67 protein-coding genes and 1 other annotated feature (1 of these 68 running past the window's edge) are annotated in these 56,438 nt (G+C 53.6%); of the genes, 63 read left to right on the top strand and 4 right to left on the bottom strand.

Going from position 1 to position 56,438, the window contains the following annotated elements; translation table 11 throughout:
- On the bottom strand, nt 1–1,208 hold the 5' portion of the coding sequence (gene serA, locus C173_RS18850) for a phosphoglycerate dehydrogenase (protein ID WP_036727344.1). 385 nt of this gene lie to the left of the window's left edge; 1,208 of the gene's 1,593 nt are visible here — the first part of the coding sequence; it begins with the start codon at nt 1,206–1,208; its stop codon lies off the left edge, out of view.
- 210 nt (nt 1,209–1,418) lie between these two features.
- Nucleotides 1,419–1,646: a binding site (T-box leader), on the bottom strand.
- Between the two features lie 113 nt (nt 1,647–1,759).
- Nucleotides 1,760–2,665, bottom strand: a complete 906-nt coding sequence (locus C173_RS18845; RefSeq protein WP_036727342.1) for a hypothetical protein — start codon at nt 2,663–2,665, stop codon at nt 1,760–1,762.
- A gap of 67 nt (nt 2,666–2,732) precedes the next feature.
- Here C173_RS18845 and C173_RS18840 point away from each other — a divergent pair, with 67 nt between their 5' ends.
- Genes C173_RS18840 through C173_RS18830 form a run of 3 tightly spaced genes read left to right on the top strand, consistent with a single transcriptional unit; the run spans nt 2,733 to nt 4,563 of the window.
- On the top strand, nt 2,733–3,326 hold the full coding sequence (locus C173_RS18840; RefSeq protein WP_036698166.1) for a CPBP family intramembrane glutamic endopeptidase: 594 nt from the start codon (nt 2,733–2,735) through the stop codon (nt 3,324–3,326).
- Complete coding sequence (locus tag C173_RS18835; protein ID WP_036727340.1) at nt 3,323–3,700, top strand: hypothetical protein; 378 nt, start codon at nt 3,323–3,325, stop codon at nt 3,698–3,700. The genes C173_RS18840 and C173_RS18835 overlap by 4 nt, the downstream gene beginning before the upstream one ends.
- Entirely contained in the window at nt 3,691–4,563 is an 873-nt protein-coding gene (locus C173_RS18830) for a metallophosphoesterase (RefSeq protein ID WP_063830931.1), read from the top strand. The genes C173_RS18835 and C173_RS18830 overlap by 10 nt, the downstream gene beginning before the upstream one ends.
- Before the next feature lie 62 nt (nt 4,564–4,625).
- On the opposite strand, the gene C173_RS18825 is transcribed toward C173_RS18830, so the two are convergent.
- Nucleotides 4,626–5,498: a polysaccharide deacetylase family protein gene (locus C173_RS18825; RefSeq protein WP_036727396.1), complete on the bottom strand. Its 873-nt coding sequence runs from the start codon at nt 5,496–5,498 to the stop codon at nt 4,626–4,628.
- 94 nt (nt 5,499–5,592) lie between these two features.
- Between C173_RS18825 and C173_RS18820 the strand changes: the two genes are divergently transcribed.
- From C173_RS18820 to C173_RS18570, 53 genes are all read left to right on the top strand, one after another.
- Nucleotides 5,593–5,979 carry a hypothetical protein gene (locus C173_RS18820; protein WP_036727338.1) on the top strand — a complete coding sequence of 129 codons (387 nt, stop codon included), beginning with the start codon at nt 5,593–5,595 and terminating at the stop codon, nt 5,977–5,979.
- A 231-nt stretch (nt 5,980–6,210) separates the two neighbouring features.
- Complete coding sequence (locus tag C173_RS18815) at nt 6,211–6,825, top strand: genetic competence negative regulator (RefSeq protein ID WP_036698160.1); 615 nt, start codon at nt 6,211–6,213, stop codon at nt 6,823–6,825.
- 76 nt (nt 6,826–6,901) lie between these two features.
- Nucleotides 6,902–7,597, top strand: a complete 696-nt coding sequence (prsW, locus tag C173_RS18810; protein WP_036727336.1) for a glutamic-type intramembrane protease PrsW — start codon at nt 6,902–6,904, stop codon at nt 7,595–7,597.
- A 78-nt stretch (nt 7,598–7,675) separates the two neighbouring features.
- On the top strand, nt 7,676–7,822 hold the full coding sequence (locus C173_RS34705) for a hypothetical protein (protein WP_200869569.1): 147 nt from the start codon (nt 7,676–7,678) through the stop codon (nt 7,820–7,822).
- An 87-nt stretch (nt 7,823–7,909) separates the two neighbouring features.
- Nucleotides 7,910–9,268 carry a germination protein YpeB gene (gene ypeB / locus C173_RS18805; protein WP_036727334.1) on the top strand — a complete coding sequence of 453 codons (1,359 nt, stop codon included), beginning with the start codon at nt 7,910–7,912 and terminating at the stop codon, nt 9,266–9,268.
- Between the two features lie 212 nt (nt 9,269–9,480).
- Nucleotides 9,481–10,134 (top strand): flagellar brake protein, encoded by a 654-nt coding sequence (locus tag C173_RS18800; protein WP_200869568.1) that lies wholly within the window; start codon nt 9,481–9,483, stop codon nt 10,132–10,134.
- 211 nt (nt 10,135–10,345) lie between these two features.
- The gene (cmk, locus tag C173_RS18795; RefSeq protein ID WP_036727330.1) at nt 10,346–11,056 is read left to right on the top strand and encodes a (d)CMP kinase; all 711 of its coding nucleotides are present in this window, start codon (nt 10,346–10,348) and stop codon (nt 11,054–11,056) included.
- Nucleotides 11,053–11,640, top strand: a complete 588-nt coding sequence (locus C173_RS18790) for a lysophospholipid acyltransferase family protein (protein WP_036727329.1) — start codon at nt 11,053–11,055, stop codon at nt 11,638–11,640. The genes cmk and C173_RS18790 overlap by 4 nt, the downstream gene beginning before the upstream one ends.
- Before the next feature lie 174 nt (nt 11,641–11,814).
- Nucleotides 11,815–13,143, top strand: coding sequence for a 30S ribosomal protein S1 (gene rpsA / locus C173_RS18785; protein ID WP_076079166.1), 1,329 nt, complete (start codon nt 11,815–11,817; stop codon nt 13,141–13,143).
- A 175-nt stretch (nt 13,144–13,318) separates the two neighbouring features.
- On the top strand, nt 13,319–14,644 hold the full coding sequence (gene der / locus C173_RS18780) for a ribosome biogenesis GTPase Der (protein WP_036727327.1): 1,326 nt from the start codon (nt 13,319–13,321) through the stop codon (nt 14,642–14,644).
- A 12-nt stretch (nt 14,645–14,656) separates the two neighbouring features.
- On the top strand, nt 14,657–15,274 hold the full coding sequence (plsY, locus tag C173_RS18775; protein ID WP_036727324.1) for a glycerol-3-phosphate 1-O-acyltransferase PlsY: 618 nt from the start codon (nt 14,657–14,659) through the stop codon (nt 15,272–15,274).
- A complete protein-coding gene (locus C173_RS18770; RefSeq protein WP_036727323.1) occupies nt 15,267–16,307 on the top strand; it encodes an NAD(P)H-dependent glycerol-3-phosphate dehydrogenase in 1,041 nt (346 codons plus the stop codon). The genes plsY and C173_RS18770 overlap by 8 nt, the downstream gene beginning before the upstream one ends.
- A 67-nt stretch (nt 16,308–16,374) precedes the next feature.
- Complete coding sequence (locus C173_RS18765) at nt 16,375–16,650, top strand: stage VI sporulation protein F (RefSeq protein WP_036698146.1); 276 nt, start codon at nt 16,375–16,377, stop codon at nt 16,648–16,650.
- 199 nt (nt 16,651–16,849) lie between these two features.
- Complete coding sequence (locus C173_RS18760) at nt 16,850–17,029, top strand: DUF2768 family protein (protein ID WP_036698144.1); 180 nt, start codon at nt 16,850–16,852, stop codon at nt 17,027–17,029.
- 80 nt (nt 17,030–17,109) lie between these two features.
- On the top strand, nt 17,110–17,730 hold the full coding sequence (locus tag C173_RS18755; protein WP_051478166.1) for a hypothetical protein: 621 nt from the start codon (nt 17,110–17,112) through the stop codon (nt 17,728–17,730).
- Nucleotides 17,731–17,757: 27 nt separating this feature from the next.
- On the top strand, nt 17,758–18,126 hold the full coding sequence (locus C173_RS18750) for a 2Fe-2S iron-sulfur cluster-binding protein (RefSeq protein WP_036727321.1): 369 nt from the start codon (nt 17,758–17,760) through the stop codon (nt 18,124–18,126).
- 62 nt (nt 18,127–18,188) lie between these two features.
- Nucleotides 18,189–18,941, top strand: coding sequence for a DUF3939 domain-containing protein (locus C173_RS18745; RefSeq protein WP_036727391.1), 753 nt, complete (start codon nt 18,189–18,191; stop codon nt 18,939–18,941).
- Nucleotides 18,942–19,373: 432 nt separating this feature from the next.
- A complete protein-coding gene (gene spoIVA / locus C173_RS18740) occupies nt 19,374–20,852 on the top strand; it encodes a stage IV sporulation protein A (RefSeq protein ID WP_036727319.1) in 1,479 nt (492 codons plus the stop codon).
- 354 nt (nt 20,853–21,206) lie between these two features.
- Nucleotides 21,207–21,479: an HU family DNA-binding protein gene (locus tag C173_RS18735; protein WP_019909963.1), complete on the top strand. Its 273-nt coding sequence runs from the start codon at nt 21,207–21,209 to the stop codon at nt 21,477–21,479.
- A 104-nt stretch (nt 21,480–21,583) separates the two neighbouring features.
- Nucleotides 21,584–21,832 (top strand): trp RNA-binding attenuation protein MtrB, encoded by a 249-nt coding sequence (mtrB, locus tag C173_RS18730; protein WP_051478165.1) that lies wholly within the window; start codon nt 21,584–21,586, stop codon nt 21,830–21,832.
- 107 nt (nt 21,833–21,939) lie between these two features.
- Entirely contained in the window at nt 21,940–22,479 is a 540-nt protein-coding gene (locus C173_RS18725) for a hypothetical protein (RefSeq protein ID WP_036727317.1), read from the top strand.
- Nucleotides 22,480–22,593: 114 nt separating this feature from the next.
- Entirely contained in the window at nt 22,594–23,463 is an 870-nt protein-coding gene (locus C173_RS18720; protein WP_036727315.1) for a heptaprenyl diphosphate synthase component 1, read from the top strand.
- Between the two features lie 3 nt (nt 23,464–23,466).
- Nucleotides 23,467–24,219, top strand: coding sequence for a demethylmenaquinone methyltransferase (locus tag C173_RS18715; protein WP_036727313.1), 753 nt, complete (start codon nt 23,467–23,469; stop codon nt 24,217–24,219).
- Nucleotides 24,212–25,087 carry a UbiA-like polyprenyltransferase gene (locus C173_RS18710; protein WP_036727311.1) on the top strand — a complete coding sequence of 292 codons (876 nt, stop codon included), beginning with the start codon at nt 24,212–24,214 and terminating at the stop codon, nt 25,085–25,087. The genes C173_RS18715 and C173_RS18710 overlap by 8 nt, the downstream gene beginning before the upstream one ends.
- Entirely contained in the window at nt 25,084–25,692 is a 609-nt protein-coding gene (locus C173_RS18705) for a UbiX family flavin prenyltransferase (protein WP_036727309.1), read from the top strand. Before C173_RS18710 ends, C173_RS18705 begins: the two co-directional genes overlap by 4 nt.
- A complete protein-coding gene (locus C173_RS18700) occupies nt 25,689–26,549 on the top strand; it encodes a menaquinone biosynthetic enzyme MqnA/MqnD family protein (RefSeq protein WP_036727307.1) in 861 nt (286 codons plus the stop codon). The genes C173_RS18705 and C173_RS18700 overlap by 4 nt, the downstream gene beginning before the upstream one ends.
- Nucleotides 26,546–27,514, top strand: coding sequence for a polyprenyl synthetase family protein (locus tag C173_RS18695; RefSeq protein WP_036727305.1), 969 nt, complete (start codon nt 26,546–26,548; stop codon nt 27,512–27,514). Before C173_RS18700 ends, C173_RS18695 begins: the two co-directional genes overlap by 4 nt.
- Before the next feature lie 111 nt (nt 27,515–27,625).
- A complete protein-coding gene (gene ndk / locus C173_RS18690; RefSeq protein ID WP_036727303.1) occupies nt 27,626–28,069 on the top strand; it encodes a nucleoside-diphosphate kinase in 444 nt (147 codons plus the stop codon).
- Between the two features lie 28 nt (nt 28,070–28,097).
- On the top strand, nt 28,098–28,901 hold the full coding sequence (locus C173_RS18685) for a CheR family methyltransferase (RefSeq protein WP_036727302.1): 804 nt from the start codon (nt 28,098–28,100) through the stop codon (nt 28,899–28,901).
- Between the two features lie 108 nt (nt 28,902–29,009).
- Nucleotides 29,010–29,186, top strand: coding sequence for a hypothetical protein (locus C173_RS34700; RefSeq protein WP_179090429.1), 177 nt, complete (start codon nt 29,010–29,012; stop codon nt 29,184–29,186).
- Between the two features lie 183 nt (nt 29,187–29,369).
- A complete protein-coding gene (gene aroC, locus C173_RS18680) occupies nt 29,370–30,539 on the top strand; it encodes a chorismate synthase (RefSeq protein ID WP_036727299.1) in 1,170 nt (389 codons plus the stop codon).
- A gap of 1 nt (nt 30,540) precedes the next feature.
- Nucleotides 30,541–31,644 (top strand): 3-dehydroquinate synthase, encoded by a 1,104-nt coding sequence (gene aroB / locus C173_RS18675; protein ID WP_036727297.1) that lies wholly within the window; start codon nt 30,541–30,543, stop codon nt 31,642–31,644.
- Nucleotides 31,638–32,009: a chorismate mutase gene (gene aroH, locus C173_RS18670; protein WP_036727295.1), complete on the top strand. Its 372-nt coding sequence runs from the start codon at nt 31,638–31,640 to the stop codon at nt 32,007–32,009. Before aroB ends, aroH begins: the two co-directional genes overlap by 7 nt.
- Before the next feature lie 354 nt (nt 32,010–32,363).
- Complete coding sequence (gene trpE / locus C173_RS18665) at nt 32,364–33,917, top strand: anthranilate synthase component I (RefSeq protein WP_036727293.1); 1,554 nt, start codon at nt 32,364–32,366, stop codon at nt 33,915–33,917.
- 78 nt (nt 33,918–33,995) lie between these two features.
- Complete coding sequence (gene trpD / locus C173_RS18660; RefSeq protein WP_036727291.1) at nt 33,996–35,036, top strand: anthranilate phosphoribosyltransferase; 1,041 nt, start codon at nt 33,996–33,998, stop codon at nt 35,034–35,036.
- Nucleotides 35,026–35,856 carry an indole-3-glycerol phosphate synthase TrpC gene (trpC, locus tag C173_RS18655; protein WP_036727289.1) on the top strand — a complete coding sequence of 277 codons (831 nt, stop codon included), beginning with the start codon at nt 35,026–35,028 and terminating at the stop codon, nt 35,854–35,856. Before trpD ends, trpC begins: the two co-directional genes overlap by 11 nt.
- On the top strand, nt 35,849–36,529 hold the full coding sequence (locus C173_RS18650) for a phosphoribosylanthranilate isomerase (RefSeq protein WP_036727287.1): 681 nt from the start codon (nt 35,849–35,851) through the stop codon (nt 36,527–36,529). The genes trpC and C173_RS18650 overlap by 8 nt, the downstream gene beginning before the upstream one ends.
- Nucleotides 36,526–37,725 (top strand): tryptophan synthase subunit beta, encoded by a 1,200-nt coding sequence (trpB, locus tag C173_RS18645; protein ID WP_036727285.1) that lies wholly within the window; start codon nt 36,526–36,528, stop codon nt 37,723–37,725. The genes C173_RS18650 and trpB overlap by 4 nt, the downstream gene beginning before the upstream one ends.
- Entirely contained in the window at nt 37,722–38,546 is an 825-nt protein-coding gene (gene trpA, locus C173_RS18640) for a tryptophan synthase subunit alpha (protein WP_036727283.1), read from the top strand. Before trpB ends, trpA begins: the two co-directional genes overlap by 4 nt.
- A 23-nt stretch (nt 38,547–38,569) precedes the next feature.
- Nucleotides 38,570–39,667 carry a histidinol-phosphate transaminase gene (hisC, locus tag C173_RS18635; protein WP_036727281.1) on the top strand — a complete coding sequence of 366 codons (1,098 nt, stop codon included), beginning with the start codon at nt 38,570–38,572 and terminating at the stop codon, nt 39,665–39,667.
- Between the two features lie 58 nt (nt 39,668–39,725).
- A complete protein-coding gene (locus tag C173_RS18630; protein WP_036727280.1) occupies nt 39,726–40,820 on the top strand; it encodes a prephenate dehydrogenase in 1,095 nt (364 codons plus the stop codon).
- Between the two features lie 851 nt (nt 40,821–41,671).
- A complete protein-coding gene (locus C173_RS18625; protein WP_036727278.1) occupies nt 41,672–42,259 on the top strand; it encodes an RNA polymerase sigma factor in 588 nt (195 codons plus the stop codon).
- A gap of 152 nt (nt 42,260–42,411) precedes the next feature.
- The gene (locus tag C173_RS18620) at nt 42,412–42,855 is read left to right on the top strand and encodes a hypothetical protein (RefSeq protein ID WP_051478164.1); all 444 of its coding nucleotides are present in this window, start codon (nt 42,412–42,414) and stop codon (nt 42,853–42,855) included.
- A gap of 150 nt (nt 42,856–43,005) precedes the next feature.
- The gene (locus tag C173_RS18615; RefSeq protein WP_036727275.1) at nt 43,006–43,593 is read left to right on the top strand and encodes a histidine phosphatase family protein; all 588 of its coding nucleotides are present in this window, start codon (nt 43,006–43,008) and stop codon (nt 43,591–43,593) included.
- 90 nt (nt 43,594–43,683) lie between these two features.
- Nucleotides 43,684–44,772 (top strand): hypothetical protein, encoded by a 1,089-nt coding sequence (locus tag C173_RS18610; RefSeq protein WP_036727274.1) that lies wholly within the window; start codon nt 43,684–43,686, stop codon nt 44,770–44,772.
- A gap of 11 nt (nt 44,773–44,783) precedes the next feature.
- On the top strand, nt 44,784–45,290 hold the full coding sequence (locus C173_RS18605) for a gamma carbonic anhydrase family protein (RefSeq protein WP_036727272.1): 507 nt from the start codon (nt 44,784–44,786) through the stop codon (nt 45,288–45,290).
- An 18-nt stretch (nt 45,291–45,308) separates the two neighbouring features.
- The gene (locus tag C173_RS18600) at nt 45,309–45,488 is read left to right on the top strand and encodes an IDEAL domain-containing protein (protein ID WP_036698090.1); all 180 of its coding nucleotides are present in this window, start codon (nt 45,309–45,311) and stop codon (nt 45,486–45,488) included.
- A gap of 124 nt (nt 45,489–45,612) precedes the next feature.
- Nucleotides 45,613–46,038: a DUF2487 family protein gene (locus C173_RS18595; RefSeq protein ID WP_036727270.1), complete on the top strand. Its 426-nt coding sequence runs from the start codon at nt 45,613–45,615 to the stop codon at nt 46,036–46,038.
- Between the two features lie 221 nt (nt 46,039–46,259).
- The gene (locus tag C173_RS18590) at nt 46,260–46,814 is read left to right on the top strand and encodes a ubiquinol-cytochrome c reductase iron-sulfur subunit (protein WP_036727269.1); all 555 of its coding nucleotides are present in this window, start codon (nt 46,260–46,262) and stop codon (nt 46,812–46,814) included.
- Nucleotides 46,815–46,819: 5 nt separating this feature from the next.
- Entirely contained in the window at nt 46,820–47,491 is a 672-nt protein-coding gene (qcrB, locus tag C173_RS18585; protein WP_036727267.1) for a menaquinol-cytochrome c reductase cytochrome b subunit, read from the top strand.
- 23 nt (nt 47,492–47,514) lie between these two features.
- Nucleotides 47,515–48,390: a menaquinol-cytochrome c reductase cytochrome b/c subunit gene (locus C173_RS18580; protein ID WP_036727265.1), complete on the top strand. Its 876-nt coding sequence runs from the start codon at nt 47,515–47,517 to the stop codon at nt 48,388–48,390.
- Nucleotides 48,391–48,477: 87 nt separating this feature from the next.
- Nucleotides 48,478–49,125 carry a DUF1405 domain-containing protein gene (locus tag C173_RS18575; RefSeq protein WP_036727263.1) on the top strand — a complete coding sequence of 216 codons (648 nt, stop codon included), beginning with the start codon at nt 48,478–48,480 and terminating at the stop codon, nt 49,123–49,125.
- Nucleotides 49,126–49,180: 55 nt separating this feature from the next.
- Nucleotides 49,181–50,080 carry a sporulation protein YpjB gene (locus tag C173_RS18570; protein ID WP_051478163.1) on the top strand — a complete coding sequence of 300 codons (900 nt, stop codon included), beginning with the start codon at nt 49,181–49,183 and terminating at the stop codon, nt 50,078–50,080.
- A gap of 91 nt (nt 50,081–50,171) precedes the next feature.
- Here the strand turns inward: C173_RS18570 and C173_RS18565 are convergent, their stop codons facing one another.
- Nucleotides 50,172–51,044, bottom strand: a complete 873-nt coding sequence (locus C173_RS18565) for a YitT family protein (RefSeq protein ID WP_200869567.1) — start codon at nt 51,042–51,044, stop codon at nt 50,172–50,174.
- Nucleotides 51,045–51,211: 167 nt separating this feature from the next.
- Between C173_RS18565 and C173_RS18560 the strand changes: the two genes are divergently transcribed.
- The 7 genes from C173_RS18560 to C173_RS18530 form a co-directional block, all read left to right on the top strand.
- On the top strand, nt 51,212–51,541 hold the full coding sequence (locus tag C173_RS18560; protein WP_036698080.1) for a nucleotide pyrophosphohydrolase: 330 nt from the start codon (nt 51,212–51,214) through the stop codon (nt 51,539–51,541).
- 59 nt (nt 51,542–51,600) lie between these two features.
- Nucleotides 51,601–52,122: a tetratricopeptide repeat protein gene (locus tag C173_RS18555; RefSeq protein WP_036727261.1), complete on the top strand. Its 522-nt coding sequence runs from the start codon at nt 51,601–51,603 to the stop codon at nt 52,120–52,122.
- Nucleotides 52,123–52,154: 32 nt separating this feature from the next.
- A complete protein-coding gene (dapB, locus tag C173_RS18550) occupies nt 52,155–52,958 on the top strand; it encodes a 4-hydroxy-tetrahydrodipicolinate reductase (protein WP_036727259.1) in 804 nt (267 codons plus the stop codon).
- Between the two features lie 17 nt (nt 52,959–52,975).
- Nucleotides 52,976–53,401: a methylglyoxal synthase gene (gene mgsA, locus C173_RS18545; protein ID WP_036727258.1), complete on the top strand. Its 426-nt coding sequence runs from the start codon at nt 52,976–52,978 to the stop codon at nt 53,399–53,401.
- Nucleotides 53,398–54,102, top strand: a complete 705-nt coding sequence (bshB1, locus tag C173_RS18540) for a bacillithiol biosynthesis deacetylase BshB1 (protein ID WP_036727256.1) — start codon at nt 53,398–53,400, stop codon at nt 54,100–54,102. The genes mgsA and bshB1 overlap by 4 nt, the downstream gene beginning before the upstream one ends.
- Nucleotides 54,103–54,197: 95 nt before the next feature.
- Nucleotides 54,198–55,355, top strand: coding sequence for an N-acetyl-alpha-D-glucosaminyl L-malate synthase BshA (bshA, locus tag C173_RS18535; RefSeq protein ID WP_036727254.1), 1,158 nt, complete (start codon nt 54,198–54,200; stop codon nt 55,353–55,355).
- A 10-nt stretch (nt 55,356–55,365) separates the two neighbouring features.
- Nucleotides 55,366–56,438: CCA tRNA nucleotidyltransferase (locus C173_RS18530; protein ID WP_036727252.1), on the top strand; the 1,073-nt coding region annotated here is incomplete at its 3' end.

Genomic DNA, 56,438 nt, shown 5'->3' with positions numbered 1-56,438 from the left:
GTCACCACTACATTCACATCACGGGTCTTCGCCAGATGCATCGAGTTGACGATGTTCACATCTCCGGCAAAGTGGCGGGTGAGCACACCTTTGACGACATAGCGGGTAAGCGGCTGGGTATCCACATCCGAGAGATCACCGGCATATTCCACATGGATCTCGCGGATCGCTCCGTCCGTAATCTGCGTAGCGAAGCTGCCCAGCTTCTCGCCGAGGGTGAAGTACGGCTGCAGCTTGTTCATCACGCTAGGTGCAACCGGCGGAATGTTCACCGCGTTGATGAACGGTTCGTTGCGCAGGATATGAAGGACCTGCTCGGATACATCGATGGCTACGTTCTCCTGGGCTTCAATCGTCGAAGCACCCAGATGCGGAGTCACGATAATCTTCGGATGTGTAAGGAACGGGTGGTCTGCTTCAGGCGGCTCCTTCTCGAAGACGTCGAACGCAGCACCGGCTACAATACCGCTGTCAATCGCTTCTACCAGCGCCATTTCATCGATGACACCGCCGCGGGCACAGTTGATGATGCGCATGCCTTTTTTCATCACTTCGAATTGCGGACGGGAGATCATGTGGCGGGTCTCCGGGGTGAGCGGTGTGTGAACGGTGATGAAGTCTGCACCGCGCACAATGTCGTCTACCGAAGCCAGCTTCACTTCCATTTTCTCTGCACGGTCAGCTGTCAGGAACGGGTCATAGGCCAGGATGCTCATGCCGAAGGCTTTGGCGCGCTTGGCCACCTCGCTGCCGATCCGGCCCATGCCGAGTACGCCCAGTGTCTTGCCGCGCAGCTCTACGCCGAGGAAGGTTTTTCTGTCCCATACGCCGGAAATCGTCTTCGCGTAGGCTTGAGGAATATGACGGGCCAAGGCCATCATCATGGCAAAAGCATGTTCACAGGTCGTAATGGTATTGCCGTCCGGAGCGTTGATAACGACTACACCGCGCTGCGTGGCTGACTCCAGCTTGATGTTGTCCACGCCGACTCCGGCCCGGCCGATAACCTTGAGATTAGTACCGGCGGCGATAATTTTGTCCGTCACGGTAGTCTGGCTGCGAACGAGTAAGCCGTCATATTCGCCAATGATTGCAACTAGCTCATCTTCACTTAGTCCTGTTTTCTTGTCTACAGTCACATCGCTTGCGTCCATCAATTGCTGAATGCCCAAATCGCTGATCGGGTCCGATACTAATACTTTAAACATGGTCTCTTGTCCTCCTTCAAATGGGAAAGCTATTGTATATGCCAAGGATCACCGGGTAAGGCAATCCGCAGTACCAGAACTTACAAGAGCGTAATAAGCAGCTTGACAACGGGGTAACGCGCTGTCGCACAAAAGAAACAGCATGCAGAAGTACCGGATTTACGAGTAGATGGCAATAAAAAAACTCCCAACCCCCATACTACTGCCGTAGTAAGGGACGAGAGTTCTCGTGGTACCACCCTAATTCACTGCGACGGTTAAGAAGCAGCCTCATTGGCCTGCAAAGGCCACACTGGTAACGGAGTGATCCGATTGTATCTACTCTTGTGTTCAATACAATATCTCAGGAGCGCTAAAGATTAATGTCCGCCACCGGTTCTCACCACCCACCGGCTCTCTGAAGACTGCAAATAATCTTTGTTCCATCATCGGTTTTGCTTGATTAATTTGTCATAATGTAACATGGTGATGCCAAGTGTGTCAATAGGATTCTTCTGCGCGGGTCCGCCTTGAAGTGGACCGTAAATTTCGTTATGATGCAATAACTGGTCCTACTCGTAGAAGAAAGGGAGCTGCGGCATGATCTCTTTACCGTAATATTGTTCCCGCCACTTGATGAAGTCCTGCTCCTGCACCGCACCGGTGGAGATGAGCAGGGTGACGGAGGACTGGATATCATTCAGCTTCAGCGAGCTGGCGGTCCCGGAATAGATCATGTCATCAATCTTGGCAGTGATATCCTGCGGATCATATCCGGCGTAGATGCCGCGGTTGAGCATGATATTGGCGATGGACGCATTCTTGAGCAAGAGCGGCATTTTTTTCCACTGAATGAAAGAGAGTGTCTTCAGCTCACCGGACTGCTGCGGAATGGACGGGTGGGTCTTCGACCCCCATTTCAGCATGGAATCATAGAAGTTCTTCTGGGCGAGCAGCCCGAATCTCACGGCACTGGTTGTGAAATTGTCGCTTCTCAGCACTTTGGCGGCTTCGGCGCCGGAAGCTCCCGCAGTCACCTTACTGGAGGCTTGGGAGAAGAGTGTGAGACTCTTAAGAATATTGAGCTGAGATTCATAGAGCATCGGCGAATTGGTGAAGAGCGAATCCTGGGTTACCTTATCATACTGCTTGTCCGCGAGAATACTCAGATTCTTCAGAGTTGCCGCATTCTGGCGTGCATCCGTGCTGCGGGCAAGAACGCCCACCTGTTCATTCCAATTGCGCTTGAATTCCCGGTAAGGCAAAAATACGTTATGATAAAAGGTGACAAGATCCTGCTGCTGGTAGGAGCCGGAGAATTCCTGGGCGCTCGGGTGGTCCTTCAGCTGTGAATACTTGGCCTCTGTCTTGTCAGCTCCAACCTTGACTCCCGTGAAAAATGAAGCGAATGCGGATATTAGAAAAAACAAAAAACCTAGTGTGTACATCATTTGAGTGCGGGAGGTACGGCTGTTCATGATTAAGTGCTCCTTCGTATAGGTAAATTAACTTATGTAAAAACATTTATAGAACAGGCAGGTTATAATGAAAAAATTCAAATTGGGTGACATCAAAATTAAAAAGGCCGATCCACAGCAGTTAACAGACAAGCTGTTACTCATTAATCTGTACATTACTCAGGGCCTTACCTTATTTATCGGTTTGATATGGATATTATTACAGAAAAGAAATCCTATTCACATATTAAATTTTCCGGATAGTGTACATTTCGTGTACTGGGGCCTTGGCCTTGCAGTTATTATGCTTGCTGTTGACTTCCTGCTGACCCATATTGTTCCTGAAGACAGCATGGATGACGGGGGGATTAATGAACTGCTGTTCGGCAAACGGCCGCTGTGGCATATTGTGGTCATTTCGGCGGTGGTTGCGGTGTGTGAGGAGCTGCTCTTCCGCGGAGCGATCCAGCATTCTCTCGGGCCGTACTGGACGAGTATACTGTTTGCTGTTATTCATGTCCGTTATCTGCGGCACTGGATTCCAACGGGCTGGGTCTTCCTCAGCAGCTATGGTCTTGGACTTATCTACATCCATTCGGGCAGTCTGTGGGCACCTATATTGTGCCATTTCCTTATAGATTTGTTCTCCGGTATGGTTATTCGTTACAGGAGGGTATCATGACAGAACAATTAAGCCGGGTAAGGTCCCGCCAGAAACAGCAGAAGAGAGAACAACAGCCTCCGGCCAGAGCGGCCAAGCGTCAGCCGGCTTCCGGGGCAGCAGAAGAGCGTGCGGGAAGTCCGGTACCGGTGGCAGGGACCCTGTCCAGAAAGGAGCGCTTATCCGGGCGCAGGGCCTCCGGGAGGCCGGAGCGTGAGGCGGCACAGCAGGAAGGGGAGCAGACTCCTTCGCGTGCGGAGAGCTATCCGTCAGAGAGAATCCGGTTCAGCAAAATGTTTATCAATTCGCTGATTGTTGTATTTCTGATGCTGCTGGGCTTCCTCCTGTGGTGGGGAATTAACGGGGCGCCGGATCTGGGCAGCCTATGGAGTTGACTGCGGTGCTCCTGATTCTATTAGGTGTGAGTCTTGGGGGAGCAGGGGGCATGGGTCTCCTTATGGTTGCTGCTGCCTTCAAGAAACGGTTGAATCATCTGGATATTGTACTGGACCGGCTTCCTGCCGCGTTCGACGGCTACCGGATACTGCTCATTACGGATATTCACCGCCGCCGTCTGCCGGAGGAGATGCTGACCCCGCTGCAGGGGAAGGTGGACGCTGTCTTCCTGGGCGGTGATATGACGGAGAAGGGCGCTTCCATAGAACGCCTGTTGAACAATATGACTCTGGCCGCTTCGGTTGCGCCTGTATATGCCGTACATGGGAATCATGATTACAGGGCGAATATCAATCTGGTGGATAACATCATCCGGGGAAGCGGAGCCAGGCTGCTGGTGGATGAGAACTGCGTCATTGAGCGGAACGGCGCGCAGTTTATTCTGACCGGGGTGGATTTCCCGCGGCAAGGCGGCAAGAAGGCCTACGGGCCTCTGCCTGCTGTGGCGGATGCGGAAGCCTTCCGGATCATCCTTGTGCATGATCCGCTCTGGCTGTCCCGGCAGCAGGAGATTCCGGCTGACCTGATTCTGGCCGGGCATACCCATGGAGGCCAGGTTGTACTGCCCTTGATCGGGAACCGGCATACCGATGAGTTCTACCGCCAATATAATGCGGGGATGTATGAGATCCCCCGGAGCTATAATGCGGGTCTCCCGCCGCTGAAGATGCTGATCAGCCGGGGGTTCGGTACGGCGCATCTGCCGCTGCGCTGGCGCAGTCCGGCCGAGATGCATGTGCTGACCCTGCGCTGCGGACAGCAGCATTCCGGATCGCAGAGATTCAATGTGATGAACCCATAAGCATGACAAAAAACCGGCTGCCCTCCTAACGGGGCAGCCGGTTTTGCTTGTTCATTCAGATCTTAACGCATCTTCAGCTCAATGCTGCGCGGATCTACAAAGCTGTAGCCCTTGCCCTCAAGCGTAGTCAGCAGAGTGTCAAGTGCCTCTACCGTCCAAGGCAGCTCATGCATCAGGATATTGCTGCCGGAATGCAGCTGATCGGTTACATTCTTGATCAGCTTCTCCGTTTTGCCTGCATCCTTGGCCTTCATCTCCCAGTCAAGGGAGCCATTGGACCAGGTCATATAGAGCATGCCGTTTGCAGCAGCGATTTTTTTGCCTACATCACCGCCGGCACCGTGCGGCGGACGGAAGAAGTGAGGGGTCTCACCGGTGATTTCCTTGACGATTCTTTGAACATCCTCAATTTGCTTCTTCACTTCGGCTTCCGGCTTATCCTTCAGCACGATGTGATCCCAGCTATGGTTGCCGAGTACGCCGCCCCGCTTGTGGATCAGCTCCAGCAGCTCGGGATGCTCCTTCACCCGGTACCCGTTGACGAAGAAGATCGCTTTGGCCTTGTGCTTGTCCAGTGTATCCATCAGCGGATTGATTAATTCCGCTTCCTTCGGCCCGTCGTCGAAGGTCAGCAGGACTACCTTCTTATTCGTGGCCGGATCATTCGGGACAATGTCATAATTCTTGTTCATATGATACAGCAGCGGCACCTGCGCATCGCTGGCTGCCGCAGGCGTGGCCTCCGGTGATGCAGTTGCCTCAGGTGCAGCTGATGCTGTTACCTCAGGTGCAGGAGATGCGGCTGTCTCCGCCGCTTCTGTTGCTGCCGCAGGCTGTGGCGTCTTCTCCGCCGCCTGGCTGCCTGTATTTCCACTGTTGCTGCAAGCTGACAGCAGACAAGCCGCCAAAAGCAGCGTTATTGTTGCTTTACCCACTTTTTTCATCTCGCTTTCTTGTTGTTTGGCTGTATGAGCGGCTACCTTTCCGCGAACACTAAGCATGATTTTACCATACAAGGAGGTTGGAGATATGAATACTTCGTCATTTCTGTGCGGGGTGCTGATTGGTGCAGCCGCCAGTATGATTATGTCCAAAAAACGCAGCGCCATGATGTCTGCCTTACTGCACTCGAACGGTTCTTCCTATAATGCGGGTGACAAGGCCAAGGACAAAATTATGGGGATGGCCATGACCGGCTTCGGCAGCACGGCAGCGGGCAGCAGTCATGAACACTCAAGCTCTCATGTATCCGGCGGTGGCGAGCATAGCGGTGGCGATCATAAAGAGGATTCCCCGTTAAAGTCCAAAGAATCAAATCTGAACATGCTGAAGGATTTCATCCGCAGCAACCCTGATGTGAAGCATGAAGTCGAGCAGATTCTCAAAGATACTCATACCGCCATACCGGGTTTGTAACCGGATTTAACCGCTGCAGAATCATTTTGGCGATGCCGGCATCGCTGAAGTGATTCTTTTTTAATATGGCTTTACATATAATGGGCAGCAAATTGGGCTGAATCTATATTTATTTACGTGCATTTGTAGCTTCAAAATGATAACATACATACATAGTAACCATTTTTGGCTCATTACTCGGGACTCATCATACATTAATATTAAATGAGCTTGCAAAAGGAGGATCCTGTCATGAGAATAGAGCGATTAAGTCAAGATAAGATACGGATTTTCCTCACTTTTGACGACCTGAGCGAGCGGGGCATCCAGAAGGAAGACATGTGGCAGGAGGTTCCCAAGGTGCACGACCTCTTTACGGAAATGATGGATCAGGCGTACAGCGAGCTTGGTTTTGACGCTACGGGTCCGCTTGCCGTGGAAGTGTTCGCATTGCCCGCGCAAGGCATGGTCGTTATTGTGACCCGGGGGAAATATGATCACCATCAGTACGGTGGGGCCGGGGAAGATGAATTGCCTGAAGAGATTTACGAAATGGAAGTTACTCTTGAACAAAGCGACTCCATTGTATATGCATTCCGCGATTTCGAGGTTCTGGTGGAAGCGGCTCATGTGCTCATCGGCAATATTACTTCTCAAGGACAACTGTATTCTTATAATGATAAATGGTACCTCTACTTCGATCCGAAGGAATTTGAAGAGGCTGCACTGTCAGGGCTGGTAGGCGTGCTCGCTGAATTCGGAGATTCCTCTCCGGTCACTCAGGCTGTTCTGGCCGAATACGGCAAGACGGTTATGGCGGAGAATGCGATTCAGACGCTGTGCAATCATTTCAAACGCCAGGAATAAGAGATAGTGGGAAGGTACCAGTCCGGCCATAACGGCTTCAGCAGAGATTAGGTATTAGCGCAAGGGAGGCTATTCGGTGCTTTTGTTATCGGTCATTTCGTCAGCAGTTGCACCGGGACTTGCGCTGCTGACTTTTTTCTATCTGAAAGACAAGTATGATCAGGAACCGCTCCATATGGTGCTTAAGGTGTTCCTGCTCGGCCTGATGATCGTGCTGCCTGTGATGATTATCCAGAGGGGACTGGTGCTGGGGCTGGACGGCGGTCCTTATGTGGATTCCTTTCTGATCTCAGCCGGGGTGGAAGAGGCCCTGAAGTGGTTTGTGCTGTACCATATGATTTACAATCATACCGAATTTGACGAGCCCTATGATGGAATACTATATGCCGTAGCGATTTCGCTCGGCTTCGCAACGATAGAGAATGTAATGTATGCATGGTACAGCAATGCTTCAATCGGCACCATGATTCTAAGGGCGCTGCTTCCAGTCTCCGGACATGCCATGTTCGGGGTAATTATGGGCTACCATATGGGCAGAGCCAAGTTCTCCGGCGGGGTCAAGACCCGTAAGATTCTGCTGATTTCATTGCTTCTGCCCTGGCTGTGGCATGGAATCTATGATTTTCTGCTCGCGACGACGGCTAATTATTGGATTTGGTTTATCGTGCCCCTGATGGCGGTCCTATGGTATAGAGGCATGGGGAAGGTAGCGCGGGCCAACAGCCGTTCCCCGTTTCGCTTTTTGAAGCGTGAGGAAGAGGTTAACCTATAATCGAGATGGACACACTTAATCCTACAGGGCAGTTCCTTAAGGCAAGGAATTCCAGAAAGGAGAGAGAGGTGTCTTTTTTTGCGAGTAAAAGTTCGGATTGTCTGCAAGCAGTGCGGCGAAACCTACATATTAAGAGGGAACAAGGAGCATGGGGTTGTCCAGACCGGCTTCAAGCAATGTCTGTGCAGCTGTGTAAGCGGCTTCGAGATTGAGGAACGGGCCTAAAGACCGGATTCTTGAAAAAGTGCATAAGTCTTCTCAGTTATTGTCAAACTAACGGCAATAAGCTACTGAAAGGAGCTATGCGGACCTATGTACAAAAGATTAAGTGCCATAATGTTCCCGCTTACCGCACTCTTGCTGCTTGGAGCGCTCGTCTGGGGGTATCAGGAGAATCAGGAGAAGAATTCGATTCTGATCAAAGCGGAGAATCAGTATCAGCGCGCATTCCATGATCTCTCCTTCCATGTGGAGCGGCTTCACGGTGAGCTTGGCAATACGCTTGCGGTGAACACTACCTCTAACGGAATGCACCGCAAAGGACTGGTCAATGTATGGCGGATTACCAGCGAGGCGCAGAACGAGATCAATCAGCTGCCGCTGACGCTGCTGCCGTTCAGTGAGACGGAGGAGTTCCTCTCTAAGATCTCTAATTTCTCCTACAAGGCTGCGGTGCGTGACTTCACGAAGAAGCCGCTGACAGAGGGGGAGATGGCGAATCTGAAGACGCTCTACCAGAATTCGGCTGAAATCTCCAAGGACCTGCAGAAGGTTCAGGACAAGGTCATCGGCAAAAAGCTGCGCTGGATGGATGTAGAGACTGCACTGGCTACAGAGCAGAAGGCCGAAGACAACACGATCATCGACGGATTCAAAACCGTGGATAAACGCGTGGCGGCATACCCGGAGCTGGACTACGGCCCATCGGTTGCAAGTATCTATGATAAGCGGTCGGTGAAAAAGCTGGGCGGCAAGCCGGTTACCGCTGACCAGATCAAGGGCAAGGCGATGAAGTTCGCCGAGCTGGGCGGGAAGGCACAGGTGAAGATTCAGGAGAATGGGAAGGGAACGGAGTGGGCTTCTTATACAGCCACTGTGACTTCCAGTGACCATAAGGAGCCGGTCTCGATGGACTTCACGGCGGAAGGCGGACTGCTGATCTCTTACAACGACAACCGCGAGGTAGGGCCTGCCAAAGTATCCATGAAGCAGGCTGTGGAGAAGGCGGGTAAGTTCCTGGAGAAGAAGGGCTATCCCGGCATGACCGCAGTCAGTGCGGACCGGTACGATAATCTGGGCAATCTGACCTTTGTCAGCAGCCAGGACGGCGTGCTCATCTATCCCGAGAAAATGACGGTTCGTGTCGGGCTGGATACGGGGGAAGCTATAGGGTTTCAGGCAAGCGACTATGTGAATGAGCATAAGGAGAAGCGTGTGCTGCCGAAGCCGAAGCTGTCCCTGGCTGAAGCCAGAGCGATGCTTAACCCGGAGTTCAAGGAGCTCTATAACCGGCTGGCCTGGATCGAGAATGAAGATGCGGTGGAACTGCTGACCTATGAATTCGGGGGCAAAATCAACGGCTCACAGTTCAGGATTTATCTGAATGCCGCAGACGGTAATGAGGAAGCGGTGGAGCAGATCCGCACCTCCTCGGGAGCACAGGATAAATAGCCGGACTTTCCATGGGGACAGCTAAAACCGGCTCTATAAAGAAGACGCATTTCCGGAAACGGAGGGCGTCTTTTTTTTGATGCTGAAACTATGGACTGCAAGCCGGTTGCGGCTGTTGGTGTTCAACGCCTAATAATATTTCTGACCTGCCTCAAGAGGGCATGCTATAATCGGTTTAGCATTTATTACTAACTCAAGCGGCGGTGACAGGTTTGTATCCCAAAATTAATGAATATCTATACCTCCAGGTCGCATCCAGCGATGCGGCAGAGTCTGAGATCCAGTACCGGGCGAGGATTGCTGATATGGAGGACGAGAGCATCCTGATAGAAATCCCCATGCAGGAGAGTAACGGCCGGCTTAAGAAGCTGTTTATCGGTGACGAGCTGTCGGTCTATTTTCTCACAGAGGGCGGCATTAAGAATTATTTCAATACTCATGTGCTCGGCTTCAAGGAAGATGTCATCCGGATGGTCCGGCTGCGCAAGCCTGCGGCGGAGTCCATCTTCAAAATTCAGCGCCGCAGCTTCTTCCGCGTCAATGCGGAGCTGGAGCTGGCCGTGAAGGATGCCCTGGGCAGCCGGTTTCTGGTGCGCACCGAGGATATCGGCGGCGGCGGGACATCATTCTTAAGCGATGCCAAAATTACATTAGGGGTGGCCGACAAGCTGGCCTGCTGGCTGCTCGTCTCCTACCGCAACGGAAGCACGGAGCATGTTAATTTCGAAGGCGAGATTGTACGGATCAAACCGCTGGAGACCGGACGGAATCTGGTCATGGTTAAATTCTCGGCCATTTCCGATTCGGAGCGGCAAAAAATTATCCGGTACTGCTTTGAACGCCAATTCGATTTCCGCAACCGCTGATTCCCTGCGCAGGAATCTTCAAGAGGGCCCTGAATCAGCTTTTTTCTCCCTAAAAAACCTCAATGTCATTTTGCACTGGGGTTCAAACTGTGGTATAATTTTATAAGTCGCAGGCAATGCCTGCTTTTTTCTTGAGAATATCAGCAAGTTCCAAGAGAGATATGTCGATATGCGTATTTCTGCGGAAGAGTGTTTGAGGAGGAATGCCCCGTTGGACAGGCAGGATACACATACTAACGACCGAATTAACGTCGCCATCGACGGACCTGCCGGGGCAGGCAAGAGCACTGTAGCCCGATTGGTAGCACGGGAGCTGTCTTACATTTATGTAGACACGGGTGCCATGTACCGGGCAATCACCTGGTATATGCTTCGTGAAGGCATAGCTGCAGAGAATCATGAGCTGGTGGACCGGAAGGTCCAGAATATGGCGATTGAGCTTCTGCCTGAGAAAGATGTGCAGAAAGTGCTGATTAATGGGGAAGACATGACCCCGCATATCCGCAGTCTTCAGGTCAGCGGCCAGGTGTCGCAGTATTCGAAGATTGAGGGTGTTAGATCCAGACTGAGTCACTTGCAGCGTCAGATGGCGCTCCGCAAGGGAGTCGTGATGGATGGCCGGGATATCGGTACAACCGTACTGCCGGATGCCGAAGTGAAGATTTTCATGACGGCAAGTGTGGAGGAGCGTGCTCTCCGTCGTTACAAGGAACTGAAGGATACGGAAACAGTGACTCTCCAGCAGCTTGAACATGATATTGCAGCGCGGGACCGGCTTGATGAAGGCCGGGAGATTTCACCGCTGTGCCGTGCCGAGGATGCTATTCTTCTCGATACGACGCATATGGATATCCTTCAGGCCGTGGAAGCCATCGTCTCCCACTGCAGAACCTATGTTAACGGGGAGAGAAATCATCTATGATTTATGCATTTTGCGTGGCCTTGCTTCGTATGATTTATGCCATACTGTTCCCGCTCAAGATTGTGGGAAGAGAGAATGTGCCGAAGGAGGGTGGAGTCCTGCTCTGCGCGAATCACATCAGCCTGCTTGATCCCATGACGATCGGCATTAAGCTGAAGCGACAGGTAAGATATATGGCCAAGGCGGAATTATTCAATGTTCCGGTGCTGGGCTGGCTCATTAAGCAATTGGGCGCATTTCCTGTCAAGCGTGGCGGCGTAAGCAAAGAATCCATTAAGACGTCCCTCAATACGCTTCGCAGCGGACATGTGATGGGCATCTTCCCGGAAGGAACGCGGAACTCCGATTCAGGTTCAGCCAAGAAGGGTGCGGCAAGCTTCGCGCTCCGCAGCGGCGCAGCCGTTGTGCCGGCAGCCATTATCGGGTCCTACAAGCCGTTCCGCCGGATGACTGTTGTATATGGGGCACCCATAGACCTCAGTGCATTTGAAGGTGCGGGGAGTGATTCTCTGGACGCTGTAACCGATGTTATTATGGGACGCATCCATGAAATGATCAGTACCGGCAAGCCCAGTTCGCGGTAAGTCCGGGAGTCAATCTTCTGTTTCTGTGAATAGCTTATAAATTACAGCATAACCGCTATTTTTTGGAACATACTAATCAGCAAAGTGAAATGGTTTAACGAAGCAATGATTGTTTTGAACTCTGCTCTACGCGGGTTTAAATAAATGGGGTTTTGAATCGAGGAGGGTAATCACATGTCTGAAGAAATCAAGAATCAAGAAGCTGCGGATAACGTTGAGAATAACGAGACCGTAGATAAGGCAGAAACTGTAGAATCCGCTGTTACCGAATCTGCAGAAGTTGTTGCCAGCAATGAAGAAGAAGTGACAAGCCAGGAAGGTCTGGAAATCATTTCTCTGAAAAAAGGCGATACCGTGAAAGGAACAATCGTCAAAATTGAAGATAACCAAGCTTATGTAAGCATTGGATATAAATACGACGGCGTTATTCCTATTCGCGAATTGTCTTCCGTTCAGCTGGACAATGCCGCAGCAGCGGTAGAAGTCGGCCAGGAAGTGGAATGCAAGGTTGTCAGCATCAACGACAACAAGGAGAGCCTGGTGCTTTCCAAGCGTGCCATCGACAGCGAGAAATCATGGGAAGATCTGGAGAAGTATTTCGCTTCCCAGGAATCCTTCGAAGTTACTGTAGCTGATGTTGTCAAAGGCGGCCTTGTGGCTGACGTTGGCGCACGCGGCTTCATCCCGGCTTCCATGGTTGAGCGTCACTTCGTTGAAGATTTCAGCGACTACAAGGGCCGCACACTGCGTGTCAAAGTGAAAGAGCTTGACCGTGAGAACAGCAAGGTAATTCTCTCCGCCAAAGAAGTTCTGGAGGAAGAATTCGAAGCTAACAAGCAGAAGATTATGGCTGAGCTGTCTGAAGGCCAAATCATCGAAGGTACGGTTCAACGCCTGACTCAATTCGGCGCATTCGTTGATGTTGGCGGCGTAGACGGACTGGTTCACGTATCTGAGATTGCTTGGAACCACGTAGAGAAGCCATCCGATGTTGTATCCGAAGGCGACAAGGTTCGCGTGAAAGTACTTAAGGTTGATCCTGAAAAGGGCAAAATCAGCCTCAGCATCAAAGCAGCTGCTCCGGGTCCTTGGGATTCCGCAGCAGGCAAGATCAACATCGGCGATGTAGTTACAGGCGAAGTTAAGCGTCTTGTGAACTTCGGCGCATTCGTTGAACTGCTGCCAGGCGTTGAAGGCCTTGTGCATATCTCCCAGATCTCCCACAAGCACATTGGCACTCCGCATGAAGTGCTCAAGGAAGGACAGGAAGTACAAGTGAAAGTGCTTGACTTCAACCCATCCGAGAAGCGCGTCAGCCTGAGCATCAAGGAAACTGAAGAAGCTCCGGCTCCTTCGGCCAGACCAGAACGCAGCAACAGCAGAGACAGAGCGCCTAAGGAAGTGCTGAACAATCCTAACGTATCGCTCAGCAACGAAGGCCTCAGCTTCACACTGGCTGAACGTTTCGGCGACAAGCTGGACAAATTCAAGGGTAACAACTAATCCCTTTGTTATCTCATCATAACGGGTAAAGTAATCGGCGAGCCCTCGATCAGAGGGTTCGCCGATTGTCTGTTCCAGGGCATACAGGATAGTGGCAATACATGGGTAAGACGGTTAGCCAATTGGAATGTTTTTTGCTATGATGAGTAACGTAAGGAAGACAGGAGGAATGAATATGGCAAGACCCGTAGTGGCCATTGTCGGCAGGCCTAACGTCGGAAAGTCGACGATCTTTAACCGGCTGATTGGCGATAGACTGGCCATCGTAGAAGATAAACCGGGGATTACACGTGACCGGATATATGGAGTCTCCGACTGGAACGGCAAATCCTTCAGTGTCATTGATACTGGCGGGATTGAGATTGACGGAGAAGACGCGATTCTGAAATCCATCCGTGTTCAGGCGGAGCTGGCGATTGAGGAAGCGGATGTGATCGTCTTCATGTGCGAGGCGAAGAGCGGACTCACGAGTTCGGATGAGGAAGTGGCGCAGATTCTGTTCCGTTCCGGCAAGCCGATCGTTCTGGCTATCAACAAAGTGGATAACATGAAGCGCACCGAAGATATTTATGAATTTTACACCCTTGGAATCGGTGATCCGATCGGCATTTCAGGAAGTCACGGAACCGGAATCGGCGATCTGCTGGACGCGGTTGTTGAACGTCTTCCGGATAAAGTGGATGAGGAATATGATGAAGATGTCATCCGTGTAGCCTTGATCGGACGTCCGAATGTGGGTAAATCCTCACTGGTTAATGCCATTCTGGGCGAAGAACGCGTTATTGTCAGTGATATTGCGGGGACTACACGCGATGCGATTGATACGCCGTTCGAACGGGATGGCCAGCGTTATGTGCTGATCGATACAGCGGGCATGCGCAAACGCGGCAAGGTCTATGAGAACACGGAAAAATACAGTGTAATGAGAGCCATGAAGGCGATTGAGCGTGCTGATGTTGTACTCGTTGTAATCAACGGGGAAGAAGGCATCATCGACCAGGACAAGCATATTGCCGGGTATGCCCATGATGCGGGCAAGGCTTCGGTCTTTGTTGTCAACAAATGGGATGCCATTGAGAAAGACGACAAGACGATGCAGAACTTTGAACGCAACATCCGCGATCACTTCCTGTTCATGAGCTATGCTCCAGTGGTATTTCTGTCTGCGCTTACGAAACAGCGTCTGCAGAAGCTGCTGCCTGTCGTGCAGCATGTCGCCCAACAGCACGCCCTGCGGATTACCACCCATCTGGTGAATGATGTGGTATCGGATGCCGTGGCGATTAATCCTCCGCCTACGGACAAAGGCCGCCGTCTGCGCATTAACTATGTCACCCAGGTGGCAACGAAGCCGCCGACCATCGTGGTATTCGTCAATGATCCTTCGCTGATGCACTTCTCCTACGAACGTTACCTGGAGAACAAGCTGCGTGCAGCGTTCAATTTCGAGGGTACACCGATCCGCCTCTTTACACGGCGCAAATCCGAGAACGAAGGTTAGGGGAGAAGAGTAGTGGCGTTTGAACTTCTGGTTATCGTTATAAGCTATCTGCTTGGCTCCATCAGCTTCAGTGTACTGCTCGCCCGGCTGCTTAAGGGGATTGATATCCGCCAATATGGAAGCGGCAATGCGGGAGCGACCAATACACTGCGTGTGATGGGGAAGGGACCGGCCATACTGGTGCTGTTTCTGGACGTACTGAAGGGAATTGCCGCAGTCTGGCTTGGCACATGGGCCGGGGGATGGGGAAGCTGGGTCGCAGTGGTCTGCGGACTGGCTGCCATCATCGGGCATAACTGGCCGGTCTATTTTCATTTTCGCGGGGGGAAAGGGATTGCAACGACGATTGGAGTGATGGCTACACTGGTATTCTGGCCTGCACTGATTGCCGGGGCGATTGCCATTCTCGCTATTATACTTACACGGTATGTCTCGCTGGGCTCGCTGATCTTTGTGGCTCTGACTCCAGTGTGTCTGCTGTTCACAGAGCATACGACCCCGGAGCTATGGGGAAGCCTGGTCATCGTAGTGTTCGCCTTCTGGCGTCACCGCAGCAACATCGTGAAGATCTCGCAGGGCCGTGAGAACAAAATCGGCTCCAAAGCCAAGGAGGGGAATCGCGTTGTCTGATAAAGTAACCGTGCTGGTCGCGGGCAGTTGGGGAACTGCGCTGGCTACTGTGCTGGCGGCTAACCACTCGGAGGTTTATCTGTGGACGCGAAAGCCTGAGCAGGCTGCCGAGATTAACGAAGCACATACGAATCATCATTTCCTGCCGGGGGTTAAGCTCCCTGGAAATATTATTGCCACCACGGACATGGAGACTGCCGTCTCCGGTTCGAAGGCGGTAGTCATTGTGGCGCCTTCTTCCGGAGTGCGTCAGGTGGCGCATAGCCTTAAGCCGTTCTGGAAGGAAGATATGCTCTGCATTCACGCCACGAAGGGCTTCGAGACCGAGACCATGAAGCGGATGTCCACAGTGATCTCGGAAGAGCTGGGCTGCAGCGAAGGCGATATTGTGGTGCTCTCCGGGCCGAGCCATGCTGAAGAAGTGGTACGGCTCTGTCCGACCACGGTCGTCGTGGCTTCGCCGGATGAGAGCCGTGCCAAGGCGGCGCAGGGGCTGTTCATTAACAACGACTTCCGTGTGTATACCAACAGGGATCAGCTAGGGGTAGAGCTGGCTGGTGCACTGAAGAATATTATCGCGCTGGGTGCGGGGCTGTCCGACGGGCTGGGGTTCGGGGATAATGCGAAGGCGGCACTGCTTACCCGCGGCCTGGCCGAGATCTCCCGGGTCGGGGTAGAGATGGGTGCGAATCCCTTAACCTTCTCCGGCCTTGCCGGACTTGGTGACCTGGTCGTAACGGCAACAAGCCAGCACAGCCGCAACTGGCGCGCCGGCTCCATGCTGGGCCAGGGCCAGCCGCTGAATGAGGTGCTGGACTCGATGGGGATGGTTGTCGAAGGCATCCGGACGACAGAGGTGGCTTATGCGATCTCGCTGAAGCTGGGCGTACAGATGCCCATCACCGACCAGATTTATCATGTGCTGTTCAAGGGCAGAACACCGCGTAATGCGGTGGAAGCCCTGATGGGCCGTGACCGTAAGACGGAGATGGAGGCCATCTCCCAGGAGACCTGGGAGCAGTGGCATTCCTGATCACGTTCACCTTTTGCCGGAATATCTCATATGTTGTTAATGGGGATTGACGGAGGAGGGATGAACAGTGAGCAGAGATTTTTCCAAGGATGCTTTGAACGCCATCAACAAGAAGACGGGCAAAAACATTTCGGAAGGTGCCATCAAAAAGCTGGCCGGTACGGTTAAGCCGGGCACCACACAGAATGAAGCCCAGCTCCGCCAGTTAATTAAACAGGTATCAGCTATGGCTAAAGTGCCGGTCAGCGAGGCTACAGTGCAGGAGATCGTCAATGCTGTTAAAAAAGGCGGCGCCGGTTCCGGTACGATGGAGTCTTTAATGAAAATGATGCTGAAAAAATAGCATATCCGTGAAGTAAGCCATTCCTGCCGGGATGGCTCCTTTTCAGACTGGGCATAACTCCGGAAGGTAAGCTGATTCCGTGGTTGATGCCCTTTTTTCCATCGCCAGGGGCTAATCTGTAAATTAATACTTAAAAAATGACGGATTTCACGCTATAATAGTCGCAATCCGGGAAAAGTGAAATGGAGGCGCATGACCTATGGACCCGATGACAAAAATGTGGCTGTCTCTGATTGCGGTACTGATTATGGGCTTATCCGTTTTTTTGATTACTTTTGCACGCAGCAAGACGAAGGGACTGCTTAGAGCTGTTTTATCGGTCATTGCTTTTGTCATCCTGCTGATCGGAGTTCTGGGCGGGGCCGCTTCAATTATGTAAGCATTTACATTATACTCAGGCAGACGTGTTTCTGACAGAATCGTTAGTTGATTTTACAGGAATGGGGCGTGTGTAGTTTGATGGCCGGTTCAGGAATTCCTTATGTGCTGGAGACGGCACTGGGCAGCATAGCGCGGGAGCTGGATATTATCGGGCCGGGTAAGCCGCCGGTGTGGCTGCTGGGGGGAAGCTGCGGTCTGCTGCTGCACGGGGTTCAGCTGAGTGCTGCTCCGCGCGATATTGACCTCTATTGTGATTTGGAGGATACCGCGCAGCTTCATCGGGCACTGCTGAGATACACTGTCTGCGCACCGGAGGAGGATTATAGCGGAGGCTGTTACTCTCTGCGCGGGCTCTACTTCATCGGAGAGGTGAAGGTTGAGCTGGTGGGCGGATTCAGGATCGGCAGCGGCTCCGGGCAATATTCAGTGGATATCAGCAAGCTGCAGCCCTATGCCCCGGAATGTACGTTCGAAGGGAGCGGCCGCCTGGCCCTGATGCCGCTTGTCCATGAGCTGATCTTCAATCTGCTGCGCGGCAGGGAAGAACGCTGCCGGGCGATTGCGGAGCTGATGAAGCAGGATGTAGCCGGTCATCTGCCGCTTCTGGAGCAGCTCATTGAGGAGAATCATCTGGAAGCCGACGGCCTGCAGTCTAGGCTGGACGAGCTGCTGGGGATATCCGAATCTATACGTATATAACCTGATTCCAAGGAAGGAGGCTGTAAGATGAATGCGAAATCGCAAATAACGGTCACTTTCCTTCCGGAACAACGCACAGCTTCTGTCAAGCATGGGGTTACGCTGCTGGAGGCTGTGCGCAAAGCCGGAATCGTCCTGCCTACCCGCTGCGGGGGCAAGGCGGGATGCATGATGTGCAAAGTGTCCGTAGAGCGTACGGATGCCGCGGGACTCAGACCTCCTGCGGAGGCGGAGAAGCGCAAGCTTGGCAGCCTGCTGGATGAAGGCGTCCGCCTGGCCTGTCAGGCCGCTGTATGGGGCGACGTCCAAGTGCATATTCCCGAGGACCCGCTGAAGGCGGCTGTACGCCGCAGACTGGAAGCGGCGCGACGTGGCGAATCGGAGGACTTATGGTGATGGTTACTCCCGGCGCAAATGCAACCCTAAACGAACAGAGAGGAGCCCTACGAGTGGACTCCATGCATCTGGTGAAGCTCCGGCAGAGCCGGCACAGGTCTGCGATGCTGCTGCTGCCGCTGCTTGTCCTGCTGATCTTGTCTCTAACCGGCTGCATGTATCCCCGGGAGCAGCAGCAGCCCGGCAGCAGTTACCGCGAGAGTGTGAAGCGGGTGCAGGAGGCGGTCGATGATTATCAGGAGCAGAAGGGGCTGCTGCCGATCTTGACCAGCGATCAGGACACGCCCAGATACGAGAAATTCGTGATTGACCTGAATAAGCTGCAGCAGGAAGGGTACCTGGACGAGATCCCGGCAGCAGCGTTCGAGAAGGGCGGGAGCGCCCATTTTCTGGTGCTGGATGAGGAGACGGACCCACAGGTCAAATTAATGGACCTGGTGACCGTGCAGAAGGTTAACGATATCCAGCGCAAGGTGAACCTCTATAAGTCTGCGCACGGCGGGAAGCTTCCGGCAGGGGAGGAGCTATATCCGGGCCTTGTATCTATCGATGCCAAACGGGCAGGGACAGGGACAATCAAGCTAAGCAGCGTATATTCGGGCCAGACGCTCGGGCTCCTGATGGATCGCAGCGGGGCAGTCTATGTTGATTACGGTGCGGATATCTCCTCAGCCATTGATAAGAACGGCAGCAGCCCGGAGGCAGACCGTGACCTGCGTCTGGAGCTTACGCAGGCCTCCTATTATGTCCCTGTCAAGTCTCTCCCTTATCTGTGGGTGGATGGCCGTCCCGTCCCGCAGGCTCCGCAGGAATAGCAATATAATATTATAAATTAAGGCAGCAGTTCTCCGGGAGCGGGGGATTGCTGCTTTTTTGTATGGGGAATCTCAGAATGGATAGTAGTTCTAGGCCGCAAGCCGCCCTCATAGACTTGATGAGAAGACTTCCGGGTGTCTTGACGCAGTGGCGAGCTAGAGTGGGTATACGAAATTTCAGATGCAAAAATGCGCGGACGCTGGTCATAAATCCGTTACGGATACATATGATGATACTAGTCCAAATGCATGTCCGAGCATTCGGAGTTTAGCGCGGGGCAACCTTGCTTCGCCTCAGGCAAGTAAGCTAGGCTTCGGGCGGGCAAAGCTTAGTCCGGTGGTTGTCCTGCAAGGGTCAGTTTGCCGGCGGAACGCGAAGTCGATGCTCTTCAGGCATTTTTTCTTCGGAGTAATATGAGGAGGGGATCTCTTTTGGAAAAAGTGGATATTTTCAAGGACATTGCCGAGCGTACCGGCGGAGACATTTATCTTGGCGTCGTCGGCGCGGTTCGCACGGGGAAATCGACATTCATCAAGCGCTTCATGGAAACGATTGTTCTGCCGAACATCACGAGTGAAGCAGACCGGGTAAGAGCGGTCGATGAGCTGCCGCAAAGTGCGGCAGGCAAAACTATTATGACTACCGAGCCTAAATTCGTACCCAACAATGCGGTGCAGATTAAGGTGGCCGAAGGCCTGGAGGTTAACGTCCGGCTGGTCGATTGTGTAGGCTATGCAGTGGAAGGCGCAAAAGGGTATGAGGATGAGAATGGTCCGCGGATGATCTCGACCCCATGGTTCGAGGAACCGATTCCTTTCCAGGAAGCGGCTGAAATCGGGACACGCAAGGTCATTCAGGAGCACTCGACTCTGGGTGTGGTAGTGACTACCGACGGTACGATTGCCGAGATTCCACGGAGCTCGTATGTCGATTCCGAAGAGCGCGTGATCGCAGAGCTGAAGGAGGTCGGCAAGCCGTTCGTGCTGGTCATCAACTCCACCCGGCCGCGCAGTGAGGAAGTCCAGCAGCTCCGCAGTGAGCTTGCCCTCAAATATGATATTCCGGTGATGACGCTCAGCGCTGCGAATATGACCGAGGACGATGTGACTGGTGTCCTGCGTGAAGTACTGTATGAATTCCCTGTACATGAAGTTAATGTTAACCTGCCGAGCTGGGTGATGGTGCTGGGCGAGAATCACTGGCTGCGCAGCAGCTATGAGAATTCTGTCCGTGATACCGTGAAGGATATCCGTCGTCTGCGCGATGTGGACCGCCTGGTCTCCCAGTTTACCGAATATGATTTCATCGACCGGGCAGGCCTCAGCGGCATGAACATGGGCCAAGGGGTAGCCGAGATTGATCTCTACGCTCCCGAAGAGCTGTATGATCAGGTGCTGATGGAGGTAGTCGGGGTCGAGATTCGCGGCAAGGATCACCTGCTCCAGCTGATGCAGGACTTCTCCCACGCCAAGCGCGAATATGACCGCTTCTCGGAAGCGCTGGAAATGGTTAAGACCACGGGGTATGGCATCGCCGCACCTTCTCTGGCCGAGATGGCGCTGGATGAGCCTGAGCTGATCCGCCAAGGCTCCCGCTTCGGAGTCCGGCTGAAGGCTACGGCGCCGTCGATCCATATGATCCGGGTGGATGTCGAGTCGGAGTTCTCGCCGATTATCGGTACAGAGAAGCAGAGTGAAGAGCTGGTGCGCTACCTGATGCAGGACTTTGAGAATGACCCGATCAAAATCTGGGAATCCGATATCTTCGGCCGGTCCCTGCATTCCATAGTCCGTGAGGGCATTCAGGGCAAGATCGCGATGATGCCGGACAATGCCCGCTACAAGCTGCAGGAAACGCTGGGCCGGATTATCAACGAAGGTTCAGGCGGCCTGATCGCCATCATCCTCTAAATGAAATAGGCTTGTCCTTTGGAGCGGGAGCTTTTCCCGCTCTTTTGCTCTTTCCGGGCCCTTTCGCTGCTAGAGTGGAAAAGGGGAATTCTCCCTGGAAAGCTTCCTCTTTTACGGCATAACTGGTAGTAATAGACTGCGCAATTGCAGCGGAATGAAGGGAAACCTGCTACTTTCTGCTCCTTTTTTGAGGAACGCCTTGATATTATGGTTGGGCTGTATTACTATAAGTTTGTTGCGCTTCTAGAAGAGAGGTGCCAGTTTCTAGCATTAAACGGGATTATCACGTATATTTTACGTTGAAACGGAAAGAGTGTATGATACCGGAACTTTTAACCAGGGAGGTGAGAAGACATGAATAAATCAGATTTGATCAACGTAGTTACAGAAGCAACTGAACTTCCCAAAAAAGACGCTACGAAAGCGGTAGATGCTGTTTTTGAAGCTATCACAGGTGCACTGCAAAGCGGCGATAAGGTTCAGCTGGTTGGCTTCGGAAACTTTGAAGTGCGCGAACGTTCCGCACGTAAAGGCCGCAACCCGCAGACTGGTGAAGAAATCGAAATTCCTTCAAGCAAAGTACCGGCTTTCAAACCCGGTAAAGCGCTGAAAGACGGAATCAAATAAAGATTTCTACATATCTGCCCCATAGTCCTTGAATACCAACGATGCCGCCTTCCAGGGCGGCATTTGTTTTTGAGAGAGGCTCATAAACTTTGAGGAGGATTACAATGACTGAGAAGAAGAATGAAGTGAATCCTGCACCGTCCGGCAGCGACTATATCGTAGTCAAGGCCAAGGAGAACGGTGTTCAGGTCATCGGGCTGACCAGAGGGCTGGACACACGGTTTCACCATACGGAGAAGCTGGACAAAGGCGAGGTGCTCATTGCCCAATTCACCGATCACACCTCAGCAATGAAAATCCGCGGCAAGGCTGAAATCTGGAGCAAACACGGACAATTAGAGAGTGAAAGCTGAAAAGCAGGCATAGCCTGCTTTTTTTCAAAATATAACTAGATATGGGCCGCTCTGCGGCGCCGTATAATCCTGCATAGCAGCGGAAACTATGAGTAGGGAGGCATGTTATGAACCGGAGCTGGCTGATCGGAACGGCGTTGCTGCTTAGTGCAGCTACTACCCTGCTGCTGCCGCAACTGGCCGGCAACGTTATAACTGCCCAGAGTAACTATAGCGCAGTACAGACGATAGGCCCGGATGGCCTGGTACTGGAGAATGACAATCTGGTAGATGCGCTCAGTGAGATTCCCTTCAGTCTGACGATTGACAAGGCAGGCTGGGAGAACGGGGTATTGTCTATGGATCTCAAGGTGAACGGTGATGCCCACGAACCGCAGGAGCTGTACAGCAACATGGCTCTGGCCATCGGGTTCGCGATTCAGGAGACTTCGAACGTAGACCAGCTGCTGCTGCGTGTGGTGGCAGAGGATAGGTGGCTGGATACCCGCCGCCTGCTTCTTGCCGGTGATATCCGCCGCAGCGAGTGGAGCCCCCTGCTGCAGGAGGCGCTGGAGAACGCAGGAAATTCGCCTCTTCCCGATTCGCTGAAGAACGGCTTCCGTATTAGCGAAAGCGAGCTGTGGAAAAAGCAGTTCATTTATCCATGAACCGGGTAATTGAAACTAGAAGGCTTCACCCGTGCGTGACAAAAAAACATGTGATATAATAGACAAGATTGTGAACAATGAGTTTGACAAACGTCAATGGCTTCGGAGGCTAAAATGAAACCGTACCGCATACCGCAACTGGCTAAACCCTACACCGACTACGATATGATTCAGCGGCATACGGAACTGCCGCCGTTCTCAGACGGGCGGGGTCATTTGTTATATATTTTTCTCGGCAGGGGCCGGGGGGCAGACTTCCAGCAGGTAGAGCTGTTCACCCTGGTGACCGGACTCGTCCAGCTTGGACTGGATACCCATGAGAGCATTGACCGGAATCATGAAGAGCCCGGCGGCGATATGATGCGCACCCGCCAATTGAAGGTTCTGGCCGGTGATTATTTCAGCAGCTGGTTCTACCATCTGCTCGCGAGACACGGTCAGATTGAAATGGTTGGCACATTGAGCGCGGCTATCGCTGATTTCAATGTGATGAAGGCCAATCTTTACGGCAAGATGAGCGGAACGCTTGTCCCGGCCGAACAATACTTGAAGCACACGGTACAGCTCAATATGCGGCTGTTTCTTTCTTTTACACCGATGATTGAAGAGTCCCTTAGAGATATCTGGCAGAAGCTGCTCGCCGAATTCAGCCAGTGTGAGACAGCAGCCCTGGAATTGCGCCGGGGGGCAGCTCCGGCAAGTGCGCTGGAGGGCTATGCTTACTGGAAGGTGATGGAGTCGGCGACCGAAGAGGAGCGTCAGCAGCTTAAGGGGCAGACTCTGGACCCCAAGGATTGGCAGAAGCTGAAGCTGAGATGCAAATGCGATACGCTGCTGACGGACAAGCTGCATAGCTCGCTCGCGTCCATTCAGTCGTTATTGCAGGGGATCAGGGACGAGGATCTGGCGGGTCAGCTTAGTGCTGCACTGGACCGCCTGCTTCTGCAAATGAAAATTTCCGGACAAGCTGCCGTGGAGGGTTAGAGAATGACAGTAGATAAAGTTACCGTAACAGGGGGGCAAGGCGACAAGCCGAAGGAGCAATTTGTCCATTCGGTATTTGAGAGCATTGCCGGCAAGTATGATCTGATGAATGATATTCTGAGCTTCCGGCGTCATAAGGCCTGGCGGAAGTTCACCATGCGCAAGATGGGCATGAAGCGCGGGGACTCGGCAGTAGACCTGTGCTGCGGTACCTGTGATTGGAGCATTGCCCTCGCGGATGCGAGCGAGACCGGAAATGTCATGGGACTGGACTTCAGCGCAGGCATGCTGGAGGTGGGACGGCGTAAGGTGGAAGCGCGCGGATTGCAGGACCGCATCTCCCTGATTCAGGGGAATGCGATGGAGCTGCCGTTCGGTGATAATTCCTTCGATTACGCCACGATTGGCTTTGGACTTCGTAATGTGCCTGATCCCGTACAGGTGCTGAATGAGATGAAGCGCGTGGTGAAGCCCGGCGGTATGGTGGTCTGCCTGGAGCTGTCGAAGCCGATGAAGCAGCCGTTCAAAGGTATTTATTATTTTTATTTCCAGCGTGTGCTTCCGCTGCTCGGCAGGCTGTTCGCCAAGCGGTATGAGCAATATAAATGGCTTCCTGAATCACTGGCACTCTTCCCGGACAGGAAGCAATTAGAGGAGATCTTCCGGGATACCGGACTTACAAAAGTGGAATCGTTCCCCTTGAACGGTGGCATCGCGGCGTTACATCTTGGACTCAAGGAGAACTGTAATGTTTAAGAAAATCGGTATTTTTCTACAAATGATTAAATTCGAACACACGGTTTTTGCTTTACCTTTTGCCTTTATGGGGGCCTTGCTGGGTTCAGTAGTTATGTTTGGGGAACTGCCCTCCTGGAGCCAGATCGGATGGGTGGTTGTTGCTATGTTCGGCGCACGCAGCGCGGCTATGGGACTTAACCGGCTGATCGACCGGATCAGTGATGCGAAGAATCCGCGGACAGCGGGCAGAGCCATTCCGGCAGGATTACTGAAGGTTGGAGAGGTAACGCTGTTCATCGCGTTCTCGTTCTTTTTGCTGTTCTGGGCAGCCTTCAAGCTCAATCCGCTGTCAGCGAAGCTGCTGCCGATTGCTGTTTTTCTGCTGGTCCTCTATTCCTTCACCAAACGCTTCACCTGGGCCTGTCACCTGATTCTCGGGCTCACCATTGCCCTTGCGCCTCTCGGCGGCTGGGTTGCGGTTACAGGAACAGTGGACTTGACTGCTATGATCTTCTATTTCACGATCGTATTCTGGACAGCAGGCTTTGATATCATCTACTCCTGCCAGGATGTGGACTTCGACCGCAAGGAAGGACTGTATTCGATTCCGGTGCGCTTCGGGGTGGCCCGTGCGCTGGGGATTGCCAAGGTCTTTCATCTGCTGACAGCCCTGGGCTTCATCTCTCTCTTGTTCATCACGGAACTGAGCTGGTGGTATGTGGCCGGCATGGTGATTGCTTATATTATTCTGTTCTATGAGCACTACATTGTGTCTCCGGGTGATCTAAGCAAGCTGCAGACCGCCTTCTTCACCATGAACGGTGTACTTAGCATTGTGGTCTTTTCCTTTACTCTGATTGACCTGGTGGTGCAGTTCTACAAATGACCGAACTTAAGCCTAAGAACTTCGTGGTTGGTATTACCGGTGCGAGCGGGGCGATCTACGGCATCCGGCTGACAGAGACCCTGCTGTCCCTCGGTTATACAGTACATCTGGTTGTCAGTAATGCAGGCTGGCGTGTCTTCAAGGAGGAGCTGGGTTATGCCGTAACTGACCGGGAAGGACTGCTGAATGAGCAGTTCGGCAGCTATCCCGGTTCTCTTCTGTATCACCCGGTACAGGATATAGGCGCTTCAATTGCCAGTGGCTCCTTCCGGACAGAGGGGATGATTATTATGCCCTGCTCGATGGGAACACTGTCTGCTGTAGCACATGGCAGCTCGGACAATCTGATGACACGGGCAGCGGATGTCATGTTGAAGGAGGGCCGTCCGCTCGTTCTGGTGCCCCGGGAGACACCGCTGCATGCGATTCACCTGGAGAATATGCTGAAGCTGTCGCGGATGGGCGTCAAGCTGATTCCGGCAATGCCGGCGTTCTATTACGGTCCTGCCACCATGGATGATCTGGTCAATTTCATGGTGGGCAAGGTGCTCGACAGCTTCGGGATTGAGCATACTTTATTTCGCAGATGGGGGGATGAAGGGTGACTGACCTGGAACACACCGTCATCGGCAAAATCAGCTATACCAATTCATGGCCGGTCTATCATTATTTCGATCCCTCTTCTTTAAGCTTTCCTGCTGAAATGGTGAGTGAGGTGCCTGCTGTGCTTAACCGGGGCATGGCAGCAGGAGATATTCATGTTGGGGCTTTATCCTCCTTTGCTTATGCAGCGGCCAGCGACCGGCTGCTGCTGCTGCCCGGTCTGTCCGTCAGCGCGGACGGTCCGGTGAGGTCAATATTTCTTTTCTCCAAAAAGCCGTTACAGCAGCTTGGTAGCGGAACGATAGCAGTGACGAATACTTCGGCTACCTCGGTCAATCTGCTGAAGATCCTGATGCACAAGGCCTTAGGCACTAGTCCGGAGTACATTAGCAGCGATCCCGATCTGAACACTATGATGCAGCAGGCGGATGCCGGGCTCCTGATCGGAGACCATGCCATCCGCGCCTCCTGGCAGGATCAGGGCTATGAAGTGACGGATCTGGGCGGGCTGTGGAAGGAATGGACGGGCCACAGTATGACCTTTGCTGTGTGGGCGGTCAACCGCAGGGCTGCAGCCCGGAATCCTGAGGCCATTGCCGAGATTGCTGAAGCCTTCGAGCGGAGCAAGAGACGCGGCTTGAATGAGCTGGGACCGGTAATTCACGAAGCCTGCTGCACGATCGGGGGCACGGCCTCCTATTGGAGAGATTACTTCCGTAATTTATGTTATGACTTTGGGGAAAGGCAGCAGGAAGGTCTGAACCTCTATTTCCGCTATGCCTATGAAATGGGCCTGCTGCCGCAGGAAGTGAAGATGGAGCTTTGGAGCCACAATCTGCTGACACGGGTGAAAGAATGAAGCGACTGCAAATATTCGGCTTGCTGAACAAAGATATGGATCAGATTGAGAAAGAGCTGTACCGCAGTGTCCAGGGGGATGATGAACTGCTGAGCGAGACCTCGCTGCATCTGCTGAGAGCTGGGGGCAAGCGGCTCCGGCCGGTATTCGTTCTGATGGGCGGCAAATTCGGGACCTATGATCTCGATAAGCTGAAGCGCGTCGCGATTCCGCTGGAGCTGATTCACAGCGCCTCACTGGTCCACGATGATGTCATTGACGATGCGGAGCTCCGGCGGGGAGAGCCTACCGTCAAGGCGAAATGGGGCGACAAGATCGCCATGTACACCGGCGACTATATTTATGCCAAGGCACTCGTGATGACTTCAGGGCTGAAAAATCCCCTGATTCATCAGATTCTCTCCAAAGCCATGGTAGAGATGTCCATCGGAGAGATGGAGCAGATCCGCGACTTCTTCAACAGCGGACAGAGCGTGCGCCATTATCTGCGGAGAATCCGCCGTAAGACAGCGCTGCTGATTGCCGTCAGCTGTCAGCTTGGCGCTCTGGCTGCAGATGCGGAGCCGGGTACTGCCAGGCTCCTCTACAATTACGGATATAACGTTGGGATGGCGTTTCAAATCCGTGATGATCTGCTCGATCTCTCCGGAACGGAGAAGCAAATTGGCAAGCCGCCCGGAAGCGATATGCGGCAGGGGAATATCACTCTGCCTGTCATCTACAGTCTGCAGGATGAGCGGCTCCGCGGCCGCCTGCTGGAAGAGCTTGAAGCGATTCGTGAAGGGAACAGAGGGGTCGGACGCGCTATTGATCTGATTCTCTCCGGCGACGGGATTTCCCGTGCGGAGGAGCTGGCTTCCCGCTATATCGCCAAGGCGCTGGATGCGCTGGAGCAGCTGCCAAGCAACCGGACCAAGCGCAATTTGCGCGATATCGCCTTTTTCGTAACAGGCCGGGCTTATTGAAAGTATAAGAAATTATCTGCAAATTTACGTTCACAGATGCCGGGGTTTCTGATAATATCAGACCATAAACAGCCCATTCATTTAGAATAAGGGAAATTGGAGAGTGACTCTATGGAACAAACGTATCTGATGATCAAACCGGATGGTGTACAGCGCGGACTAATCGGACGCATCGTCGCCCGCCTGGAAGACAAGGGATTCAAGCTGGTCGCTGCCAAGCTGATTACCGTTACTGAGGAGCAGGCTAAGAAGCATTATGCGGAGCATGACGGCAAGGATTTTTTCCCGGAGCTGGTAAGCTTCATTACCTCCGGCCCTGTGTTCGCCATGGTGTGGGAAGGCGATGATGTCATCGCATTATCCCGTCTCCTGATCGGCAAAACCAAAGTCGGTGAGGCCCTGCCAGGCACCATCCGCGGGGATTATGCCAGCCATACTCCGCTTAATCTGATCCACGGATCGGACTCACCGGACAGTGCAGCACGTGAGATCGCCAATTTCTTCGCTCCGGATGAGCTGGCACAGTATCATAAAGACATCGCGGCCTGGATGTAAGCATCCGGGCAGGAGACAGGAGATTATTATGGCTGAACGTGAAGAATCCTCATTAACCCCGGACCCTGATTACACCGGATTTATTCATAATATCAAACAAAGCACAGGCATTGACCTTGCGCAGTATAAGGAAGCACAGATGAAGCGGCGTCTGACGACGCTCCGTATGAAGAACGGCTACAATACCTTTAACGAGTTCTATGCGGCAATGATGAAGGACAAGGCTCTGTTCTATGAGTTCCTGGACCGCATGACCATCAATGTCTCCGAATTCTGGCGGAATCCGAACCGCTGGGAAGTGCTGAGGGATGTGATTCTGCCGGATCTTCAGCGCTCCGGCCGCAGACTGAAGCTATGGAGTGCCGCCTGTTCAACGGGAGAAGAGCCTTATACACTGGCGATGATTCTCTCGGACAAGAATATTCTGGCCCAGACCGGCATTCTGGCTACAGATATTGATGACGGGGCGCTGGCCAAAGCGAAGCAGGGGATCTATCTGGAGCGCTCCTTGAAGGATGTGCCCAAAGATGTGGCAGACCGGTATTTTACACCGGAAGGCCCGGTCTTCAAGGTCAGTGAAGGACTGAAGAAGAATATCGATTTCCGCAAGCAGAATCTGCTGCTGGATAAATTCGACGAAGGCTTCGATCTGATTATCTGCCGTAATGTCATGATCTACTTCACGGAAGAAGCCAAGAATAAGCTGTATCACAAATTCTCGGCCAGTCTGCGGCCCGGGGGCTATCTGTTCGTGGGCAGCACGGAGCAGATCTTCACACCGGCGCAGTATGGCTTCGAGTCGACCGAAACCTTCTTTTACCGCAAGAAATAGCCGTAGTCTGTTGGAGTCTCCCTTGGTGCAGGGTATACTTTACGCGCTTTTCAGTGATACTGGGAAGTAGGAAGAAACCTAACGCCAAGTGAAAGGTCGTTAACCCAGATGGACAAAAGCAAGGTCATCACCGCCTACCGGCGGGGATTCCTCACCGTCCGCGAATGCGGGCAGATTCTCGGCATCGAGGAGCTGCAGCTCCAGAGCCTGCTTACTGCGGAAGAGGGCAGAACCGGCGGCCGCCTTCCGGCACCAGGCAGCGACAGTCTGGAGACAGGCTCCTGAACGGGGGAGCACAGCAGCGCCGCTTCTACTCGAAAGAGCAGGAGCGGCGCTTGTTTTGTTCAAATATAAGCAGCGGGCCGGGCTATTGCTTTCTTGTCAAAGCGGAGAGCCTATACTATAATAAGCAAAGACATTTAACATTTTAGCGGTTTACAGTCCAAAAGTGTGAAGGGGGAACGCAGCATGAGTTTACGCTATTTAACAGCGGGGGAGACGCACGGCCCCCAGCTTACAGCCATTATTGAGGGATTGCCCAGTAATTTGACACTTGACTTTGAAGAGCTTAATTTCCAGCTGCACCGGAGACAGAAGGGCTACGGCCGCGGACGCCGGATGCAGATTGAGAAGGATACTGCCCAGATTGCCGGCGGTGTACGCCACGGCTATACTACCGGAGCTCCTGTAGCGCTGATAGTCGAGAACAAGGACTGGACACACTGGAAGAACATTATGAATATTGAGCCGATTCCGGGCAGTGATGAAGAGAAGCGCCGGGTGAACCGTCCGCGTCCCGGTCATGCGGACCTGAACGGCGGACTTAAGTATAATCATACCGATCTGCGCAACGTGCTGGAGCGCTCCAGCGCCCGTGAGACGGCAGCAAGAGTAGCCGTAGGCGGAGTAGCCCGTCAGCTGCTTGCAGCCTTCGGAGTGAAGATTGCCGGACAAGTCATCCGGATCGGAGAGATTGAAGCACCGGCTAACGATCTGCCTATCGATGAGCTGATTGCCCGGACTGAAGAATCCTCTGTGCGGGTAGTGGACAAGGAGACGGAGCAGAAGATGGAGGCTTACATAGACAAGATCAAGGAAGAAGGCGACTCCATCGGCGGGATTGTGGAATGTATTGTCGAAGGTCTGCCTATTGGCCTTGGCAGTTATGTACAGTCCGACCGCAAGCTGGATGGTGCCATCGCCGGAGCCGTGATGTCGATCAATGCCTTCAAGGGCGTGGAGATCGGGATCGGCTTCGAAGCCGGGAAGCTGCGCGGCTCACAGGTCCATGACGAGATTATGTATGAAGCCTCGCAGGGCTACTACCGGGCGAGCAACCGGCTGGGCGGGTTCGAAGGCGGAATGACCAATGGAATGCCGGTGGTCGTCAGAGGGGTAATGAAGCCGATCCCGACGCTGTACAAACCGCTGCAGAGTGTGGATATCGACACGAAGGAGCCGTTCACAGCCCAGGTGGAGCGCTCAGACGCCTGTGCCGTTCCGGCAGCTTGTGTCGTACTGGAGAGTGTAGTAGCTTGGGAGATTGCCAAGGCGTTCCTGGATAAATTCGGCGGTGACTCTCTGGAAGAGATCCGCGCGAACTACAATAATTACCTGGCTCAGCTGGAGAGCTACTAAGATGCGCAGCATTACTGTTGACTTAGGGGAACGTTCTTATCCGATTTATATCGGCAGCGGTCTGCTGCAGAGTATCGGCGAACGCTGCACCGAAGCCGGATTCGCGCAGCGCAGCCCGCTGCTGGTGGTCAGTGATACCGAAGTAGCGCCGCGTTATCTGGAGCAGGTGGAGACTTCCCTCCGCAGCAGCGGATATACAGTGGTCAGCCATGTCATTCAGGCGGGTGAAGCTTCGAAGTCACTAGCCGTCTATGAAGAAGTCATTACCACAGCGATTCAAGGCGGTCTGGACCGCAGCTCAGCCGTGCTGGCGCTTGGCGGGGGAGTCGTTGGCGATCTGGCCGGCTTCGTTGCTGCATCTTATATGCGGGGAATCGGGTTCATGCAGATTCCAACGACCATACTCGCCCATGATAGCAGTGTAGGCGGCAAGGTGGCCGTTAACCATCCGCTGGCCAAGAATATGCTGGGCGCCTTTTATCAGCCATCTATGGTGTTATATGATCTGGACACCTTAGCTACGCTTCCACCCCGGCAGGTCGCTTCAGGCCTGGCTGAGGTGGTCAAGCACGGGCTGATTCTGGACCGTGAGTTCGCTTACTGGTGCCAGGGGCATGCAGACAAGCTGCTGGCACTGGACCCCGAGGCGCTGGGATATGCGCTGGAACGCGGCTGTGCCATCAAGGCGGAGGTCATCGGCGGTGATGAACGCGAGCACGGACAGCGTGCGATTCTGAATCTGGGGCATACCATCGGACATGCCATTGAAGCTGTCGGCGGCTATGGCACCTTCCTGCATGGAGAGGCGATTGCGATCGGGATGGCCGGATCTGCTCTGCTCGCAGCGAAGCTGGGCCGGGACAGACAGATCTACGAGGACACAGTGTCCATGCTCACCGCCTTGTCGCTGCCCACCCGGCTTCCTTCGCAATACAGGGGGGAAGAACTGATGGAAGCGATGATGCATGACAAGAAATTCAAGGAAGGCCGAATGACTTTTATCGTGCCGGAGGCCATTGGTGAAGTAAGTATCATCAGTGATGTACAGGCAAGCGATGTCTCAGAAGTCATAGCCCAGCTTAAGAAGGAGGGGAGCCCATGGTGAACCGGGGCATACGCGGTGCAACGACCGTAACCCAGAATGAAGAGACGGAAATTTTACGTGAAACGGTGATCCTGCTGAGGGAAATTGTGGAGCGCAATGATGTGGTCGCAGAGGATATCTGCAGTGTGTGGATTACGATGACTGCTGATCTGGATGCAACCTTCCCGGCACGGGCGATCCGTGAGATCGAAGGCTGGGAGATGGTTCCGCTGATGTGTTCCGTGGAGATCCCTGTGAAGGGCAGCCTGCCGAATTGCATCCGCCTGATGGTGCAGGTGAACACCGACAAATCCCAGCGCGATATCCGTCATGTGTATCTGAATGAAGCCCAGCGGCTTCGCCCGGATCTCTCACAGAGCAAGTAATAAATTATAGCCCGCGGGGTTGTCAATGACTACCGTCATCATGTATAGTGAAGTTAGCCGAGTAAAGCAGAGTTTAGAATGAGTTGAGTAGAGTATAGTTGAGCTGAGTGTAGGACCTATTGCAGAGCAGACCCTTGATTGTCAGTGTTCTTTTTTGGTATACCTGTATAGCCGTAACTTAGGATGAGTTGCATCTGCGCTATTCCTGTATCCATGGAGGAATCTCTAGCATTCGATTGGGTTCATGCCGGTCCGAGGCGCTAATTCACATACTGACTATCAACAAACCTCTACTCCGGTAGAGGTTTTTCTGTATTTCGGACAATATCCGTTATCCCCTAGGAGGTTACCCAAGTGACGAATCCGAGCATTGAAGAAGTGGTGTCGCTGTCGCGCGAATACAATCTGATCCCGGTTGTAACAAGATTGCTGGCTGATATGGAAACGCCGATCCGGCTGTTCCAGCGGTTTGCAGAGCAGGATCGCGCATTTTTGCTGGAGAGTGTAGAGGGCGGCATTCAATGGGCGCGTTATTCTTTTATCGGCAGTGATCCGTTCCTGATGATCTCCGGCAAAAAGGGGAAGATCCAGGTGGAGGTCGGCGGCGAGAAAAAACAGCTGTCCGGCAAACCTGTCGAGGAGCTGAAAGCGCTGCTCCGTTCCTACCGCAGTCCCAAGCTGGACGGTATGCCGCCGTTTACGGGCGGAGCCATCGGATTCTTCGGCTATGATCTGCTGCAGTATTATGAGAAGCTGTCCGCGCATGCGGTAGATGACCTGAATATGGATGACATCCGCTTCATGTTCTGTGACCGCATTATCGTCTTCGATCATGTGAAGCAGCAGATCCTGCTCGTGGGCAATCTTCATATCAAGGATGGCGATACGGATTCGGATATCCGGGCGGGCTACGAGGAACTGAGCAATCGCTTAGTGAGTCTGGCAGAGGAGCTGCAAAAGGAAGGCCCGAAGGAGAACGTCAACCGCCGCAGCATTCCGCAGGACATCGAGCTGGGTGAGATTCACTCGAATCTCACCAAGGAGCAGTATATAAGTAACGTAGAGCAGGCCAAAGAATACATCCGTGCCGGAGATATCTTCCAGGTGGTGCTGTCACAGCGGATGCATATCGAGACCGAGGTCTCTCCGCTGCATGTGTACCGGATGCTGCGCATTCTGAACCCATCCCCTTATATGTATTATCTCAAAATGGATGAGGAGATCATCGTCGGCACCTCGCCGGAAGCGCTGGTCAAGGTGGACGGCGGACGGGTGGAGACCCGGCCGATTGCCGGAACCCGGCCGCGCGGAGCGAGCGCGGCAGAGGATCATCAGCTCGCCGCAGAGCTGATGGAGGACGAGAAGGAACGTGCGGAGCATCTGATGCTGGTCGACCTGGGCCGCAATGATCTCGGCCGGGTCTCGAAATTCGGCAGCGTGAAATGCAATACATTTATGGAGATCGAGAAGTACTCGCATGTCATGCATCTGGTCTCGAATGTGACCGGAACGCTGGCAGAGGATAAGGATTTCTTCGATGCCTTCCTCTCCTGCCTTCCGGCAGGTACGGTATCAGGAGCGCCGAAGCTGCGTGCGATGGAGATTATTGCCGAGCTGGAGCGGGAAGCCCGCGGGGCTTATGCCGGAGCGATCGGATATCTCGGCTTCTCCGGGAATATGGATTCCTGCATCACGATCCGTACGATTATCTTCCGCAAAGGCCGCGCTTATGTGCAGGCCGGAGCAGGAATCGTCTGGGATTCTGTGCCGGAGAAGGAATATGAGGAGACAGTGAACAAGGCCAAGGGAATGCTGAAGGCAATCCGAATGGCGGAAGCGATGTTCCCCGCTGAAACGAAGGAGAAGCAGGTCATTAACCAGGATTATATGTATGAATATACCCCGTGAACCGGGAATTAGCAGAGACGAGATCAGAAGAGCAGAGAATGCTCCATAAAACTTAAAAATTTTAGGAGGACATGAACTATGGACGCAAGCCAGTTACTACAATCAGGAATTGCCGGTTTAATCGAGGGAAAGGATCTTACCCGTACACAGGCCCGCGAGATTATGGGCACGATTATGGAAGGTGCAGCTTCACCCGCACAGATCGGATCGCTGTTGACCGCGCTGCGGATCAAAGGCGAGACCGTTGAAGAAATCACCGGCTTCGCAGAGGCGATGCGCGGTTTCGGCACACAGGTGCTTACCGAGCGGAGCCAGCTGCTGGACACCTGCGGCACGGGCGGCTCCGGTATTCATAAATTCAATATCTCCACAGCTTCGGCGATCATCTCTTCCGCTGCTTCTGTAAGAGTGGCGAAGCATGGCAACCGTTCTGCGTCCGGGAGAGCGGGCAGTGCAGATGTGCTGGAAGCGCTCGGCGTCAATATTCATCTGAATGCAGAGCAGGCGCGGCAATGTCTGGACAGTATCGGCATCTGCTTCCTGTTCGCTCAAATCTATCATCCGTCCATGAAGCATGCCGCTGCTCCCCGCCGTGAGCTGGGTGTGCGGACGGTCTTCAATATGCTGGGCCCGCTGACCAATCCGGCCGGAGCAGACCGGCAGCTGATGGGCATTTATGACCGCAATAAGACAGAGACGGTTGCCAAGGTCCTGGGTGAGCTCGGCTCCAAGCGGGCGATGATTGTGAGCAGCCTGGACGGCCTGGATGAGATCAGCATCTCGGCACCGACGCAGGTCTCCGAGCTGAAGCAGGGCGTAGTCACCACCTACGAAATTACACCGCAGGAGCTTGGCCTCAGCCAGCATCCGCTGGAGGACGTCATGGGCGGCGATGCTGCTGAGAATGCGGCGATTATCACTACAGTGCTGGAGGGTAATATCAATCCGTACCGTGATATCGTACTGGCGAATGCCGGGGCCTGCATCTATGTCGCCGGTCTGGCGGATACACTTAAGGAAGGCGTGGACCGTGCCAGAGAAGTTGTGGATTCAGGGGCGGCTCTGCGCAAGCTGGAACAGTTAAAAGCGATGACAAAGGAGCTTGATTATGTATCTTGACCGGATTGTTGCCACGAAAGTGAAAGAGGTAGAAGCGTTAAGCCAGCAATTCTCGCTCGCCGCGGCGGAGCGCTCCATTGCCGCATTGCCTGCTACCAGAGGCTTCCGCAGTGCTCTGACTGAACGCCGGAACCGGGAGATGGGGCTGATCGCCGAGGTGAAGAAGGCCTCGCCGTCCAAGGGGCTGATCCGGGCCGATTTTGATCCGGTGACGATTGCCCGGGGCTATGAAGCGGCAGGAGCCGATTGCCTGTCCGTGCTGACGGACAAGGATTATTTTCAGGGCAGCGGCGTGTATCTGCAGCAGGTAAGAGAGGCGGTGAAGCTTCCGCTGCTGCGCAAGGACTTCATTATCGATGAGAAGCAGATCTACGAGGCCCGCCTGCTTGGCGCGGATGCGATTCTGCTGATTGCGGCCATTCTGACCCCGCAGCAGCTCGCAGGGTTCACCGACTCCGCTGCCGCGCTTGGACTCGATATCCTGATTGAGGTCCATGACCGCACTGAACTGGAGACGGTATTGTCTACTGGTAAGGCTGAACATCCCGGCGTCCTGCTGGGCATCAATAACCGGAATCTCAAGACGTTCGAAACCTCACTCTCCGCTACGGAGAAGCTGGCAGCTTTGCTGCCAGCCGGTCTTCCGGTAATCAGCGAGAGCGGGATTACCGGGCCTGAGGATATTGCGTATCTCCGCAAGACACGGGCAACCGGTGTGCTGGTCGGAGAATACCTGATGCGCCAGCCGGATGTAGAGCAGGCGGTCCATCAGCTGCTCGGTCCGCTTCCTGCCGGGAAGGACCGTGTGCAACGTGACTGAACCTCTCGTAAAAATCTGTGGACTTCAGGGCGTTGAAGTGCTAAAATCTATGAATAGTTTGCCGCTCGATTATGTGGGTCTGGTGTTTGCGCCCAGCCGCCGCAGGGTTACTACTGATGTGGCTGCGGAGCTGATTGCAGAGCTGGGCAACTGGAAGTCTGAGCCTGCGCCCCGACCGGTGGGCGTATTCGTTAACCCCGGCCTTTCCGAGCTGGCAGAGCTGCTGAGAACTGTACCGCTGGATGTTGTGCAGCTTCATGGACAAGAGAGTCCGCAGTTCTGCGCGGAGGTCAAGGCGGCTTTTCCCCAGGTTAAGGTCTGGAAGGCCCTTTCGATAGCCAGACGTAATCCTGAAGCAGGGGATGAGGTTCAACCTCTGCTGGACAGCTATGCGGGCACCATTGATGCGCTGCTGCTGGATACCTATGATCCGCAGGAGCGCGGCGGTACGGGCCGTACATTTGATTGGGAGCAGATTCCCTTATACCAGCAAGCGGCGGCGAAGCATGCGCTGCCTTTATTTATAGCCGGAGGCTTGCATCCGGACAATGTGAACGAGCTGCTGGACGGCTACGCCCCTTATGGCGTGGATGTCTCCAGCGGAGTTGAGAGTAACGGCAGTAAGGACATTGCCAAAATGACAGCTTTCGTAGAAAGGGTGAAGCAATCATGATACAAGTACCGGACAAAAATGGACGTTTTGGTTCTTTTGGAGGCCGCTTCGTTCCTGAGACCTTGATGACTGCACTGATCGAGCTGGAAGAGGCTTACAATAAATTCTCGGCAGACCCGGCCTTTCAGGAGGAAATAGATTATCTGCTCAAGCAGTATTCGGGCCGCGAGACCCCGCTGTATTATGCAGAGCGGCTAAGCAAGGAGCTTGGCGAGGCCAAGATCTATCTGAAGCGGGAGGACCTCAATCATACAGGCGCCCACAAGATCAACAACGCTATCGGACAAGGCATCCTGGCCAAAATGATGGGTAAAACCAAGGTGATTGCCGAAACCGGCGCAGGCCAGCACGGAGTAGCGACAGCTACGGTGGCCGCCTTGCTCGGTATGGAATGCAAGGTGTTCATGGGTGAAGAGGATACCCGCCGCCAGGCGCTGAATGTCTTCCGCATGAAGCTGCTTGGGGCAGATGTTATTCCGGTGACCTCCGGCTCCAGAACGCTGAAGGATGCCGGGAATGAGGCGCTCCGCTACTGGGTGAGCAATGTGGAAGATACGTTCTATGTGCTTGGCTCTGCGGTTGGTCCCCATCCGTATCCGATGATGGTCCGCAACTTCCAGCGGATTATCGGGGATGAGACCCGCCGCCAGATTCTGGAGGCGGAAGGGCGCCTGCCGGATTTGCTGGTTGCCGCAGTAGGCGGAGGCAGCAATGCTATCGGCATGTTCTACCCGTTCATGGAGGATGAGCAGGTGGCGATGATTGGTGTTGAAGCCGCCGGTAAAGGCGTAGATACTCCGTTCCATGCAGCAACCATGAGCAAGGGAAGTCATGGCGTGTTCCAGGGCTCGCTGAGCTATCTGCTGCAGGATGAGCATGGACAGGTCATCGAGGCCCATTCCATATCGGCCGGACTCGATTATCCGGGCGTGGGGCCTGAGCATTCCTATCTCAAGGACATTCACCGTGCCCAGTATGTGCCGGTGACCGATGCGGAAGCGCTGGATGCGCTGAAGCTGCTCTGCGTGACGGAAGGGATTATTCCTGCTCTGGAATCAGCTCATGCCATTGCCCATGTGGTGAAGCTTGGCAAGACGCTGACCAAGGATGATATTGTGGTGATCTGCCTGTCAGGACGCGGCGACAAAGATGTGGAATCCATTATGGCTTATACGGAAGGGGCGGAGCAGCAATGACAACCGAAACGACGAACCGGATGGACCTGACGTTTAACCGGCTGAAGGCGGAAGGCCGTACTGCCCTTATTCCGTTCTTAACCGTAGGCGATCCTGATCTTGAGACGACGCTGGATATTATTGCCGAGCTGGAGGCAGCGGGAGCGGATATTCTGGAGCTGGGCGTTCCATACTCCGATCCGCTGGCCGACGGTCCGGTCATCCAGCGGGCGTCTGCAAGAGCGCTGCGCAGCAAGGTTCATCTGCGCACCTGCATGGAGACGGCGCTGAAGGCCCGGCAGGCAGGCAGTGAACTGCCGTTCATCCTGTTCACGTATTATAATCCGGTGATGCAGCTGGGGCTGGATACGTTTTTTGCGGAACTGAATGCCCATGAGATCAGCGGGCTGATTATCCCGGACGTGCCGGTGGAGGAATCGGAGGACCTGCGTGCACGCAGCCGTGCCGCCGGAGTGAATCTTATTCCGCTCGTGGCCCCGACCTCCAGCGAACGGATTGCCCGGATCGTATCCGGCGCGAGCGGCTTCGTCTATTGCGTATCCTCGCTCGGTGTAACCGGGGAGCGCTCAAGCTTCCACAGCGGAGTAGATGAGTTCATTGCGTCCGTCCGCCGGTCTACGGACCTGCCTGTTGCTGTAGGATTCGGGATCTCTACTGGAGAACAGGTATCCCGTTTTGCGAAGATCTGTGATGGTGTAGTAGTCGGAAGCGCCATTGTCCGCAAGGTGGAGGAGGTTATTCCCCTGCTGTCCCAGCCGCAGACGAGAAGCGCCGGACTGTTGCAAATTCGTGAATTTGTGGCACAATTAAGACCTAATTAATATTTGGAGAGCGAGGATCACCCATGAATCCAAAACCGAATATCGTTGACCTTCCTGTCTACAAGCCGGGGAAGCCGATTGAAGAAGTCAAGAAGGAGCTGGGCTTAAGCGAAGTCATTAAGCTGGCATCCAACGAGAACCCTTACGGGGCTGCACCAAGTGCGAAGGCCGCTATTGTAGCGGAGCTGGATAATCTCTTTTTATACCCGGACGGCTCTGCCGCTGAGCTGACAGCGACGCTGGCTAAGCATCTGGGCGTTACGGGTGAGCGTATTATTTTCGGATGCGGATCTGATGAGATTATTGCTCTGATTGCCCGTGCCTTCTTCCTGCCCGGTGACGAGACGATTATGGCCGATCAGACCTTCTCCGTATATAAGAGCAATGCGGATATCGAAGGGGCTATAACTATAGAAGTCCCGCTTAAAGAAGGAACGCATGATCTGGATGCAATGCTGGCGAAGATTACAGACCGGACCAAGATCATCTGGATCTGCAATCCCAACAATCCAACCGGTACCATTGTGCCCGAGGACGCCCTGATTTCGTTCCTGGATGCAGTACCTGCCGGCGTGATGGTAGTCCTGGATGAAGCCTATTACGAATATGTAACGGATCTCAGCTACACCGACGGCATTAAGCTGATCGACAAATACCCTAATCTGGTAGTCCTTCGTACCTTCTCCAAGATCTATGGTCTTGCGGCGCTCCGTATCGGCTATGGTGTGGCCAGCAGCCAGGTAATCTCCCTGATTAATCAGGTGCGCGAGCCGTTCAATACGACCCGCCTGGCTCAGGTGGCAGCGGTGGCGGCGCTCTCCGATCAGGAATATGTGCAGCAGTGCCGTGCGCTTAACAGTGCAGGGATTGTGCAGCTTGAGGCGGAATTCGCGCGTCTCGGGCTTACGTCGTTCCCGGCTCACGGGAACTTCATTATGGTGGATGTACGCAAGCCGGCTGCTGAAGTCTTCGATACGCTGCTGCGTCAGGGAATCATCGTCAGAACAGGCTTCCACCGGTATCCGACCTACCTGCGGGTGACCATCGGCTCCGCCGAGCAGAACACAGCCTTCGTAGCTGCCCTGGAGCAGGCGCTGAAGGAGCAGGAAGTTCGCGCATAACCGTGAGGGCTCAGCAGCTGGATTGACGATACCACAGAAGGCAGGTAGTACTAAGAACATGACGACAAAAATAGCAATTTTCGGTGTCGGCCTGATCGGCGGCTCACTGGCCCTTTGCTTCAAAGGCAAGGAGGGTCTGACCGTTGTAGGCCATGCCCACCGCCCTGAATCTGCTGCTAAATATGTGAGCAGAGGTGTGGTTGATCAGGCTACATTCTCACTTGAGGAAGCTGCACTGGATGCGGATTATATTTTTTTGTGTGTGCCGGTAGGCATGCTTGAGGACTATCTTCAGCGGTTAAGCAGGCTGCCGCTGAAGCAGGGCTGCATTATTACGGATGTCGGCAGCACCAAGGCCAGCATCGCGGAGTGTGCCCTTACACTGGATATTCCCGGTGTACATTTCATCGGAGGCCATCCCATGGCCGGATCGGAGCGTTCAGGCGTAGAGGCAGCCTCCTCCTTACTGTTTGAGAATGCGTATTACGTGCTTACACCTCCGCCTGGCGTGCCGGAAGCTGCCTACCAGGCTCTGGAGTCGCTCCTGCTGCATACGAGAGCGCAGATAGTCCGGCTTGATCCGGAGCGCCACGATGAGATTGTTGGAGCGATCAGCCATCTGCCGCATATTATTGCGGTAGCCCTGGTCAATCAGATTCATGCATATGATCATTCGGACTCGTTGTACAGCACGCTGGCTGCGGGGGGCTTTCGTGATATTACCCGCATTGCTTCGAGCGATCCGATCATCTGGCGCGATATTCTGCTGAATAACCGCTCTGTGATGCTGCGGCTGCTGAAGGATTGGAACGATGAGGTGTCCTCGTTCATCCATCTGCTGGAGAGCGGGGATGGTGCAGGGATCGAGTCGGCCTTCCAGGAGGCGAATCAATTCCGCAGCCAGCTTCCTGAGCGGCGCAAGGGCATGATCACTCCGCTGTTCGATCTGCATATTGATGTTCCCGATCACCCCGGCATTATCGGCCGGATTGCTACGGAGCTGGGCGACCAGGGCATCAACCTTAGCAACGTGCAGATTATTGAGAGCCGCGAGGATGTTCCCGGGATCATGCGCTTGTCCTTCCGCCAGGAGAACGATATGGAGCGGGCCAGAATTCTGCTGCAGGAGAATGATTATACCGTATATATGTAAAATATATGTAGAAAGCAAAATAAGAGCCGGGGACGGATGCCCCGGCTCTTATTTTTTGAAATTAACAGCTTCCTCCAGGAAGTAAGTGGAGAAACGTAACTTAATTCAGCAATAGTTGCCGGATATCAGGAAGCAAGTGGAAAAACAGCAACTAATATTGCTAGTTTCCGCCATGCTGTGGGAGAGGCGAGGAAATAAGTGTTGTTTGTCCAACTATTGTGCCGGAAAAGAATAACACATCCTAAATAACTGTAGGAAATCCAATTGCTGCTATCAGGTGGCGCCCAGGCTCCGGCAGTAAACAAGCGGCCAGTAAATACCCAAATGTTCGTAAAAATGGACAAAAAAAAGACCGCTTACATAATAAGCGGTTACAGTTCACAATTTCTTGGAACCGTGTAGTGTTTGGATAGGAGTGGAGAGAAACCATACTGTACTTTTATTATATGTATCCGTTTACATTTTGTCAACACTTTATTTAAAGAAAATAAGACCGCTTTCATCGGACTGTCTGCCCGTCTCTCAAAGTCTATTAATTTCCTCCCGTTAGAAACTATGCTATACTGGGTTAAGTATGTTTATAGATTCCTTCCAAGTATAGGTAACCGCTTGCTGAACAAGTGGAGACGGGCTGTGTTGTCCTGTAAGGAGAATGCTGCCATTCTTCTGTCTTACAAAAGGAATTGAAGGTTGGAAGCCTTAAATAACGGTAAGTTGAATATACATAGGAAGATTGGATTTTTGTGCTGCAAAAAATGAAGGTATGCCGCAACTTTTTGTTACCTGCCCGGTATAAGTAGATACGGACCGGACGGGATTACACGTGCAAGGGCGAGGAGGGCCGACTCACCATGACGGATTCCCAGTTGATCCAGCTAATCAAGCAAGGCGATACAGAATTATATTCGGAACTCATGCGACGATATCAACGCAAAATATTGGCTTTTGTGTACCACATGCTGAAGAACTCCCATATGGAGCTGATTGCCGAAGACCTCTGTTCAGAGACCTTCTACAAAGCCTTCCGGAGTCTTCATTCCTTCCGGGAAGTGGATGCTTCTTTCTCCACATGGCTGTACACCATTGCCCGCAATACAGTGCTCAGTGAGCTTCGCAAGAACCGTGCCGGGAATGTGTCGCTTGAAGAGAGCGGCTATACACCTGTGGCACCGCTTGATGTTGCCCCGGAACAGGCAGCACTGCGCAAGGAACGGATGGAGCTTGTTCGCGAAGCGATTAACAATCTCCCGGAGAAGCAGCGCTCCGCGCTGATTCTGCGTGAATATGATCAGATGGATTATCAGGAAATTGCCGTGATTCTGGATCAGAGCGTCAGCTCAGTGAAGTCACTGCTGTTCCGGGCAAGGAGCAGTGTGAAGCTCCAGCTCGAATCCTATTTCTATGAGCCTGAATTTGAAGAGCAGGCTGAGAGGGTGTAAGGCCTATGAATTGCAGGGAAGCGCAGGATTCCATTCCACACTTGTGGGACGCTCCCCCCACAGATCCCAGGCGGATTAGACTTGAGAGACATATCGCAACCTGCTCCTACTGCAGTGCCGAATGGGCGCTGTGGCAGGAGACCAGTGAGCTTATGCAGGATACAAGATTCGATGTCAGCGATGAGCGGGCAGAAGCGATTAACAGTAAGGTTATGGAGCGGATCTATCTGGAGAGCCCCTGGCTTATGCCCGGTGACGGGAAGTCTGCGGGGAGTTCTACAGTATTCCGGCATCGCTTAAGCCTCTGGATTGCCTGTTTTTTAGCCGTGTTTATCTCAAGCTTCTTATATTTCACCGTGTTCAAGACCCCCTCGAATACGACAGCGGCACAGAGCGGGATCGTCGAGACAGGTGTGGCAGGCTTAACCCTGGACTGGTCATCTTCATATCCGGTGGAGTCTGAGGGCGGGATTATTGAGCCACTGGTGGCCAATATGGGCCCTGCTCATCCGCAGTACTGGATGGTATTGTCGACGCTGGGCGTCGGATTATCCATATTCCTGCTGGTCCGTCTGAACCGGTACCGCAGACAATGAGAACCCCCTTCCCGAGCATGGAGAAGAGGGTTTTTGATTTGAATACAAGAATGTATGTGTTTCCTACTTGTTCTAAAAAAGAAGACATTTGTTTTCATTCGTGTTACATTATTAAGCAAACATAAATAGGGAAGGGAACGGTGATAGGCGATGCTGATCGGCTTAATACGCCATGGGCTGACGGATTGGAATGCAGTAGGTAAAATTCAGGGACAAAGTGATATTCCGCTGAATGATGAAGGCAGGCGGCAGGCTGAGATGCTGGGTGACCGGCTGCTGCAGGAGCCTTATCACTGGGACTATTGTATTACCAGCAGTCTGTCCCGTGCAGCAGAGACCGGCAAGATCGTAGCGGCCAAGCTGGGCATTCCTTTACTTGAGCCGGATGACCGTATCCGTGAGCGTGCCTACGGCCAGGTGGAGGGCATGACAGCCGAAGCCCGTGAAGCCAAGTGGGGCAAGGATTGGAAGCTGCTGTCTCTGGGACAGGAGAGCGATGAGGCACTTCAGGTCCGGGGGCTTGCGTTCCTGGAGGATATGACGGCCCGGTTCCCGGGTAAGAATGTCCTGGTCATCTCCCATGGAGGATTCCTTGCACAGCTCTACACCGCACTCTACAAAGACAAATATTCGGAACGGCTCGGCAATCTCTCACTCACGATTCTGGAGAAGAACGAGCAGGAATGGAATCCTTTATTGTACAACTGTACCCGTCATATTTTACAAAAACAGCATTAACCCGACCCTTCGGGTTATTTTTTTTGCGGCAAAAGGAATAAAAAGGGCTGTATTTCCCATAATGGTAGTAAAACAGTGAGGCGATGAGAGATGAATCTGGCGGATATGCTCACTTATGCAGACATTGGTCAGCTGACCGCCATTGCGGGACGCTATCAGTGTGAATGCAAACGGAATTCCAAACATGATTTGATTCAGAGTATATTGATCACCTTGGGCAGCCGGGAGTTCATGGAGTCCCATATTAAGGGGAGTTCCCCGGGAGAGCTGCGTTTGCTGAACAGCCTGCTCTTCGATGAACGCAGCCACTTCAGCCTGGAGGATCTGCTGGCTGCAGCCAGGCAGGCTTCCTTCGATGCCCCGCCCGGCAAAAGCGGTGACTACCGCGAGCTGGTCAGCCGGCTTAAGAACAGCGGCTGGCTGTTCAGCGGAGCTTCCCAGCAGAGCCGGTATCTGTTCCAGGTGCCGCTGGATCTGAAGAAGCGCTTCCGTGAGCAGATGGGCCAGCATTTGCAGGAGCGGATTGTTCCGGGCCCGGAGCCGGCGGTGTATAGGGGGGAGGGGGATTTGCTGGCCGGAGATCTGCTGCTGTTCCTGCGGTATGTGAAGGAGAATGAGCCTGAGCTGAACCAGGAAGGCGCGCTCTATAAGCGCAATCAGCAGGGAGTGATGAATGCGCTGCAGATTGCAGAGCCTTTACTCGGCAAGGGCGGCTGGAGGTTCGGCTACGGCAGGGCTTGTGAGCATTATCCGCCGAGATTTGCCCTGCTGTACGATTATGCCCGCCACCGCCGCTGGATCTCCGAGGAGGGCTACAGGCTGCAGCTTACAGCGGCAGGCGGGCATTTTCTGGCGGAGGGGAAATCGGAAAAGCTGATGCAGTTATTCTCCTTTTGGTTAAGACTGTATAAAGGGGCTATTCCCAATTTGCCTTCGCTGGTCTACTGGATTAGTCTAAGTGCTGGCAGATGGGTGACCACAGCCTCGCTGTCAGAAGGAATCGGCTGGCTGATCAAGCCCTTTTATTACGATGATGCCGCTTCCATTCTCGAACAGCGAATCTTGCGGATGATGCTGCATCTGGGCATGCTTAAGCTTGGTGAGGAACCCGCAGGAACAGTGGTCATGATGACACCCTGGGGATGTGAGGCGGCTGTGCCGAAGCATCTGCTCAGGTAAGGAGGAGAGAGATGCGGATTGCCTATGGGAGTTACATACCGCAGCTTGACGAGACAGTCTATGTGGCGGAAGGCGCTAAGCTCGTTGGCGATGTAAGAATAAGCAAACAATCCAGTGTCTGGTTCAACGCCGTACTCCGCGGTGACCTGGCGCCGGTGATCATCGGGGAGCGCTGCAATATCCAGGACGGTGTGGTCGGCCATGTGGCGGACGGATTGCCGCTGATGCTGGAGGATGACATCTCGGTCGGGCATTCAGCAATCATCCACGGCTGCCGGATAGGCAAGGGCACATTAATCGGAATGGGTGCAATTGTACTGAACGGAGCAGAGATTGGTGAATATGCTTTAGTAGGAGCCGGCTCGCTTGTAACCGAGAATACCATCATTCCTCCGTATACGCTCTCCTTGGGCACACCGGCCAAAGTGGTCCGTGAATTGACTGAGCAGGATCTGCTGAGGATGGCACGCACAAGTGAAAGCTATGTGAAAAAAGCATTGGAATACGGAATTTCTTAAACAGCGGAGGTGTATCGAATGGACAAAATGAAGGCTACTTATGAAGTGATGCTGGGGCTGGCTGCGGAAATGGTGTGGGATGAAGCGTTAAGAAAGCGTCGTACCGACATGTTGTACCGGAAGATCGACACGGCGCTGGCTGCTGGTGATGAGGCGGCTTTCCGGAATCTGACTGAAGAACTGAAAAGTTTGGCATAGGAAATGCGCCTGGCGCATTTCTTTTTTTCTGCTGAAATTAAGGATTGCCAAGCCGTATACACTTGTTTATGATGCTTTTAAAGTTAAATGCATGCTGCGTGATGCGGCTAGAGGGGGCGAATCTATGAAATTCAGTGATTTTGACAATAGAGCCTGGGAGACCGATGGACAATACTATGATACCTGCATCATTCCGTATAGCGGACTTCAAGGCACGGAGACTCCGCCTGAGACAGTTAAGTTACTTGAACGGCAGCGTGATTTCCTGGAATTGGCCGAGCAACCGTACAAAGGGCGGGTCGTGACTTATCCGGCGGTACAGTATGCAGGGCCTGGAATGACAGTACTGATGAATGAGCTTTGCCGAAAAGTCAAATCCAGCGGCTTCCAGTACGCCATCGTGATGTCTGCCAATGAGGGGCTGCGCAGGGAGGAGATATTTGAAAGCGATTTACTCCTTTGCCTGCCTGAGATAGCGGCCGATTCCAGAGCCTCGGTAAGCGTGTATGTGCGGAGTGAAATCCAGGCCCTATGGGAGAATGGGAAATGAGTTAAATGTGACGGAAAATCAACAATTTATCAAAAAAGCACCTTAAACGCCTGTCACAATTTAGACAATATTCTTGACGGGTTTTAGACCCTAAGCTATGATTAGGATGAACTTATATGAACTGTGATATTTTTCATTGAAAACGGAATTTTTACCTAAAAAACCTATGCAACAACTCTGCAGGTGCCTTCTCACATTTTGAAAAGGGGGTTACATACAGTATGAGCAGCCTTAATGAAGAAGAAGAATCACTTCCGCAAGAACCGCCCAGCCGAAACGAGATGTCACGCAGACAGTTTTTGACCTACACACTAGGAGGGGCTACCGCCTTTATGGGTGCCGGAGTTATCCTGCCGATGGTCCGGTTTGCTGTAGATCCGATTCTGCAGAAAAAAGGCGAGGGAGAATTCATCAAGGTAGCGGAAGCGTCCAAAATTACCGAAGAGCCCCAGGAGTTCACCTTCGAGCTTCCGCAGCAGGACGGATGGTATGCCAGTACAGCGATGCTTACGGCGTGGATTCGTAAAGACGCGAACGGAGATATTTATGCGCTTTCACCGATCTGCAAGCATCTGGGCTGCACCGTAGGCTGGAATAATAACAAGGCGCATCCTGATGAATATCATTGCCCTTGCCATGGCGCCCGCTATACGAAGCAGGGCCGGCAACTGGCCGTGGCTGCCAAGCCGCTGGACCAGTACACCACCAAGATTGACGGAGGCTGGGTATATCTCGGTGAAATCGTCCCTAATACTGTTTCGGCGAAGGAGGCGTGAACGGCGTGTTCAAAAACGTATATAACTGGATTGACGAACGTCTGGATATTACACCGATCTGGAGAGATGTTGCCGACCACGAGGTCCCCGAGCATGTCAATCCCGCACACCACTTTTCAGCCTTTGTCTACTGCTTCGGCGGACTAACCTTCTTCATCACTGTAATCCAGATACTCTCAGGAATGTTTCTGACCATGTATTATGTCCCGGATATCATTAATGCCTACGCCAGCGTGGAATATCTGCAGACCAAGGTCGCCTTCGGTAAAATCGTCCGCGGCATGCACCACTGGGGCGCGAGTCTCGTCATTGTCATGATGTTCCTTCATACGATGCGTGTGTTCTTCACCGGTTCGTATAAGGCTCCGCGCGAGATGAACTGGGTAGTGGGGATGCTGATTTTCTTTGTCATGCTGGGACTGGGACTGACCGGTTACCTGCTTCCATGGGACAATAAGGCGTACTTCGCCACCAAGGTTACGCTGGAGATCGCCAATTCGGTTCCATTCATGGGGCCGGTGCTCAAGGAGCTGATGCAGGGCGGCAGTATTGCCGGCGCCGAGACGCTCACCCGGTTCTTCGCCTTACATGTATTCTTCCTCCCGGCGGTTCTGCTTATACTGCTTGTCGGGCACTTCATTATGATCCGCAGACAAGGCATATCCGGTCCGCTGTAAAATAACGTATAGGAGGCACGGTCATGGCACACGGAGACGACTCCAAAGAGAAGGTGATATTCGTCGGGGATTCCCGGGTCCGAAGAGGAAACGGATTCATTACCCCGCCGGATTATACGGCGTATCCGGGCAAATCGGAAGCCTTTATCCCTAACTTTCTGCTCAAGGAATGGATGGTTGGTGTAGTGGTGTTGGTGGGAATTCTGGTTCTGACCATCTCAGAGCCGGCTCCGCTCGGGTTCCCTGCCAATCCGGCAGCAACGGTAATTCCGATTCCCGACTGGTATTTTCTCTTCCTCTATCAGTATTTGAAGCTTCCTTATGCATCAGGTGACTATATCGTGCTGGGAACGCTTGGTGTGACTGGGGTGGCCTTCGGGGCGCTGCTGCTGGCGCCTTTCCTGGATACGGGCCCCGAGCGGCGGTTCTACCGCAGACCGATTGCGTCCTCGCTGATGTTCCTGTCTCTCGCAGCAATCGTCTATTTGACCAACACAGCCTGGACAGAATACAAGCATGAGATGGCTGAAACCGGCCAGATTCCTGAGGATGTTCAGCGCGAGGAGAAAGCGGCCGAGAACAGGGCGGCGGGCTTGCCAACCACAAGTGCGGTCAAGCCGAAGGATATTGCCATTGTGGACAAGGATGATCCGGCGATGGCACTCTATAAGCAAGCAACCTGTATAACCTGCCATGCGGTAGATATGAAGGGCTCCGGCAGTTTTCCTTCGCTTCGGGGTGTAGGCGATAAGCATGATAAGGCGGCGATTCTTACTATTATAAAAGAAGGTAAGGGTCAGATGCCGCCAATGGTGGAGACGGCTATGGGGGCAGGGCTGACCGAGCAGGATATCGATGAGCTGGCCGGCTGGCTTGCCAAACAAAAAAGCGGACAGTAAAATAACAGTAACGCAGGACCTGATCGTGTATGCGCTCAGGTTTTTGTTATGTCATGAAGCTTCAACAGTCGGGGGGAAGTTGTTTGTATGCCGGGTCATTGGTTTGAGAAATTATTTAGGGACCGAAGAATAATATGGGTGCTGTTTATCGTGAATCTGCTCGGAACGGTCTACGGATATATGTGGTATGGCAACCAGCTCACGTTCACGGCGCAGACTGAACCGCTCTGGCTACTGCCGTTCGTTCCTGACAGCCCTACGGCCAGTCTGTTCTTCACGGCTGCATTACTGCTGCTGCTGTATCCGCCAAGAGGGCTTGCGGGGACGCTGATACGTGAGCTGATTGAAGCGCTGGCAGTCCTAACCTCTGTGAAGTACGGAATATGGGCGGTCAGCATCATTGTGGCCGGCGGTTATCAGGGAGATTCCATCACCTGGAAGGACTGGATGCTGATGATCTCCCACACCGGAATGGCTGTGGAAGCTCTGATCTATGCCCGGTTCTTCACCTTCCGGAGAATGCTGCCTGTGGCGCTTGCGTGGACATTCGCTAATGATATAGTGGATTATTCACAAGGCGTGTATCCATGGCTGCCTTCTGTGCTTGATGATGATCTTATCGCTGTTCAGTACCTCACCATGGGGCTTACACTGTTCAGTACGGCTGCTGCCTGGCTATTCTGCGGCCGGACAAGGCGTCCCGCACTTCCGGACAGAACTGCCATGAAGCACTGAGTCTCTGTTCTAACTCTTGTCCTTCCGCCATACATTAAGGTGGGAGGGATGTCTTATGCCGCGCAGAAAAGTATTCATACTGTCAGGAATTCTGCTGTGCTGGCTGCTGGCCGGTATCAGCGGAGGCCGTGTTCAGGCTGAAGCAGGGGATGCCGCTGCAGACCAGGGAAGTACAGCTTACATAGAAGCAGCCGGAAGTGTACCCAGTGATCCCGCTGCTCTCACGGCCAGAAGCGGAGCGCAGCGGCTGGAGCAGGCTGCGGAAGCTCTATACGGCTATGTGCTTGAAGGCGATGTGCTGAAGGCCCGCCAGGAGGCAGAGGAGGTCTCGCAGATCTTCATCTCTTCGTCCTTTGAAGGGATGACCTCAGTGGAGGGGGTCAATGCACTATCCTCTGTGATCCTGGACATGAAGTCGGCACTGGCTGCGGCCCAGCCGTCCCCGGAGAGATGGGAAGCGGCAGCGGCGAAGCTGCGGCTTGCCGCTAACAGCCTGAATCACCCCCGCCAGCCCATGTGGCTGCAGTACTATAAGCTGGTCCGTGAGGATCTGAACGATATGGAGCAAAGCGCTGCCGCGAATGATCTGAAGAGCTGGACAGCGGCCCTGGCAAGACTTCAGAGCCGGTATGCGAATATCCGGCCTGCGGTGATCATCTCCCGGCCTGCTGAGGCGGTGAGCACCTTTGATTCCTGGATGTCTTACGCAGGAGGGGTGGCAGGCTCGGAGCAGCCCGTGGAACGGGCCCGCCTGCTGGAGATTGTATCCTATGGGCAGGATGCAGCAAGAGTGATGTTCGGCAAGGACCGCAGCGAGCCGGTCCTGTCTCTGCCGCTGGCTCCGCAGCAATACGGGGGCTGGGCCCTGCTGGCAGGCGCGTTCATCCTTACGGTGCTCGTGTATACGGCTTACCGTAAGTACCGCGGCCAGAAGCAGAATCTAAAACCCGTGTAGGCTTGAGCGGCGGCAACAGAGGATACAAAGAGGGCGGACCCCACAAGCAGCCATTGCCGGCTTGTGGGGTCCGCCCTTATGTGTGTATAGTTTAGGTCTCCCGGAAGCCTTCGCCGTGAACGTCGTGAACCTCACTGATAATGACGAAGGCTTTAGGATCCACCGACTTCACCAGCAGGCTTAGCCGGCGGATCTCCTGTCTGGAGACCACGCAATAGACCATATGCTTCGCCTGCTTGGAATAAGCGCCGATCGCCGGGATTAAGGTAACGCCGCGATCCATTTCTACGGTGATCAGCTCGGCAATCTGCGGAGCCTCGTCGCTGATGATGGTGAAGGCTTTGGCGGCGTAGGCTCCTTCCTGGATGAAATCAATGACACGTGAGGCGATGAAGACTGCCACGAGCGTATACAGTATTTTTTCGCGGGGAATGTAGAGCAGGGAAGCCCCGATAATGATGATATCCACGGCCAGAATAATCTGTCCCATACTCCAGCCGAACTTGCGTCCGAGTATCCGTGCCACAATATCTACACCCCCGGTGGTGCCTCCGAATCGGAAGACAATCCCCAAGCCCAGACCCAGGGTAACCCCTGCATATAATGAAGCAAGAATAAAATCATGCTCTGTACTGAACGTTACAATCCAGCCTGCCTTAATCATCCGTTCAAATAACCAGAGGAAAAAAGACAGGGAGCCGATGCCGAGTCCGGTATAGACGATCTGATTCGCCCCGAGCACCTTCCAGCCGAGCAGAAAGAGCGGAAGGTTCAGCAGCAGTGTGGTTAAGAAGATAGGGATGTTAAAGGCGTAATTGAGCAGGATGGTAATCCCGGTAACTCCGCCCTCCATCAGCTGGTTGGGAATAATGAAATACAGGAGTCCGAATGCGTAGATGGCCGTGCCCAGCATGATGGGGGCCACTGTTTTGCTGACTGTGCTGATTTTAATGGTTGAACTCATAACATCCCTCGCCTACGCCTCTAAATGGGCAATTTATATGTAATGATCCCCCCGGAGAGCACACAAGCTCCAGGCGGCATTGCAAAAAAGATTTGTCTTCAAAACGTCTTTACGATAACATAGGGGCAAACAGAAGGCAAGAACACACGGGGGTGAAAGGGCAATTTATGGATAAAAGTCTTGGTGACATTCAGCGTGAGGTGGATGCCTATATCTCACAGTTTAAAGAAGGCTACTTCAGTCCGCTGTCGATGCTGGCCCGGATGTCCGAGGAAGTCGGGGAGCTGGCGCGCGAAGTCAACCATCAATTCGGCGAGAAGCCGAAAAAAGCAGATGAAGCTGATAATTCGATTGAGCTGGAGCTGGGCGACATTCTCTTCATTACCGTTTGTTTCGCCAATTCACTTGGTATCGACTTAACTGAGGCTCATAATAAGGTTATGCACAAATTCAATACGCGTGATGCCGGGCGCTGGACGCCCAAAAACACCGATTAGGCCTATGCTACATATGCTGTACCAAACGAACGGGATTTAGCCGTAAGGATGGTGAGGATATGGACCATAATGATTATGTAAAAGCGGCCTACCGCTCAATACTCCGCAGTGACTTTGCTGAGGCCATCACCTTGTTCGAGGCGGCCATTGCCGCAAGTCCCGATGATGCGGAAGTCAGATACCGCTGCGCTATTACCTATGCCCGCAGCGGCATGCTGGACAAAGCGCTTGAACATGCTGTAGCCGCACGCAGACTGGATGGAACCAAACCGGAGTATCAGCTGCATCTTCAGCATCTGCAGGCTCTTAAGCTTGTGCAGGAAGCGAAGCGGCTGCTGGAGGATGACGCAGCGGACAGTGTGAATCCGTACCATCCGATTACGCTGCTCAAGGAAGCTGTATCGCTTGACCCTCTCTACGGGGATGCTTATGTATGGCTGGCAATTGCGCACAGCCGGATGAATGAACATCTGCAGGCGATTGCGGTATTGAAAGAAGTTATGTCGCTGCACCCGGATGACAGCGGACTGCGTCTGCTGATGAAGGATCTGCAGAAATCGCTGCAACACTATATACAATAATAACAGAGCCAGGGAAAGCGGGGAGAATTCATTTGAGTGACAAGATCAGGATTATTGTTTCCGGAGCCGGAGGCAGAATGGGCAAAGAGGTTGTGAAGCTGGTATTGCAGGATGATGAACTCGAGCTGGCAGCAGCGGTTGACCGCTCTGCACATGGCAGAGATGCCGGACGGCTGGTTGGTCTTGAGGATTGCGGTGTACTTGTGACTCCGGATCTGGAGACTGCGCTTGCAGATACAGAGGCGGATGTAATGGTTGATTTTACGCTTCCACACTCTGCATATAGCAATACTGCGCTGGCGGTCAAATACGGCGTCCGTCCGGTTATCGGTACCACCGGCTTCACGCCGGAGCAGATCGCCGGGCTGGACAAGCAATGCCAGGAGCAGGGAATCGGCGGACTGATTGCGCCTAACTTCTCCATCGGTGCGATTCTGCTGATGAAATTCGCTGCCCAGGCCGCAAAGTATTTCCCTCATCTCGAAATTATCGAATATCACGGAGACCAGAAGCTGGATGCTCCGTCAGGAACAGCGATTAAGACGGCAGAGATGATCTCTGAGGCGCGGCAGGAGCTCCGTCAGGGACATCCTGAGGAAGAAGAGATTATTGAAGGCTCGCGCGGCGGGTATTATAACGGCTTCCGTATTCACAGCGTGCGTCTTCCGGGTGTTTTTGCCCAGGAGGAGGTTGTATTCGGCGGGTTCGGACAGTCGCTGAAGATCCGTCATGACTCTTATGAGCGCGCGGGTTATATGCCTGGAGTCAAGCTCGGGATTCAAAAGGTGATGGGCTATACCGGCTTGATTTACGGCTTTGAGCATTTTATAGAATAGACGGGGAGAGAAACAGAATGTTGAAAATTGCTTTTATCGCACATGACCGCAAAAAAGATGAAATGGTTAATTTCGTAACTGCTTATGAGCATGTTTTTGAAGGGCATAAATTATTCTCCACCGGAACCACGGGCCAGCGTATCATGGAAGTGACCAAGCTCTCCATTCACCGTTACATGTCGGGGCCGCTTGGCGGCGACCAGCAGATCGGCTCGATGGTGGCTACGGATGAGCTGGATTTAATTATTTTCCTGCGTGACCCGCTGATGGCCCAGCCGCATGAACCGGATATTACAGCGCTGCTACGTCTGTGCGATGTGTACGGGATTCCGGTGGCTACGAATATTGCTACAGCAGAAATTCTGGTGAAGGCTATTGACCGGGGAGATTTCGGCTGGCGTGAGCTGGTACATAAATACAAGCCGGGTGTGGACGAGTCATGAAGCTTGACATTCTGGTATTCGGCGCGCATGCAGATGATGCCGAGATCGGCATGGCAGGGACCATTGCCAAGCATACTGCTGCCGGCTTCAAGGTAGGAATGTGCGATCTGACCCGGGCAGAGATGTCCTCGAACGGCACGGTGGAGCTGCGGGAACAGGAAGCACAGCAGGCTGCCGCAGTGCTGGGCGCTGCGGTGCGGAGTAATCTGGGGTTGCCTGACCGTGGCCTGTATATGACAGAGGGCCATTTGGCGGCAGTAACAGCGGAAATCCGCCGCTATGCCCCGTCTATGGTATTTGCCCCTTACTGGGAAGACCGCCATCCTGATCATATTGCCTGCAGTAAGCTGGTGGAGGAAGCAGTATTTAATGCCAAGCTGCGCAAATATATGCCGGACAAGCCCGCTATCCCCGAGCCTGGGTTATATTTCTACTTCATTAATGATCTCGGACGGACGGATCTAATCGTAGATGTGACTGCGCAGTATCCGCTGAAGGAGCAGGCATTGTCCTGCTACCGTTCCCAATTTGGACTCGCTCCGGGTGAAGATGCCGTTGCAACGCCATTGACGGAAGGGTATATCGAACGCGTCCGTTCCAGAGACATGCTGCTCGGTCAGCGGAGGCTCATTCCTTATGCCGAAGGGTTCGCCGGCAAGGTTCCGTATACCGTAGATTTGTTCAGTGCTGCCCGCAAATAGAGGTTGCCACTCGACAACGCCCGGAAAACAACTATAATTAATTCATATCGTTACTTGAAGTAATAGACTTAAGTTAAAATTGAAGGGGCGGAGCTATGGAGCGGCTAAAGATAGGCATCACTTGTTATCCTTCTCTAGGCGGCTCGGGCGTGGTGGCAACTGAACTGGGCAAACTATTGGCTGAAAAAGGCCATGAGGTTCACTTTATCACACACAGCATCCCGTTTCGGCTGGGAACGTTTCAGAAAAATATCTTTTACCATGAGGTAGAGGTTAACGATTATTATGTATTCCGCTATCCGCCATATGATCTGGCGCTGGCGACCAAGATGGCGCAGGTAGCCAAAATGCAAAATCTGGACCTGTTCCATGTGCATTATGCGGTTCCGCATGCGGTATGTGCTTTTCTGGCCAAGCAGATCCTTGGTAATGATATCAAAGTGGTTACCACGCTGCATGGTACGGATATTACAGTGCTGGGCCAGGATGAATCCCTGAAGGATCTGATCCGGCTGGGCATTAACGAGAGTGATGCGGTGACCGCAGTCTCCCGTGATCTGATCAAGGAGACCCGCAAGGCGCTTGATATTACGCGTGAAATTGATCTGACTTATAATTTCGTAGATAAGCGTGTCTATTATCCCCGGGATGTAACGGATCTGCGCGGCGACTTCGCGGCCCCGGATGAGAAGATTCTGATGCATATCAGCAATTTCCGCCCGGTCAAGCGGGTGAGTGATGTGGTGGATGTGTTCGCCAAGGTGAACCGGCAGGTGCCTTCCAAGCTGCTGCTGGTCGGCGAAGGCCCTGACCTGCCGAAGATTCAAGCCAAGATCAGCGAGATGGGCCTCGACGATCATGTCCGTTTCCTGGGTAAGCAGGACGAGATTGCCCAGGTGATCTCGCTGGCGGACCTGCTGCTGCTGCCTTCTGAGAAGGAGAGCTTCGGGCTGGTCGCCCTGGAAGCGATGGCCTGCGGCGTTCCGACCATTGGCTCGCAGGCTGGTGGGATTCCGGAGCTGATTCAGCATGGCAAGACCGGATTCCTTGCGCCAGTCGGCGATACGGAATCGATGGCAGAATATGCCGTCCGGCTGCTCTCGGATGAGGCGATGGCTGAGAGCTTCCGGCGCGCATGCCTGGAGCGGTCCTGCAATGATTTCAGCAGAGATATGATCACCAATCAATATGAAGATATTTATTACCGTGTGCTCGGGCGCAAGGTATCCGGATTAGACCCGATTCTGGGGTAAGGAGTACGATATGGAATGGAGAATGGCACCACCCGGCATGGCTGAAGCCGCCGGGACTGTTGTTGCAGGCCTAGTGGCAGGCGGCCATGAAGCTTATTTCGTCGGCGGCTGCCTGCGCGATGAGCTGCTGGGCCGTCCGGTGCATGATATAGACATCACTACCTCCGCACTGCCGGAGGAGGTGATGGCCCTGTTTCCGCGCTGCGTCCCTACCGGACTGGCGCATGGCACGATCACTGTGCTGCAGGAGGGCTACAGCCTGGAAGTTACGACCTACCGGACGGAGAGCGGCTATGCCGATCACCGGCGTCCGGAGCATGTCGTATTCGTCAGGGATGTGCGGGAGGATCTCCGCCGCCGTGACTTCACGATCAACGCCATCTGCTGCGGCCTTGACGGCGGGCGGATTGACCCTTTCGGGGGGGAGCGGGATCTCAAGCTCCGCGTGATCCGCTGTGTAGGCGAAGCGGAGGAACGCTTCGAGGAGGATGCGCTGCGGATGCTGCGCTGCGTACGTTTTGCTTCCGTGCTGGATTTCGCGATTGCGAAGAATACCTGGCGCGGTCTGCTGCGCCAGCGTGACAAGCTGGCGCATATTGCTGTGGAGCGGGTGCGCGCCGAGGTGGAGCGCAGCCTGGAAGGCCCGCACCCGCAGCGCGGGCTGGGGCTCCTGCTGCGCAGCGGCCTGCTGCCGCGCGGCAAAGCGCCGTTCCCCTGGACCGGCCGGGACCTGGCGGCTGCCGCCGCCCGCCTCGCCGGTCTCGGGAACCTGGAGAGCGCCCGCCTGCGCTGGGCGCTCCTGCTGCATGCCCTGGGATCGTCGGCGCAGTGCGCCGACGAGCTCCTGCGGGCATGGACGTTCCCCGGGGCGACGCGCACTGGCATCGTCGCCGTGCTCCGCGTCCGCGAAGCCTGGGACGCGGCATTGTCCTCGGCGCGGCCGGAGGCTTCCGGCGCCGGGGAGCGGCTGCGGCGGCGGTGGATCGCCGCCGTGCTGGGTCATGGCCAGTCAGCCGCCGAAGGGTGGCTGACGCTGCTTGAGGCGGCGGGGCCTGACGCCGCGTCCGCTGTTGGCGCAGGTGC

The organism is Paenibacillus sp. FSL R7-277, from assembly GCF_000517965.1.
GTDB classification, from domain to species: domain Bacteria; phylum Bacillota; class Bacilli; order Paenibacillales; family Paenibacillaceae; genus Paenibacillus_AQ; species Paenibacillus_AQ silagei.
The sequence above is the reverse complement of the archived record's forward strand: the minus strand, read 5'-3'. Positions and strand labels throughout refer to the sequence as shown.

Coding starts and splice junctions, on each gene's coding strand:
- C173_RS18845 (WP_036727342.1), bottom strand. CDS start 2,665: ATGAACAGCCGTACCTCCCGCACTCAAATGATGTACACACTAGGTTTT.
- C173_RS18840 (WP_036698166.1), top strand. CDS start 2,733: ATGAAAAAATTCAAATTGGGTGACATCAAAATTAAAAAGGCCGATCCA.
- C173_RS18835 (WP_036727340.1), top strand. CDS start 3,323: ATGACAGAACAATTAAGCCGGGTAAGGTCCCGCCAGAAACAGCAGAAG.
- C173_RS18830 (WP_063830931.1), top strand. CDS start 3,691: ATGGAGTTGACTGCGGTGCTCCTGATTCTATTAGGTGTGAGTCTTGGG.
- C173_RS18820 (WP_036727338.1), top strand. CDS start 5,593: ATGAATACTTCGTCATTTCTGTGCGGGGTGCTGATTGGTGCAGCCGCC.
- C173_RS18815 (WP_036698160.1), top strand. CDS start 6,211: ATGAGAATAGAGCGATTAAGTCAAGATAAGATACGGATTTTCCTCACT.
- ypeB (WP_036727334.1), top strand. CDS start 7,910: ATGTACAAAAGATTAAGTGCCATAATGTTCCCGCTTACCGCACTCTTG.
- C173_RS18790 (WP_036727329.1), top strand. CDS start 11,053: ATGATTTATGCATTTTGCGTGGCCTTGCTTCGTATGATTTATGCCATA.
- rpsA (WP_076079166.1), top strand. CDS start 11,815: ATGTCTGAAGAAATCAAGAATCAAGAAGCTGCGGATAACGTTGAGAAT.
- der (WP_036727327.1), top strand. CDS start 13,319: ATGGCAAGACCCGTAGTGGCCATTGTCGGCAGGCCTAACGTCGGAAAG.
- C173_RS18760 (WP_036698144.1), top strand. CDS start 16,850: ATGGACCCGATGACAAAAATGTGGCTGTCTCTGATTGCGGTACTGATT.
- C173_RS18755 (WP_051478166.1), top strand. CDS start 17,110: ATGGCCGGTTCAGGAATTCCTTATGTGCTGGAGACGGCACTGGGCAGC.
- C173_RS18750 (WP_036727321.1), top strand. CDS start 17,758: ATGAATGCGAAATCGCAAATAACGGTCACTTTCCTTCCGGAACAACGC.
- C173_RS18745 (WP_036727391.1), top strand. CDS start 18,189: ATGCATCTGGTGAAGCTCCGGCAGAGCCGGCACAGGTCTGCGATGCTG.
- C173_RS18735 (WP_019909963.1), top strand. CDS start 21,207: ATGAATAAATCAGATTTGATCAACGTAGTTACAGAAGCAACTGAACTT.
- mtrB (WP_051478165.1), top strand. CDS start 21,584: ATGACTGAGAAGAAGAATGAAGTGAATCCTGCACCGTCCGGCAGCGAC.
- C173_RS18725 (WP_036727317.1), top strand. CDS start 21,940: ATGAACCGGAGCTGGCTGATCGGAACGGCGTTGCTGCTTAGTGCAGCT.
- C173_RS18720 (WP_036727315.1), top strand. CDS start 22,594: ATGAAACCGTACCGCATACCGCAACTGGCTAAACCCTACACCGACTAC.
- C173_RS18715 (WP_036727313.1), top strand. CDS start 23,467: ATGACAGTAGATAAAGTTACCGTAACAGGGGGGCAAGGCGACAAGCCG.
- C173_RS18710 (WP_036727311.1), top strand. CDS start 24,212: ATGTTTAAGAAAATCGGTATTTTTCTACAAATGATTAAATTCGAACAC.
- C173_RS18705 (WP_036727309.1), top strand. CDS start 25,084: ATGACCGAACTTAAGCCTAAGAACTTCGTGGTTGGTATTACCGGTGCG.
- C173_RS18695 (WP_036727305.1), top strand. CDS start 26,546: ATGAAGCGACTGCAAATATTCGGCTTGCTGAACAAAGATATGGATCAG.
- ndk (WP_036727303.1), top strand. CDS start 27,626: ATGGAACAAACGTATCTGATGATCAAACCGGATGGTGTACAGCGCGGA.
- C173_RS18685 (WP_036727302.1), top strand. CDS start 28,098: ATGGCTGAACGTGAAGAATCCTCATTAACCCCGGACCCTGATTACACC.
- C173_RS34700 (WP_179090429.1), top strand. CDS start 29,010: ATGGACAAAAGCAAGGTCATCACCGCCTACCGGCGGGGATTCCTCACC.
- aroC (WP_036727299.1), top strand. CDS start 29,370: ATGAGTTTACGCTATTTAACAGCGGGGGAGACGCACGGCCCCCAGCTT.
- aroB (WP_036727297.1), top strand. CDS start 30,541: ATGCGCAGCATTACTGTTGACTTAGGGGAACGTTCTTATCCGATTTAT.
- aroH (WP_036727295.1), top strand. CDS start 31,638: ATGGTGAACCGGGGCATACGCGGTGCAACGACCGTAACCCAGAATGAA.
- trpD (WP_036727291.1), top strand. CDS start 33,996: ATGGACGCAAGCCAGTTACTACAATCAGGAATTGCCGGTTTAATCGAG.
- trpC (WP_036727289.1), top strand. CDS start 35,026: ATGTATCTTGACCGGATTGTTGCCACGAAAGTGAAAGAGGTAGAAGCG.
- trpB (WP_036727285.1), top strand. CDS start 36,526: ATGATACAAGTACCGGACAAAAATGGACGTTTTGGTTCTTTTGGAGGC.
- trpA (WP_036727283.1), top strand. CDS start 37,722: ATGACAACCGAAACGACGAACCGGATGGACCTGACGTTTAACCGGCTG.
- hisC (WP_036727281.1), top strand. CDS start 38,570: ATGAATCCAAAACCGAATATCGTTGACCTTCCTGTCTACAAGCCGGGG.
- C173_RS18630 (WP_036727280.1), top strand. CDS start 39,726: ATGACGACAAAAATAGCAATTTTCGGTGTCGGCCTGATCGGCGGCTCA.
- C173_RS18625 (WP_036727278.1), top strand. CDS start 41,672: ATGACGGATTCCCAGTTGATCCAGCTAATCAAGCAAGGCGATACAGAA.
- C173_RS18620 (WP_051478164.1), top strand. CDS start 42,412: ATGCAGGATACAAGATTCGATGTCAGCGATGAGCGGGCAGAAGCGATT.
- C173_RS18615 (WP_036727275.1), top strand. CDS start 43,006: ATGCTGATCGGCTTAATACGCCATGGGCTGACGGATTGGAATGCAGTA.
- C173_RS18610 (WP_036727274.1), top strand. CDS start 43,684: ATGAATCTGGCGGATATGCTCACTTATGCAGACATTGGTCAGCTGACC.
- C173_RS18605 (WP_036727272.1), top strand. CDS start 44,784: ATGCGGATTGCCTATGGGAGTTACATACCGCAGCTTGACGAGACAGTC.
- C173_RS18600 (WP_036698090.1), top strand. CDS start 45,309: ATGGACAAAATGAAGGCTACTTATGAAGTGATGCTGGGGCTGGCTGCG.
- C173_RS18595 (WP_036727270.1), top strand. CDS start 45,613: ATGAAATTCAGTGATTTTGACAATAGAGCCTGGGAGACCGATGGACAA.
- C173_RS18590 (WP_036727269.1), top strand. CDS start 46,260: ATGAGCAGCCTTAATGAAGAAGAAGAATCACTTCCGCAAGAACCGCCC.
- C173_RS18580 (WP_036727265.1), top strand. CDS start 47,515: ATGGCACACGGAGACGACTCCAAAGAGAAGGTGATATTCGTCGGGGAT.
- C173_RS18575 (WP_036727263.1), top strand. CDS start 48,478: ATGCCGGGTCATTGGTTTGAGAAATTATTTAGGGACCGAAGAATAATA.
- C173_RS18570 (WP_051478163.1), top strand. CDS start 49,181: ATGCCGCGCAGAAAAGTATTCATACTGTCAGGAATTCTGCTGTGCTGG.
- C173_RS18565 (WP_200869567.1), bottom strand. CDS start 51,044: ATGAGTTCAACCATTAAAATCAGCACAGTCAGCAAAACAGTGGCCCCC.
- C173_RS18560 (WP_036698080.1), top strand. CDS start 51,212: ATGGATAAAAGTCTTGGTGACATTCAGCGTGAGGTGGATGCCTATATC.
- C173_RS18555 (WP_036727261.1), top strand. CDS start 51,601: ATGGACCATAATGATTATGTAAAAGCGGCCTACCGCTCAATACTCCGC.
- mgsA (WP_036727258.1), top strand. CDS start 52,976: ATGTTGAAAATTGCTTTTATCGCACATGACCGCAAAAAAGATGAAATG.
- bshB1 (WP_036727256.1), top strand. CDS start 53,398: ATGAAGCTTGACATTCTGGTATTCGGCGCGCATGCAGATGATGCCGAG.
- bshA (WP_036727254.1), top strand. CDS start 54,198: ATGGAGCGGCTAAAGATAGGCATCACTTGTTATCCTTCTCTAGGCGGC.